The 55,065-nt window shown below is 65.9% G+C and carries 58 protein-coding genes and 3 tRNA genes (2 of these 61 running past the window's edge); 23 read left to right on the top strand and 38 right to left on the bottom strand.

Annotated features, from left to right (window positions below):
• The 8 genes from AC3A4Z_RS04395 to asd form a co-directional block, all read left to right on the top strand.
• Positions 1 to 180 carry the 3' portion of an NUDIX hydrolase gene (locus AC3A4Z_RS04395; RefSeq protein WP_498710356.1) on the top strand. The gene continues 789 nt to the left of window position 1, outside the view, so the window shows 180 of its 969 coding nt (coding positions 790-969); the start codon falls outside the window, past its left edge; it ends in the stop codon at positions 178 to 180.
• Between the two features lie 45 nt (positions 181 to 225).
• A complete protein-coding gene (locus tag AC3A4Z_RS04390; RefSeq protein ID WP_498710354.1) occupies positions 226 to 1,029 on the top strand; it encodes a thymidylate synthase in 804 nt (267 codons plus the stop codon).
• Positions 1,026 to 1,610, top strand: a complete 585-nt coding sequence (locus AC3A4Z_RS04385) for a dihydrofolate reductase (RefSeq protein ID WP_498710352.1) — start codon at positions 1,026 to 1,028, stop codon at positions 1,608 to 1,610. Before AC3A4Z_RS04390 ends, AC3A4Z_RS04385 begins: the two co-directional genes overlap by 4 nt.
• 2 nt (positions 1,611 to 1,612) lie before the next feature.
• Positions 1,613 to 1,831 carry an NF038396 family protein gene (locus AC3A4Z_RS04380; protein WP_050054275.1) on the top strand — a complete coding sequence of 73 codons (219 nt, stop codon included), beginning with the start codon at positions 1,613 to 1,615 and terminating at the stop codon, positions 1,829 to 1,831.
• 114 nt (positions 1,832 to 1,945) lie between these two features.
• Positions 1,946 to 2,917: a WXG100 family type VII secretion target gene (locus tag AC3A4Z_RS04375; RefSeq protein ID WP_498710350.1), complete on the top strand. Its 972-nt coding sequence runs from the start codon at positions 1,946 to 1,948 to the stop codon at positions 2,915 to 2,917.
• Between the two features lie 24 nt (positions 2,918 to 2,941).
• Positions 2,942 to 3,586 (top strand): hypothetical protein, encoded by a 645-nt coding sequence (locus AC3A4Z_RS04370; RefSeq protein ID WP_498710348.1) that lies wholly within the window; start codon positions 2,942 to 2,944, stop codon positions 3,584 to 3,586.
• A gap of 2 nt (positions 3,587 to 3,588) precedes the next feature.
• Positions 3,589 to 4,005 (top strand): hypothetical protein, encoded by a 417-nt coding sequence (locus AC3A4Z_RS04365; RefSeq protein WP_498710346.1) that lies wholly within the window; start codon positions 3,589 to 3,591, stop codon positions 4,003 to 4,005.
• Positions 4,006 to 4,177: 172 nt separating this feature from the next.
• A complete protein-coding gene (gene asd / locus AC3A4Z_RS04360; RefSeq protein WP_498710344.1) occupies positions 4,178 to 5,308 on the top strand; it encodes an aspartate-semialdehyde dehydrogenase in 1,131 nt (376 codons plus the stop codon).
• Between the two features lie 85 nt (positions 5,309 to 5,393).
• On the opposite strand, the gene AC3A4Z_RS04355 is transcribed toward asd, so the two are convergent.
• The 9 genes from AC3A4Z_RS04355 to AC3A4Z_RS04315 form a co-directional block, all read right to left on the bottom strand.
• Positions 5,394 to 6,512, bottom strand: a complete 1,119-nt coding sequence (locus tag AC3A4Z_RS04355; RefSeq protein WP_498710342.1) for a winged helix DNA-binding domain-containing protein — start codon at positions 6,510 to 6,512, stop codon at positions 5,394 to 5,396.
• 26 nt (positions 6,513 to 6,538) lie between these two features.
• The gene (locus AC3A4Z_RS04350) at positions 6,539 to 7,606 is read right to left on the bottom strand and encodes a UDP-N-acetylmuramate dehydrogenase (RefSeq protein ID WP_498710340.1); all 1,068 of its coding nucleotides are present in this window, start codon (positions 7,604 to 7,606) and stop codon (positions 6,539 to 6,541) included.
• Positions 7,607 to 7,615: 9 nt separating this feature from the next.
• Positions 7,616 to 8,083 carry a MaoC family dehydratase gene (locus tag AC3A4Z_RS04345; protein ID WP_498710339.1) on the bottom strand — a complete coding sequence of 156 codons (468 nt, stop codon included), beginning with the start codon at positions 8,081 to 8,083 and terminating at the stop codon, positions 7,616 to 7,618.
• Positions 8,084 to 8,085: 2 nt separating this feature from the next.
• Complete coding sequence (locus tag AC3A4Z_RS04340) at positions 8,086 to 8,547, bottom strand: FAS1-like dehydratase domain-containing protein (RefSeq protein WP_498710337.1); 462 nt, start codon at positions 8,545 to 8,547, stop codon at positions 8,086 to 8,088.
• A gap of 57 nt (positions 8,548 to 8,604) precedes the next feature.
• The gene (locus tag AC3A4Z_RS04335) at positions 8,605 to 8,829 is read right to left on the bottom strand and encodes a DUF3188 domain-containing protein (protein ID WP_498710335.1); all 225 of its coding nucleotides are present in this window, start codon (positions 8,827 to 8,829) and stop codon (positions 8,605 to 8,607) included.
• A gap of 19 nt (positions 8,830 to 8,848) precedes the next feature.
• A complete protein-coding gene (locus AC3A4Z_RS04330; protein WP_498710334.1) occupies positions 8,849 to 9,787 on the bottom strand; it encodes a DUF2797 domain-containing protein in 939 nt (312 codons plus the stop codon).
• Between the two features lie 30 nt (positions 9,788 to 9,817).
• Entirely contained in the window at positions 9,818 to 10,681 is an 864-nt protein-coding gene (locus tag AC3A4Z_RS04325) for an HpcH/HpaI aldolase/citrate lyase family protein (protein WP_498710332.1), read from the bottom strand.
• A 164-nt stretch (positions 10,682 to 10,845) separates the two neighbouring features.
• A complete protein-coding gene (locus tag AC3A4Z_RS04320) occupies positions 10,846 to 11,787 on the bottom strand; it encodes an aldo/keto reductase (protein WP_498710330.1) in 942 nt (313 codons plus the stop codon).
• A 49-nt stretch (positions 11,788 to 11,836) separates the two neighbouring features.
• Entirely contained in the window at positions 11,837 to 13,549 is a 1,713-nt protein-coding gene (locus AC3A4Z_RS04315; RefSeq protein WP_498710328.1) for a glycoside hydrolase family 13 protein, read from the bottom strand.
• Positions 13,550 to 13,647: 98 nt separating this feature from the next.
• On the opposite strand from AC3A4Z_RS04315, the gene AC3A4Z_RS04310 reads away from it, so the two are divergent.
• Positions 13,648 to 14,850 (top strand): ROK family protein, encoded by a 1,203-nt coding sequence (locus AC3A4Z_RS04310; protein ID WP_498710327.1) that lies wholly within the window; start codon positions 13,648 to 13,650, stop codon positions 14,848 to 14,850.
• A 6-nt stretch (positions 14,851 to 14,856) separates the two neighbouring features.
• Here AC3A4Z_RS04310 and AC3A4Z_RS04305 read toward each other — a convergent pair whose 3' ends face one another.
• The 8 genes from AC3A4Z_RS04305 to AC3A4Z_RS04270 all read right to left on the bottom strand — a co-directional run bounded on the left by AC3A4Z_RS04305 (position 14,857) and on the right by AC3A4Z_RS04270 (position 22,107).
• On the bottom strand, positions 14,857 to 15,507 hold the full coding sequence (locus tag AC3A4Z_RS04305; protein WP_498710326.1) for an SDR family oxidoreductase: 651 nt from the start codon (positions 15,505 to 15,507) through the stop codon (positions 14,857 to 14,859).
• A gap of 16 nt (positions 15,508 to 15,523) precedes the next feature.
• Positions 15,524 to 16,081 (bottom strand): dihydrofolate reductase family protein, encoded by a 558-nt coding sequence (locus AC3A4Z_RS04300; protein WP_498710324.1) that lies wholly within the window; start codon positions 16,079 to 16,081, stop codon positions 15,524 to 15,526.
• A gap of 48 nt (positions 16,082 to 16,129) precedes the next feature.
• Positions 16,130 to 16,954 carry a membrane protein insertase YidC gene (gene yidC / locus AC3A4Z_RS04295; RefSeq protein ID WP_498710322.1) on the bottom strand — a complete coding sequence of 275 codons (825 nt, stop codon included), beginning with the start codon at positions 16,952 to 16,954 and terminating at the stop codon, positions 16,130 to 16,132.
• A 141-nt stretch (positions 16,955 to 17,095) separates the two neighbouring features.
• Positions 17,096 to 17,974 (bottom strand): hypothetical protein, encoded by an 879-nt coding sequence (locus tag AC3A4Z_RS04290; protein WP_498710321.1) that lies wholly within the window; start codon positions 17,972 to 17,974, stop codon positions 17,096 to 17,098.
• 361 nt (positions 17,975 to 18,335) lie between these two features.
• Positions 18,336 to 18,409, bottom strand: a tRNA-Met gene (locus tag AC3A4Z_RS04285).
• A 61-nt stretch (positions 18,410 to 18,470) separates the two neighbouring features.
• Positions 18,471 to 18,542, bottom strand: a tRNA-Thr gene (locus AC3A4Z_RS04280).
• Positions 18,543 to 18,897: 355 nt separating this feature from the next.
• The gene (locus tag AC3A4Z_RS04275) at positions 18,898 to 21,045 is read right to left on the bottom strand and encodes a DEAD/DEAH box helicase (protein WP_498710320.1); all 2,148 of its coding nucleotides are present in this window, start codon (positions 21,043 to 21,045) and stop codon (positions 18,898 to 18,900) included.
• A gap of 405 nt (positions 21,046 to 21,450) precedes the next feature.
• Positions 21,451 to 22,107, bottom strand: a complete 657-nt coding sequence (locus AC3A4Z_RS04270) for an MOSC domain-containing protein (protein WP_493970654.1) — start codon at positions 22,105 to 22,107, stop codon at positions 21,451 to 21,453.
• Between the two features lie 170 nt (positions 22,108 to 22,277).
• Here AC3A4Z_RS04270 and AC3A4Z_RS04265 point away from each other — a divergent pair, with 170 nt between their 5' ends.
• From AC3A4Z_RS04265 to AC3A4Z_RS04250, 4 genes are read left to right on the top strand one after another with little or no spacing between them, the layout of a single operon-like run.
• A complete protein-coding gene (locus tag AC3A4Z_RS04265) occupies positions 22,278 to 22,928 on the top strand; it encodes a Tat pathway signal protein (RefSeq protein ID WP_498710318.1) in 651 nt (216 codons plus the stop codon).
• 2 nt (positions 22,929 to 22,930) lie between these two features.
• Positions 22,931 to 24,142 carry a glutathionylspermidine synthase family protein gene (locus AC3A4Z_RS04260; protein WP_498710317.1) on the top strand — a complete coding sequence of 404 codons (1,212 nt, stop codon included), beginning with the start codon at positions 22,931 to 22,933 and terminating at the stop codon, positions 24,140 to 24,142.
• 30 nt (positions 24,143 to 24,172) lie between these two features.
• Complete coding sequence (locus tag AC3A4Z_RS04255) at positions 24,173 to 25,678, top strand: APC family permease (RefSeq protein WP_498710315.1); 1,506 nt, start codon at positions 24,173 to 24,175, stop codon at positions 25,676 to 25,678.
• Positions 25,675 to 26,850: an acyl-CoA dehydrogenase family protein gene (locus tag AC3A4Z_RS04250; protein WP_498710313.1), complete on the top strand. Its 1,176-nt coding sequence runs from the start codon at positions 25,675 to 25,677 to the stop codon at positions 26,848 to 26,850. The genes AC3A4Z_RS04255 and AC3A4Z_RS04250 overlap by 4 nt, the downstream gene beginning before the upstream one ends.
• Before the next feature lie 4 nt (positions 26,851 to 26,854).
• On the opposite strand, the gene AC3A4Z_RS04245 is transcribed toward AC3A4Z_RS04250, so the two are convergent.
• From AC3A4Z_RS04245 to AC3A4Z_RS04215, 7 genes are read right to left on the bottom strand one after another with little or no spacing between them, the layout of a single operon-like run.
• Positions 26,855 to 27,652, bottom strand: coding sequence for an alpha/beta fold hydrolase (locus AC3A4Z_RS04245; RefSeq protein ID WP_498710311.1), 798 nt, complete (start codon positions 27,650 to 27,652; stop codon positions 26,855 to 26,857).
• Positions 27,653 to 27,698: 46 nt separating this feature from the next.
• A complete protein-coding gene (locus AC3A4Z_RS04240; RefSeq protein ID WP_498710309.1) occupies positions 27,699 to 28,469 on the bottom strand; it encodes an SDR family oxidoreductase in 771 nt (256 codons plus the stop codon).
• A gap of 23 nt (positions 28,470 to 28,492) precedes the next feature.
• On the bottom strand, positions 28,493 to 29,845 hold the full coding sequence (locus tag AC3A4Z_RS04235) for an MFS transporter (protein ID WP_498710308.1): 1,353 nt from the start codon (positions 29,843 to 29,845) through the stop codon (positions 28,493 to 28,495).
• Complete coding sequence (locus AC3A4Z_RS04230) at positions 29,842 to 30,351, bottom strand: winged helix-turn-helix transcriptional regulator (protein WP_498710306.1); 510 nt, start codon at positions 30,349 to 30,351, stop codon at positions 29,842 to 29,844. The genes AC3A4Z_RS04235 and AC3A4Z_RS04230 overlap by 4 nt, the downstream gene beginning before the upstream one ends.
• A gap of 54 nt (positions 30,352 to 30,405) precedes the next feature.
• Positions 30,406 to 31,569: a cystathionine gamma-synthase gene (locus AC3A4Z_RS04225; RefSeq protein ID WP_498710304.1), complete on the bottom strand. Its 1,164-nt coding sequence runs from the start codon at positions 31,567 to 31,569 to the stop codon at positions 30,406 to 30,408.
• A 22-nt stretch (positions 31,570 to 31,591) separates the two neighbouring features.
• Complete coding sequence (locus tag AC3A4Z_RS04220) at positions 31,592 to 32,977, bottom strand: cystathionine beta-synthase (RefSeq protein ID WP_498710303.1); 1,386 nt, start codon at positions 32,975 to 32,977, stop codon at positions 31,592 to 31,594.
• Positions 32,978 to 33,018: 41 nt separating this feature from the next.
• Positions 33,019 to 33,411 (bottom strand): VOC family protein, encoded by a 393-nt coding sequence (locus AC3A4Z_RS04215; protein WP_493970664.1) that lies wholly within the window; start codon positions 33,409 to 33,411, stop codon positions 33,019 to 33,021.
• Positions 33,412 to 33,553: 142 nt separating this feature from the next.
• Between AC3A4Z_RS04215 and AC3A4Z_RS04210 the strand changes: the two genes are divergently transcribed.
• Positions 33,554 to 34,537, top strand: a complete 984-nt coding sequence (locus AC3A4Z_RS04210) for a DNA-3-methyladenine glycosylase family protein (protein WP_498710302.1) — start codon at positions 33,554 to 33,556, stop codon at positions 34,535 to 34,537.
• An 84-nt stretch (positions 34,538 to 34,621) separates the two neighbouring features.
• On the opposite strand, the gene AC3A4Z_RS04205 is transcribed toward AC3A4Z_RS04210, so the two are convergent.
• Positions 34,622 to 35,554, bottom strand: a complete 933-nt coding sequence (locus tag AC3A4Z_RS04205) for a hypothetical protein (protein WP_498710301.1) — start codon at positions 35,552 to 35,554, stop codon at positions 34,622 to 34,624.
• A 132-nt stretch (positions 35,555 to 35,686) separates the two neighbouring features.
• Positions 35,687 to 37,393, bottom strand: coding sequence for an AMP-binding protein (locus AC3A4Z_RS04200; RefSeq protein ID WP_498710300.1), 1,707 nt, complete (start codon positions 37,391 to 37,393; stop codon positions 35,687 to 35,689).
• Positions 37,394 to 37,506: 113 nt separating this feature from the next.
• On the opposite strand from AC3A4Z_RS04200, the gene AC3A4Z_RS04195 reads away from it, so the two are divergent.
• A complete protein-coding gene (locus AC3A4Z_RS04195; protein ID WP_104042608.1) occupies positions 37,507 to 37,785 on the top strand; it encodes a putative quinol monooxygenase in 279 nt (92 codons plus the stop codon).
• Between the two features lie 67 nt (positions 37,786 to 37,852).
• Here AC3A4Z_RS04195 and AC3A4Z_RS04190 read toward each other — a convergent pair whose 3' ends face one another.
• Positions 37,853 to 38,275 (bottom strand): thioredoxin family protein, encoded by a 423-nt coding sequence (locus AC3A4Z_RS04190; protein ID WP_050054238.1) that lies wholly within the window; start codon positions 38,273 to 38,275, stop codon positions 37,853 to 37,855.
• Between the two features lie 155 nt (positions 38,276 to 38,430).
• Here AC3A4Z_RS04190 and AC3A4Z_RS04185 point away from each other — a divergent pair, with 155 nt between their 5' ends.
• The gene (locus AC3A4Z_RS04185) at positions 38,431 to 39,354 is read left to right on the top strand and encodes an ABC transporter ATP-binding protein (protein WP_498710298.1); all 924 of its coding nucleotides are present in this window, start codon (positions 38,431 to 38,433) and stop codon (positions 39,352 to 39,354) included.
• A complete protein-coding gene (locus tag AC3A4Z_RS04180) occupies positions 39,351 to 40,151 on the top strand; it encodes an ABC transporter permease subunit (protein WP_498710296.1) in 801 nt (266 codons plus the stop codon). The genes AC3A4Z_RS04185 and AC3A4Z_RS04180 overlap by 4 nt, the downstream gene beginning before the upstream one ends.
• Before the next feature lie 28 nt (positions 40,152 to 40,179).
• Here the strand turns inward: AC3A4Z_RS04180 and AC3A4Z_RS04175 are convergent, their stop codons facing one another.
• Positions 40,180 to 40,725, bottom strand: coding sequence for an acyl-CoA thioesterase (locus AC3A4Z_RS04175; RefSeq protein ID WP_498710295.1), 546 nt, complete (start codon positions 40,723 to 40,725; stop codon positions 40,180 to 40,182).
• Positions 40,726 to 40,801: 76 nt separating this feature from the next.
• Between AC3A4Z_RS04175 and AC3A4Z_RS04170 the strand changes: the two genes are divergently transcribed.
• Entirely contained in the window at positions 40,802 to 41,533 is a 732-nt protein-coding gene (locus AC3A4Z_RS04170) for an ion channel (RefSeq protein WP_493970671.1), read from the top strand.
• A gap of 357 nt (positions 41,534 to 41,890) precedes the next feature.
• The gene (locus AC3A4Z_RS04165; RefSeq protein ID WP_498710293.1) at positions 41,891 to 42,880 is read left to right on the top strand and encodes a LysM peptidoglycan-binding domain-containing protein; all 990 of its coding nucleotides are present in this window, start codon (positions 41,891 to 41,893) and stop codon (positions 42,878 to 42,880) included.
• Between the two features lie 147 nt (positions 42,881 to 43,027).
• Here the strand turns inward: AC3A4Z_RS04165 and AC3A4Z_RS04160 are convergent, their stop codons facing one another.
• The 3 genes from AC3A4Z_RS04160 to AC3A4Z_RS04150 form a co-directional block, all read right to left on the bottom strand.
• On the bottom strand, positions 43,028 to 43,459 hold the full coding sequence (locus AC3A4Z_RS04160) for a CBS domain-containing protein (RefSeq protein ID WP_493970673.1): 432 nt from the start codon (positions 43,457 to 43,459) through the stop codon (positions 43,028 to 43,030).
• Between the two features lie 239 nt (positions 43,460 to 43,698).
• Positions 43,699 to 43,780, bottom strand: a tRNA-Tyr gene (locus AC3A4Z_RS04155).
• Between the two features lie 179 nt (positions 43,781 to 43,959).
• Entirely contained in the window at positions 43,960 to 44,214 is a 255-nt protein-coding gene (locus AC3A4Z_RS04150; protein ID WP_498710291.1) for a hypothetical protein, read from the bottom strand.
• 187 nt (positions 44,215 to 44,401) lie between these two features.
• Here AC3A4Z_RS04150 and AC3A4Z_RS04145 point away from each other — a divergent pair, with 187 nt between their 5' ends.
• Entirely contained in the window at positions 44,402 to 44,893 is a 492-nt protein-coding gene (locus tag AC3A4Z_RS04145; RefSeq protein WP_050054209.1) for a YajQ family cyclic di-GMP-binding protein, read from the top strand.
• Between the two features lie 162 nt (positions 44,894 to 45,055).
• Here the strand turns inward: AC3A4Z_RS04145 and htpX are convergent, their stop codons facing one another.
• On the bottom strand, positions 45,056 to 45,922 hold the full coding sequence (htpX, locus tag AC3A4Z_RS04140) for a zinc metalloprotease HtpX (RefSeq protein ID WP_498710289.1): 867 nt from the start codon (positions 45,920 to 45,922) through the stop codon (positions 45,056 to 45,058).
• 33 nt (positions 45,923 to 45,955) lie between these two features.
• Positions 45,956 to 47,227: an MFS transporter gene (locus AC3A4Z_RS04135; protein WP_498710287.1), complete on the bottom strand. Its 1,272-nt coding sequence runs from the start codon at positions 47,225 to 47,227 to the stop codon at positions 45,956 to 45,958.
• 95 nt (positions 47,228 to 47,322) lie between these two features.
• On the opposite strand from AC3A4Z_RS04135, the gene AC3A4Z_RS04130 reads away from it, so the two are divergent.
• From AC3A4Z_RS04130 to AC3A4Z_RS04120, 3 genes are all read left to right on the top strand, one after another.
• Positions 47,323 to 47,808, top strand: a complete 486-nt coding sequence (locus AC3A4Z_RS04130) for a transcriptional repressor (protein WP_493970698.1) — start codon at positions 47,323 to 47,325, stop codon at positions 47,806 to 47,808.
• A 7-nt stretch (positions 47,809 to 47,815) separates the two neighbouring features.
• On the top strand, positions 47,816 to 49,297 hold the full coding sequence (locus AC3A4Z_RS04125; RefSeq protein ID WP_285249922.1) for a catalase: 1,482 nt from the start codon (positions 47,816 to 47,818) through the stop codon (positions 49,295 to 49,297).
• Positions 49,298 to 49,423: 126 nt separating this feature from the next.
• Complete coding sequence (locus AC3A4Z_RS04120; RefSeq protein WP_498710284.1) at positions 49,424 to 50,059, top strand: DUF2461 domain-containing protein; 636 nt, start codon at positions 49,424 to 49,426, stop codon at positions 50,057 to 50,059.
• Here AC3A4Z_RS04120 and AC3A4Z_RS04115 read toward each other — a convergent pair.
• The 5 genes from AC3A4Z_RS04115 to AC3A4Z_RS04095 form a co-directional block, all read right to left on the bottom strand.
• The gene (locus AC3A4Z_RS04115) at positions 50,037 to 50,900 is read right to left on the bottom strand and encodes an ABC transporter ATP-binding protein (protein WP_498710283.1); all 864 of its coding nucleotides are present in this window, start codon (positions 50,898 to 50,900) and stop codon (positions 50,037 to 50,039) included. The genes AC3A4Z_RS04120 and AC3A4Z_RS04115 overlap by 23 nt on opposite strands.
• Entirely contained in the window at positions 50,890 to 51,663 is a 774-nt protein-coding gene (locus AC3A4Z_RS04110) for an ABC transporter permease (protein WP_498710282.1), read from the bottom strand. Before AC3A4Z_RS04110 ends, AC3A4Z_RS04115 begins: the two co-directional genes overlap by 11 nt.
• On the bottom strand, positions 51,660 to 52,502 hold the full coding sequence (locus AC3A4Z_RS04105) for an ABC transporter permease (protein ID WP_498710280.1): 843 nt from the start codon (positions 52,500 to 52,502) through the stop codon (positions 51,660 to 51,662). The genes AC3A4Z_RS04110 and AC3A4Z_RS04105 overlap by 4 nt, the downstream gene beginning before the upstream one ends.
• Entirely contained in the window at positions 52,499 to 53,485 is a 987-nt protein-coding gene (locus AC3A4Z_RS04100; RefSeq protein ID WP_498710279.1) for an ABC transporter substrate-binding protein, read from the bottom strand. The genes AC3A4Z_RS04105 and AC3A4Z_RS04100 overlap by 4 nt, the downstream gene beginning before the upstream one ends.
• Before the next feature lie 270 nt (positions 53,486 to 53,755).
• A protein-coding gene (locus AC3A4Z_RS04095; RefSeq protein ID WP_498710278.1) for an amino acid permease crosses the window boundary here: on the bottom strand, positions 53,756 to 55,065 show its 3' portion. Its footprint extends 256 nt past the window's final position; only the last 1,310 of its 1,566 coding nucleotides appear in the window; the start codon falls outside the window, past its right edge — the gene reads right to left on this strand; the stop codon is at positions 53,756 to 53,758.

Raw genomic sequence — 55,065 nt, 5'->3', positions numbered from 1 at the left:
CGCCCGGCGCTGCCCACTGTGTTCGGGCAGCTGGCCCAGCACATGCCCCGGCACCTGGCCGCACTCCTGCCGGCGGAGGAACCATACCTGTCCCCCGGCGAACTCGTGGTGTGCCATGTGGCCCCGGGCGCCAAAAACAGGATCGTGGCCGTGGAGCAGTTCAAGCCCTTCGACGACTAGCGCGGCCTGGGCTGTTCCTCGGATCAACCAAAGTAGACTTGTGGCGTGAGCATCCCAACGCCTTATGAAGACCTCCTGCGCGAAGTCCTGGCTTCCGGCACGCACAAATCGGACCGCACCGGGACCGGAACAACCAGCGTTTTTGGGCGCCAAATCCGCTTCGACCTCTCGAAAAGCTTCCCGCTGATCACCACCAAACGGGTCCACTTTAAGTCCGTGGCGGTGGAGCTTTTGTGGTTCCTGCGGGGCGAGACAAACATCAAGTGGATGCAGGACCAGGGCGTCACCATCTGGAACGAATGGGCCGACGCCGACGGCGACCTCGGCCCTGTGTACGGTGTCCAATGGCGCAGCTGGCCCACACCCGACGGCGGGCACATCGACCAGATCGCTGAGCTGGTGGAGAACCTGAAGTCCAACCCGGATTCCCGCCGCCACATTGTTTCTGCGTGGAATGTATCGGAACTGCACGATATGGCCCTGCCGCCCTGCCACGCGTTCTTCCAGTTCTATGTGGCGGACGGCAAACTGTCCTGCCAGCTGTACCAGCGCTCCGCGGACATGTTCCTGGGTGTCCCGTTCAACATCGCCTCCTACGCGCTGCTCACCTGCATGGTGGCCCAGCAGGTGGGCCTGGAGCCGGGTGAATTCGTGTGGACCGGCGGAGACGTGCACATCTACGAGAACCACATGGACCAGGTCCTCAAGCAGCTGGAGCGGGAGCCCTACGAGTACCCGCAGCTGAAGATCAACCGTAAGCCGGCTTCGATTTTCGACTACACGCTGGAGGACTTCGAAGTGGTGGGCTACCAGCACCACCCCACGATCAAGGCTCCGATCGCCGTATGAGCACGGAGAACTCCACCGATCCGCAGTCCTTTACCGAAGAGCTCGCCGCCTCGGTGACCGGCGTGGGCCTGGTGTGGGCGCAGACGCCCAACGGGGTCATCGGCAAAGACGGCGACATGCCTTGGCACCTGCCCGAGGACCTGAAGCACTTCAACCGGCTCACGATGGGCCACCCCGTGGTGATGGGCCGTAAGACGTGGCTGTCCTTCCCGGACAAGTTCCGCCCCCTGCCCGGCCGCACCAACATCGTCATCACCCGGCAGAAGAGCTGGGCTGACACGCCCGAGGCGGAGGGCGCCGTCGTGGTTCCTTCACTTGATGACGCACTGCTTGAGTCCCAGTTTGTCGACGGCGGAGAAACCGTCTGGATCCTGGGCGGCGGCGAGATTTTCCGCCAGTCCACCGAACTTGCGAACGTCGCGGTGGTCACCACCATCGACGTCGAGGCCGACGGCGACACTTTCGCCCCCGAGCTCGGCACCGGGTGGGAGGCATCCGCCTCCGTCCCGCCCGACGGCTGGCTGACGGCCGCCAACGGCACACGCTACCGATTCACCAAATGGTCACGGACTGAGGGCTAGGAATGTTAAAGAAACCCGAAACCCTCTTTGTGCTGGGCTACATGCTGCTCCCCCTGTTGGCGCTGCTGTCCGCAATCGTAGGATTCACCATGATCCTGGGCGGCAACAAAATCGCCGGGGCCATCGTGCTGGTGGTGGTGACGCAGGTCTTCGCCTTCGGCGCCTTCTTCGCGCTGCGGGCCCGCAAGGCCGCGGTGCTGGAGGATTCCGAGCGCAGTTAGGACCTTGTGCCGCGTATGGGGAGGACACCCCATCGCGACGGGTGCATGTTGCCATTAGGCTGAGCTGGGTTTCAGCTTGAAAGACGGCTGGTCGATTATCGGGGGGATTGCCGGGTGGCAGGAAATTTGTGGGGCGCGGACGTTGCCGAATTGCGGACGCTGGCGAAGCAGTTCGGTAAGACCGCCGATCAGCTGCTGCAGCAGTCCACGCAGCTGACAAGCCATATCAACAGCACAACGTCGTGGAAGGGCCAGGACGCCGTTGCGTTCCGCTCCGAATGGAACGGCAGCCACCGCGCAATGCTCCAGCAGGCTGCCTTCGCGCTGCAGCAGGAGTCGAAAAAGCTCCTGGAGAACGCGAACCAGCAGGAGAAGGCGAGTGACACCGGCACGGGTTCCGGAGGGCCAGGTGCCGGTGGAGAGGCCGGACCCGGAGGGCAAGGCCCCGTCCCCGGACAGGGCAGCAATAACCCCTGGGGCCCGGACTGGGTTGCCGATCCGGACTCCCCATTCCGCGATGGCTGGGACATCTACGGCCTCACCAAGGCGTTCCCAAACCTTCGGGCTGGTCTCTTCGACCTGCCGCACTTCATCAAGAAGGCAGACAGCTTCGCTGAGTTCTTCTCCAAGGACTTCCGTGACGTGGCAAAGGCATTTCAAGACAGCAACATGCTGAGCCAGTTATTCAACACGTCGTCTGAGCTTTTTGATGGCAGGTGGGATACTGCCCTGAATCTTGCCGAGGGCGGGAAGGCAGCAACATTTTTCGAGGTCGGAGGGAAGGCCCTCGGCGGACTCGGTGTTGGCCTGGACCTGCTGGACACCGTCAACAACATCAAGGAAGGCGACGGCGGCGCCGCCCTCTACTCTGGTATCAAGGCAGGCTTGGGAGTGGCAAGCTTCGCTCCGCCACCCATCGGAACGGCGGCCATGGTGGCTTCGGGTGCTCTGGCTATTTATGACAATGTTCCGGTGGTAAAGGAGACTGTCAACGCCATCGGCGGTTCCATCGCTGACGGTGCCAAAGCAGCCTGGGAAGGTGCCGGGGACGCGGTCGAAAATGTGGGCGATTTCTTTGGATTCTAAGCAACACAACGAGAGGTCTCGACGATGACGGAAACAACAACGGAAGGCACCGCCACACCCGACGCCATCGGTTATGGATTTGCCGAGGTAGCCGCGCTTGCGAGCCTGCGCGCCGGAGATGCAGCAGTGCTCAGCGCGCAGGCCTTGCGGGTAGACAGCTACCTCGGCGACAGCACCATGGTGAGCGCCGGCGCATCGTCCTTGGTTGCCCGTGGTCTGGCCACGGCCGAAAGCGATGGGCTTCTCGCCGTTGCAGGGCCCACCGCCGCAGTGGCATCTGTCCTCTCTTCCGCCAGTCGCCGCATGGAAATCTCGCTGCTTACCGCAGAGGGAGGCGACAGTGTGATCGGCATGGAAAGTGAGGACATCCACTTGCTGTTCCAGCCGCGCGCCTACTTCACCTGGTGGGCCATGGCGCAGCGACCTGACGTCACCGCCGCCGAGGCCAACTTCCTGGTGATCAAACATCATCTGCACAGTACGCCGGAGGGCGGCGCCACACTTCGCCGACGCGAGGAGCCCACAGGGCAGACCCTTTACGTGAAAAATGGCGGTGACGGGTCATGGACCATCGGCACGTCCAACACGCAGCAGAAGGACATTGTTGAAACGAGGGGCCTCGACGACGCTGCCCTCCTCGACCAGATCCGCACCATCCGTCAGGACTGACTGTGACCTTCGATCGCGAGCGTGAGCGCCGCAATGATGACGTGTATGCCGAGCACAAGGCGGCCCTGGCCCGGGGAGAGAAGCGTGTCCTTCGGAGGACCAACACCGGGGACCTGCACAGCTACCCCGGTGACGAAATTGGTTTCTCTCCCGGACGTGGACAAGTGCAAGTCCGATCGTGGTGGGGCATGGGAATCCTCACCACGGTGATGAGCCTTTTAGTCGTGCTTTCTTTGGTGATACTGCTGGCGCCCATGGGCCGCGGCGAGCCGCCCTTTTGGGGCGCATTGTTCCTCACCGCGCTGGGTGGTCTCGGAGCGTGGTACACCTTCGGCATGGCGAGGGACGAGTACCGCGCCAAGAAGCTGCGCAAGGAGCGGCAGGCACCGGAGCCGGGCGCGGGTCACGTCTCGCAGTAACCCACCGGCACGGCACGCGGTGTCCACTGCCAAGAGTGACGGGCGGATCCTCCACCCACCGGTCGGACTAACAGCAAAAGCCGCATACCGCCGTCGTCCGTTTACTTCTTCGAGCCTGACGGCGTGACGTAACCGACTGCGCCGGGCCGGTTCCGAAGTCTAAACTGTACGAATGACTACAGCAGCTACCCCTTCCGTCGGCCTGGTCGGATGGCGCGGCATGGTCGGTTCCGTCCTCATGCAGCGCATGCAGGACGAGGGCGACTTCGCCAACATCAACCCGGTGTTCTTCTCCACCTCCAACGCGGGAGGTGCCGCGCCTTCCTTCGCTGAAGGCGCCGGCAAGCTCGAAAACGCGTTCGACCTCGACACGCTGGCCAAGCTGCCCATTATCGTCACCGCACAGGGCGGCGATTACACCAAGCAGGTCCACGGCGAGCTGCGCAGCCGCGGCTGGGACGGCCTCTGGATCGACGCCGCCTCCACCCTGCGCATGAACGACGACTCGATCATCGTCCTGGACCCCATCAACCGCGACGTCATCGATAAGGGCCTGGTCAACGGCACCAAGGACTTCATCGGCGGCAACTGCACCGTGTCCTGCATGCTCATGGGGCTCGGCGGGCTGTTCAAGAACAACCTGGTGGAGTGGGGCACCTCCATGACCTACCAGGCTGCCTCCGGCGGCGGCGCCCGGCACATGCGCGAGCTGCTCAGCCAGTTCGGCACGCTCAACGCCGAGGTCAGCACGGAACTGGACGACCCGGCGTCGGCCATCCTGGACATCGACCGCAAGGTCCTGGCCCACCAGCGCACGGACATTGATGCCACCCAGTTCGGCGTTCCCCTGGCCGGCTCCCTGATTCCCTGGATCGACGCGGACCTGGGCAACGGCCAGTCCAAGGAAGAGTGGAAGGCCGGGGTCGAGACCAACAAGATCCTGGGCACCTCTGACGAGAACCGTGTGATCATGGACGGCCTCTGCGTCCGCATCGGCGCCATGCGCTCCCACTCCCAGGCGCTCACCCTCAAGCTCCGCGAGGACCTGTCCGTCGCCGAGATCGAGAAGCTGCTGGCCGAGGACAACGAATGGGCCAAGGTGGTTCCGAACACCAAGGAAGCGTCCATGGCGGAACTGACCCCCGTGGCAGCTTCGGGCACCCTGGACATCCCGGTGGGCCGCATCCGCAAGATGGAAATGGGCCCGCAGTACATCAGCGCCTTCACGGTGGGCGACCAGCTCCTGTGGGGCGCCGCGGAGCCGCTGCGCCGTATGCTCAACATCGCCACCGGGAACCTGTAGGCCGGTTCCTAACAGCAACGCGGGGTCACTTACGGCCCGTTCCGCACCCGCGGATGGGCCGTAAGTGACCCCGCGTTGTTTTGCTTCAGGCCTTAAGGAAGGCGAGGTAGCGTTGGGCTGCACGGGTGAAGGCAGCCTGGGCAGAAGGCCGCAGAGGCTTGCCGTCATCAAAAAGTTCAGGCACGACGCCGGCACCCGCGCCCGTGCCTTCGCGGGCCCAGGTGCCAATCACCTCTCCCCCGGCCACCACGGTCTTCTTGAAGACGCCGTTGCCGCCGGGGACGATCTTGTTGGCGTGCTCCGGCGCCAGGACAAGGCTGCGGTCCGTATAGCCCAGCACAAACTCGTCGAAGCCCGGCAGCAGGAGGACTGAGCGCTGGCCCGGCACTCCGGCGTCGAGCAATGACGCGGTCTCCGGCGACAGCCAGTAGCTTGTCCCCTCAAACTCCAGCTCCACCAACTGGTCCTTGATGTCCTCGAAGGCGGCCCGGACCTCGGTCAGCGGAATCTGCGTCCACCAGGCGAAGTCACGGAGGGTGGCAGGGCCGTGGCTCCGGACGTAGCGCAGCGCAAACTCAGCGATGGCCTCGTGGCGTTCCAGCCGGCGGGAGGCCGGGATCCAGCTTTCAAAGTCCACCAGCAGCTGCTGGTTTGCCGCCAGCGGGCCCTGCACCAGCCAGCCGTGCCGGCATAACGTCCCCAGGATGTGGATGCCCCGCTGGCCCTGGGTGGGCTGCCCGGCGGCGTCGAAAACCGCGAAAAGCTCCTGGCGGCTGACCGGCCCGTCCCCGGCGATACGGTCCAGTGCCAGGTCCCGGCACTTCTCGACGTCCGCCCAGGCGATCCCGAGTTCGCGGTGCCGCCCCGCGATGCCCTTGGTGAGCCGTTCCGCGGTGAGGTCCAGCATCCAGTGCAGGTCCTCCGGCGCCACCAGGTGCAGCGTTCCGCGCATCGGCCAGGAGCGCACCACGGCGCCCGAATCAAGGGCGGAGCGGACATCGGCCAGACCTGCGGCGGGGACCCTTGCCCCCACGGCCCACATGGCCGCCTGCAGGTCCTGGGCCTGCAGGGCCGTCATCCAGCGGACCGCGTCAGCTACGGCATCATCTGGTTGCCGCGGAGCAGCCGGGAGCAGCCGCTGGGACACCAGCCGAAGCCTGCCCAGCGTTCGACGGTCAAGACGGACCCCCACCTTCGCAGCCATGGCCCCATCCTATGGCCGGGACAGGTCTACAGCTCCAGGCCGATCAGCAGCGGTTCCGGGTGCAGCTCAATGCCGAAACGCCGTTCGACGCCGGCACGCACCTCGCGGGCCACCGCCACCACGTCTGCGGCCTTGGCCGAGCCGCGGTTGGTGATGGCAAGGGTGTGTTTGGTGGACAGGGATGCCCGGCCCCCGCTCACACTGTCCGGCTCCAGGCCGAAGCCCTTGCCAAAGCCGGCCTGGTCGATCAGCCAGGCAGCGGAGAGCTTCACCAGCCCGTCCTCGCCGGCAGGATAACGCGGTGCACCCTCCGGCAGGGCCTCCGCCACCTCCGCCGGCACGATCGGGTTGGTGAAGAACGAACCGGTGGAATAGGTGTCGCGGTCCGCCGGATCCAGGACCATGCCCTTGGAAGCCCGGAGCCGGAGGACTTCCCGGCGGACGTCCGTGGCGTAGGCCCGCTTCCCCTGCTCCACACCCAGCGTGCGGGCAAGCTCCGCGTAGCGGATGGGGGCACTCATGCGCCCGATGGGCAGCTGGAACTCCACCGTCAGCACCACGTAGCGGGGTGAGCCGTTGACGGTGGTCTGTTTGAGGATGGAGTCCCGGTAGCCGAACTTCAACTCGGAGTTAGTAAAGGTTTTGACGGCGTTCCGCTCGCGGTCCCAGGTGCGCACGGCGGCGATGGTCTGGGACACGTCGGAACCGTAAGCGCCCACGTTCTGCACCGGGGTCGCCCCCGTGGAGCCAGGGATGCCGGCGAGTGCTTCGATCCCGGACCAGGCGTGGAGGACCGCGTGCTCCACCAGCTTGTCCCAGTTGTGCCCGGCCTGCACCACCACGGCCACCCCGCCGCAGGAGTCCTCGGCATTGACGGTGAACCCTTCCGAGGCGATCCTGACCACCGTGCCGGGGAACCCGTCGTCGGAAATCAGCAGGTTGGAGCCGCCGCTGATGATCAGCAGCGGCTCACCTGCTGCGTCCGCAGTGCGGACGGCGTCGATGATGTCGGCCTCAGTGGCGGCCTCGATGTAGGTGCCCGCGGGGCCTCCGACGGCGGCCGTGGTGAGCTGGGAAAGCAGGGTGGAAGTCACCACACAACCCTATCGGGAAAGTTGGACGCGCTTCCCGGCTTTGCTGAGCCGGACGACGGCCTGCGCCTTCATCAGGACCTTCTGGCCCGCCGAAACAACGGTGAGGTCGATACGGGCCGTGTTGGCCTCGGCGTCGAGCTTTCCGATCAGGCCGCTGACCTCGATGGTGGCGCCGGGTTCGTCCGTGCCCGTGGTGTCGGTGACCAGGACTGGTTTGGTGAAGCGGGTCTGGAAGTCCACGACGGCGGCGGGGTCACCGGCCCAGTCGGTGACCAGCTGCACGACGGAACCCATGGTGAACATGCCGTGCGCGATGACGCCCGGAAGTTCAACACCGGTGGCGAAGGCTTCGTTCCAGTGGATGGGGTTGAAGTCGCCGGAAGCACCGGCGTACTTGACCAGGTCGGTGCGGCTGACCGCTATGGTGCGGGTGCCGATCTCCTGGCCGGGACTGAGTTCGTGGATGGTGGGGCTCATGGTTACTGTCCCTCTCCGCGGACCAGGATGGATGACGTGGTGGTGGTGACCGGCTCGCGTGAGTCACCGGCGCCGAGGGCGAAGATTTCGGAGCGGGTGGTGATCATCGCTCCCCCGCCCATGGCCCGGACACCGTCCACGTGCAGTTCAGCCACCAGCCGGTCGCCGGCGAAGATGGGGCGGTGGTGGATGAAGCGCTGGTCTGCGTGGACCACGCGCGAGAAGTCGATCCCGGCCTCCGGGTCCTCGATGAGCTGGGCGTCGGCGCGCTGGGCGATGATGATGGCGAACGTCGGCGGGGCAACAAGATCGGCGTGGCCAAGGCCCCTCGCGGCGTCCACATCGAAGTGCGCAGGGTGGGTGGCCTTGACGGCGCGGGCGAACTCGCGGATTTTCTCGCGGCCAACGTCATACACCTCTGCGGCAGGGTAGCTACGGCCCTGCAGGTCCGGATTGATAGTCATGGGCTCCAGCCTATCGTCAGGCTGTTGGGCAGCAGAAAAGGAGTGCGGCCCGAATGGTTACCGGCGGAGGTTCTTCCGGATAGCCTGGCCGCGGACCACTATTCCCGCGATGTGCAGGACCAGGCCCAGCCCAATCAGCGGCAGGGACGCCATGGCGAGGCCCTGGTTGCCGCTGGTGTTGCCCACAAGGTTAAGGATGATGCCGACGGCGATCAGTCCCATTGCGCTGAAAACCAGGACTTTGTAGCGGGTTGGCGCGGTGGCCCAGAATTCGTTCAGCACCGTGCCAGTCTACCGGGCTTCAGAACAGCGCTTCTTGGACCGCCGGAACCTCGGATGAGTGCCGGCCCAGTTCGATGGTGCGGCCCTTGAGCCGGCCAAGGTCCAGAACGAACTCCAGGTCGGAATTGCCCAGGGTGGCCAGGACGAAGCTGCCGCAGACGGACCGGATGGTGAAGCCGTGGGCGCCCGAGTCCAGGGCGTGCGGGTAGGCGTGCCGGGCAGTTCCGGAGCACAGCCGCCCGGCCAGCCGCGGTCTGGTCCAGGTTTCAGTCACTACCTCGAAGCCGTCTTCATCCGCCCCGGGCAGAAGCCGGCGCGCGTCGTCGGCCAGGGCGGCGTTGCGGGAATTGAGCTGGTCGGCGGGTGCCGGTTCAGCCAGGGCTGCAGCCTTCGCCGCCGAGCGCACCTGCTGCGGCAGCCCGCCGTCGCGTGTCACCAGGTCCTCAAGGATCCGCACTACCCGGCCGTCGGCAGCGCGGGCGATGTAACTGGCCGCCACGGCGCCCTGTTCGGCGAGCCGCTGCCACTTGCGCAGATCGGATGCCGTTCCCACCTTGCTGGCCCCGCTGGCGAAGGTGGCGATGTACAGCCAGTGCGGCTGCATCAGGTAGTTGCGCAGCCCGGGCGGGACGCCGCCGCCCCGGTGGAAGTCGTGCATGAGCCGGAAGTCGTCCGCCACAAAGCACCGTTCGCACTGGTGTCCCCGGACAGACGGGGAGCGGCCTTTGCACAGGATGTGGTCGCGGCGGCCGGGGCCGTGCACCCGGTGGTGGCCCAGGCAGGACTTCCCTTCGGCGGCGAGCCGGAAGCCCAGCCGAGTGCCGTCGTTGAGCGCTGTTTCGGTGAAGGTGCCGTCCGGGGCCTGCAGCCGGAGGACGGGAGGGGCTGCAGCCGTATCGGGAGACTCCGGCGGCGCAGGCCAAAAGACCCCGTGGACCAGATAGGACGTATCGGTCACGGGGTCTCCTGAAGCAAAAATCTGCGGGGGCTACAGCGCGGGCTGCACTCCAAAGGCTACCGCGAGCTTCATGATCTTTTCGGCGCGCCCCAGCCGGGGCAGGTCGGATCCGTCGCGGATGACGCGGCCGTTGGCTTCGAAGTCCGCCATGAAGTCGGTAGCCCAGGCGACGTCCGACGGAGTGGGGCTGATGACCTCGTTGATGACGGGGGTCTGGTCGATGGCAAGGCACAGCTTGCCGGTCATGCCCATCATCACGGTGATGCCGGTCTGCTCACGCAGGATGGGGTGGTTGGTGCCCACGGTGGGGCCGTCGATGGGGCCCGGCAGGTTGCCCACCCGGCTGGCGACAACGAGCTTGGCGCGCGGGTAGGCCATCGCTTCGGCGGTGGCGGCCATCCCGGTATCGCGGCGGAAGTCACCGGAGCCGAAGGCGAGGCGGAACGCGCCCTGGGCCTTGGCGATGTGGTTGGCTTCCTCGATGCCGACGGCGGATTCCACCAGCGGGATAACGGGGGTTTTGCCGTCCATGCGGTGGAAGGATTCGGTGACCTGGTCAGCGGACTCGGTCTTGGCCAGCATGACGCCAAGGAGGCCGGGGGTGCCGCGCAGGCCGGCGAGGTCGTCCGCCCAGAAGGGGCTGGTGGCGTCGTTGATGCGGACCCAGGCCTTGCCGCCTCGGGTCAGCCAGTCGATCACGTTGTTCCGCGCCTGGTCCTTCTGCGACGGGTCCACGGCATCTTCAATATCCAGGATGATCGAGTCGGCGCGGGACACTGCCGACTGGTCGAACAACTCCTGCTTCATGGCATTCACGAGGAGCCAGGAGCGGGCGATCTCTGCCGGGATATTGCGTTCCGGCCTTATGGTCTCGGTGGCGATGGTAGACGTCATGTATCTACCGTATCCGCCCCGCAACCGCGATGCCTCTGAAAATGGCCCGCGTGTGAGGATCAATACGAACTAAACGGGATATGACTGTTGCCTCTCCACATGGAGGCGGCAGCAAGGGCCGTTATGCAGTCCCATAACGGCCCTTGCTGCCACCGGGGTGGGGGTCAGGGGATGTTGCTGCCCCGCGCAGTGACCCAGAGTTTGTACCAGTCCGCCCGGCTCATGGTTTCGGCCACGCGGGCAGCATCGGCACAGGCGCGGATGCGGCCGGGGTTGACCGTCCCGATCACCGGTGCGATGCCCGCGGGGTGCTTCATCAGCCAGCCCAGCAGGACGGACTCCCCCGAGCTGCCGTACTCCCCCGCCAGTTGCGCCACCAAATCAGCGGTGGCAGCCTCTGCGGACGTTGGGCTGTCCGGCTCCGCACCCGTATAGAGGCCCCGGGCGAGCGAGCCGTAGGCCTGCAGGGTGATGCCGTTCCGGACGCAGTACTCCAGGGTGCCGTGCGGGAAACTGTAGTCCAGGTGCTCGGCATGGTTCACCAGCACCTGGCTTTCCAGCCAGGCCCGCTTCAGCAGGCTCATCTCCAGCTGGTTGGCCACCACCGGAGTTTCCAGCCGGTCCTGCAGCGCCTCGATCTGCGCCCCGGACATGTTGGACACGCCCAGCTGCCGGATCTTGCCTTCCGCCATCAGCTGTCCGACGGCGGCAGCCACCTCAGCCGGGTCCGCCAAGGGGTCCGGGCGGTGCAGCAGGAGGATGTCCACGTAGGCCGTCCGCAGCCGCTTCAGGCTTTCGTTGACCCGCTCCAGGATGGCCTCCCGGCTGAGGTCGTAGTGCGTCTGCAGGCCCCGTTCATTCAGCCTGATGCCGCACTTGGTCTGCAGCCGGATCCGGTCCCGAAGCCCGGGAGTGGTGGCCAGCACCTCGCCGAACACTGCCTCGGACTTGCCGCTGCGGTAGATGTCCGCATGGTCGAACAGCGTGATCCCGGCAGCCAGGGCGGCCTCGACGGCGGCTGCAGCCTCGTCCACATGCTCCCCGGCATGCGGCTCGTCGGACCAGCTGCCGCCCAGGCCCATGCAACCGTAGATGAGTTCCTGCATCAGGCGGGCCGCGCCGTACGGTTTGGCGAGCCTCTGCGGCTTGGCGGCATCACCGCAGCCATGCCGTGGTGTTGGCGGGCAGCTTGCCGCCTTCAAGCGGCGCGCTGCTGACCAGGACCTCGCCGGCGGGAAGGTCGACGGCGGTGTCCCCGAAGTTGGTCACGGACTGCCACCCGTTGGGCCGGCGGAAGTGCAGGACCTCCGGGCTGCCGTTCTCCACCCATTCCAGCTCTTCACCTGTCTGCAGTTCGCGGCGGAGCTTCAGGGCCTTGCGGTAGAGCTCCAGCGTGGAGCCTTGGGTTCCGTCCTGGGCCTCGACCGCGTACTTGCTGAACCAGTCGGGCTGGGGCAGGTGCGCGCCGCCGTCGCCGAAGCCGAAGGAGGTTCCCTCAACGTTCCAGGGCAGCGGGACACGGCAGCCGTCACGGCCGATCTCCACGCCCTTATTCCGGAAGAAGGAGGGGTCCTGACGCTCGGACTCGGGAATCTCCGCGACTTCCTGGAGGCCCAGTTCCTCGCCCTGGTACAGGTAGGCGGAGCCCGGCACGGCGAGCATCAGCAGGGTGGCTGCGCGGGCGCGGCGTTCGCCGAGCTCCACGTCCAGCTCCTCCTTGGGGCCGCCGGCGAGCAGCCAGTCCTTGCCGTCCTGGCCCTTGCTGCCGGCCTTGCCCTTGGATCGCTGTGGCAGCCCGTAGCGGGTGGCGTGGCGGACCACGTCGTGGTTGGAGAAGACCCAGGTGGAGGAGGCGCCGGTGGCGGCGGCCTCGGCGAGGTTGCGGGTGATGATCTCCTTGTACTCGGCAGCGTCGAAGTCGGCCTGCAGGAGGTCAAAGTTGAAGGCCTGGCCAAGCCCCTGCGGGCTGGCGTAGCGGGCCCGGCGGGTGGCGTGGACCCATGCTTCGGCGACGGCGGTCCGCGGCGGGTTGTACTCGTTGAACACCTCGCGCCATTCGGCGTAGATCTCGTGGACTTCGTCGCGGTCCCAGAAGGGGTGGGAACCGTCGTCGAAGCCGTCCACACCGGTGTTGGCCGCGCTCAGTTCCAGCTTGGACAGCAGCGGTTCGGTGAGGTCCTTGGTGAGGGCGTGGGCCACGTCCACCCGGAAGCCGTCAACGCCGCGGTCCGACCAGAAGCGCAGTGTCTTGAGGAAGTCCTCGCGGATCTCCCGGTTGGACCAGTTCAGGTCCGGCTGCTCCTTGGCGAAGATGTGCATGTACCACTGGCCGGGCGTGCCGTCCGGTTCGGTGATGCGCTCCCAGGCCGGGCCACCGAACACGGAGTCCCAGTCAGACGGCGGGAACTCACCGTTGGGGCCTTTTCCGTCGCGGAAGATGTAACGGTCCCGGGCGGGCGAGCCCTTGGGCGAGGCGAGCGCTTCCTGGAACCACTGGTGCCGGTTCGAGGAGTGGTTGGGCACGATGTCCGCAATCAGCTTGATCCCGGCTTCGTGCAGGGCCTTGGCCATCTCATCGAAGTCCGCCAGGCTTCCCAGCTTGGGGTCCACATCGCGGTAGTCATCCACGTCGTAGCCGCCGTCAGCGAGCGCGGAGGGGTAGAACGGGCTCAGCCAGACGGCGTCGATCCCCAGCGACTTCAAGTACGGGACCTTGGCGGTGATGCCCCTGAGGTCGCCGATGCCGTCACCGTTGGAGTCGGCGAAGCTGCGCGGATAGATCTGGTAGACGGCGGCCTGGCGCCACCAGTTCGGATCGCCCAGACGGTCGGAATCGGACAGGGTTGCCAGGGTGGCAGTGGTGGACAAGGGGGTGATCCTTTTCTTCTTGACGGCGTATATTTATTTTGAATCTAAATTTACTTCCCCAAGTATTATCTGGTGCAGTCCGCGGAAAGGTCAACAGCATGCCTGAAATGCCTCTTGCCACTCCCAGCCTCCTGCGGCGGGTCAGTGCCGGCGCCGTGCTGGAATTCATGCGGCTCTCGGCAGCGGTGACGGTCTCGGAGGTCATGGAAGCAACGGGTCTGACCCGGGCAACTGCCATCGCGGTGTGCGAGGACCTGAAGGACCGGCGGTGGATCCGGGAGCTGGAAAACCAGCGGGCTTTTGGTGATTACCAGAAGGGCCGCCCGGCCCGGAGGTTTGAACTCAACGCACGGGCCGGTGTGGTCCTTGGCCTGGACATCGGCTACTTCAAGGTGACGGTGGTGGTCTCGGACCTGCGCGGCGACACCCTGGCGAAATCCAGCCTTCCCTTTGATGTCGCCGACCTGACGGCGGAGCAGCGCATCAGCTTTATCGACGAACTGGCCATGACCGCACTGGAGGAGGCCGGTGCCCGGCCGGACCAGGTCCTTGCTGCCTGCGCCGGTGTTGCCGCTCCCGTGGACCGGCAGGGTGAGGTGCTGGCCACGCAGGAATTCTGGGGCCTGTTCGACATCGACCTGCGCGCGTCCCTGAAGGAGCTGCGCGGCTGGACGGTGCTGCTGGAAAACGACGCGAACCTCGCGGCGCTCGGGGACCGTTGGCTGGGCGCGGCGGCCGGCGTGGACGACGTCGTGGTCATCCTTGCCAGCGAGCGCCTCGGTTCCGGCGTCATCGACGGCGGCCGGCTGCTGCACGGCAGCCGGGGCAGTGCCGGCGAGCTTGCGTTCCTGGACCTGGTCCAGGGTGTGGGCGACACCTACGGCATCGCCCATCTTGCCCGGACCTGGGCGGCGGAAGCCATCGCCCGGCATGCCGCAACATCCCTGCGCGCCCTGGCCGGCCCGGGTGCCGAGGCGGTGGATGTCTTCGCCGCCGCAGCTGAGGGGGATGCCGTGGCACGAGACATTCTGGAACGGCTGGCGGACCGGATGGCGCGGGTGATTGGAACTGTTGCCACCATGTACAACCCGGAGCTTGTGGTCATTGGCGGTGCCGTGGCTAACTCGGCGGGAGTGCTTCTGGAACCGATCGCTGCCCGCCTGCCGGACTACACGGCAACTCCCCCGCGCATTGCCGTCTCCCCGCTCGGCGATGCGATGGTGACGGTCGGCGCGGTCCGCGCGGCACTGGACTATGTGGAGAAAAACTCCCTGGACCTGGAACTGGCCCCGCTTCCGTAGTCCGGGCTACGGCTCCAAGGCTGCGGCGATGGGCAGGGTTCCGTCACAGAATTCAATGGTCCTGCCGGCCGTCTCCGGAAGGTCCAGGACGGCTGCGGCCACGCTGGCGGTGTTGCTTCGCGAGGTTTCGGTTCCGCCCTCCCGGGAGGGATTGACGTCGATCCGGCCGGTTCCCGGCTTGTCCGTCAGGGTCCCGGGCCCCAGGATGGTCCAGGCAAGGCCAGTCCCCCGCAGGTATTCGTCAGCCGCTGCTTTGGCCTCGGCGTAGGCAAAGAAGCCATGGTCCGCCGGCACCCCGTGGTCCTTGCGGGCACCCAGGTAGGAGACCATCACGTAGCGGTCGACTGCTGCCTGCGCTGCTGCGTCCATGGAGCGGATGGCGGCGTCCCGGTCCACCGCGTACGTCCGGTCCGGGTTTCCGCCGCCTGCGCCCGCGGACCACACCACGGCGTCGTGGCCCTGCAGTGCCCCGGCGAGGGCCGCCGTCGTCGACTTCTCTACGTCAAGGACCGACGGCGTGGCACCGGTTTCCGCGACATCGGCGGCATGGTCCGGGTTGCGGATGAACGAGGTGACGGCGTGGCCTTCCGCCGTGAGCAGGGCGGACAGGTGGAGGGCCACTTTTCCGTGGCCGCCGATGATTGCGATTCGGGTCATGGCCCCATTCTGCCCCTTATGCAAGGCATCGGTAGCGGAGGTACACCACGCCGTTGCTGAAGCGGCGCTCGTCAAGGAGATCAAGGCGCAGGTCCAGTCCGTGGGGCAGGAACCGCAGGCCCCCTCCTACCACCACCGGGTTGAGGAATATCCGGCATTCGTCCACGAGCCCGGAACGGAGTGCGGCGTCCGCCAGGGTGGCCCCGCCGATGCCGATGCTGCGCTCCGTACCGGCCTTCAACTCCCGCACGGCATCGGGGTTGAAGCTCCGTTCCACCCGGGTCCGTACGGTGGTGGCGGCGGCGAGCGAGGAGGAGTAGACAACTTTGTCTGCCCCTCGCCAGATCCGGGCGAAGTCCTGGATGACCGGCGGATCGTCGGGCCCGCCCATCGTTTCCCACACTGACATGACCTCGTACATCCGCCGCCCGAAAAGGTACGTGCCGGCGTCGCGCTCCAGGTCGTTCACGAAGGCGTGGACCTCTTCGTCCGGCGCGCTCCAGTCGAAGTTGCCCTGGCTGTCCGCGAGGTAGCCGTCCAAGGAGGTAATGCCGGTGTAGATGAGCTGGGCCATCGGCCCATTCTGCCCGTGCGGGTGGGTTTGCGTAAGGGCAGGACTTCCCTACGCCGCGTCCGGCCGGCCCCCACCGCCGGCGGGCTGCCGGTCGCGGACGAAGAACTGCTGGGCCATGGTCCAGATGTTGGTCACCGTCCAGTAGATCAGGACACCAATGGGAAACAGGATCCCGCCCAGGCCGAACACCAGCGGCAGGCTGTAGAGCAGGATCTTTTGCTGCCGCATGAAGGGCGCTTCAGGGGCGCCGGAGGTGGCGTTCCGCGCGAGGATCAGCTTTTGCGTGACGAACTGCGCCGCGGTCATGGCAAGGATCATCAGGACGGTCAGCACAACGACGGCTGCCTGGTCGCCGCCGCCGCCGTGCAGTACTGCCGCGGTGAGTGGGGCTCCGAAGATGCCGGACTGGTCGAACTGCACCACCTGGTCGCGGCTCATGGCACCGATCCCCTGGTCCTGGCGGGCCAGTGCGCTGATGCCGGACAGGACCTGGAACAGCGCAAGGAAGAACGGCACCTGGATCAGCATGGGCAGGCACGCCGAAAAGGGGTTGGTCCCGTGCTTTTTGTACAATTCCATCTGCTCCTGGGCCATCGCCTGCCGGGAGGCGGCGTCACTTTTGCCCTGGTATTTTTCCTGCAGCTTCATCAGGTCCGGCTGCAGCAGCCGCATCCGGCGCTGGGCCTTTACCTGTTGCAGGAACACGGGAATCAGGGCGGCGCGGATGACCAGCACCAGCCCGATGATGGCCAGCGTCCACGTCCAGCCGCTCGCTGCCGGCATACCGAGGGCGCTGAGCCCGTCATGGAAACCCACCATGATCGCGGACACAAGCCACCTGAACGGAACCATGATTTCGTCAAGAAAGCCCATACGTTTCCCCATCCGTCAGTTGCCGCAAAACTACGGCCAAACGGGGCGCTTGTCACGCGGGGACAGGAACGGGGGCCGGCAGAGTTTGCCGGCCCCCGTTGGTGGCCTCCGGTTGGATCCGGCGGCCCAGTCTTGTTGTGGCTACTGCTTCACGAGTGCGTTGCCGTAACCTGCATCGCACTTGCCGTCGTGGATGACTCCTGCCCCCGGCGCCACAACGTAGTTGCTGGCCGGGTTGAAGACTGCGGTGTTGACGTTGGTTACCCTGCTGGCGCATTCGTCGGCGCCGGATGCACTCATGCTCTGGCCGCCGATCCACATGTCGATCCAGATGGTGGAGTTGGTGCCGTTGGCGTTGACGCCCTGGTGGCAGGGGCCGCCCTGGGGGTCATTGCCGTCGCCGCAGGTGTCCTCGACGATGAAGTAGCGGCGGACGTCCGGGAGGTAGATCTTCGTGCCGGCCGGGAAGTCGAGCACGTCCTGGCCGGTAGCTAGGGAATGACCCACGGCAATGGTGATGGGGTCCTCAAAGGTGCCCGTGCCGCCGGCGGTCTTGTGCAGTACAGGGTGGCTGATGGCCACTGAGCCTGCCGGGGTGTTGTCATGCCAGGTGTACGCCGTGGTGTACGCGGTGTTGACGATCCGCTCGTTGGTCGACTGCGGCAGGACGGGCGCCGGGGCCGGAGCGGCCTTTGGCGCCGGAGCCGCGGCAGCCGCGGCGATGTTGGCGGGCAGGGCGGCGGGTGCCGGGCTGGCAGGCGCCGCCTGGGCAGCAGCGTCAGCCTTCGCCTTCTCGGCGGCAGCCTTCTCGGCCGCGGCAGCTGCCTCAGCCTTTTCGGCTACAGCTGCCTTTTCAGCGGCGGCAGCAGCTTCGGCCTTCTTGGCTTCGGCGGCCTTGGCAGCCCTGTCGGCGGCGGCGCGCTGGGAGGCGCCCACCTCGGCGGTGTCGTTGGCGCTGGCCTCAACGCCGGCAAGGGCGGAGTCCGGAGATTGTGCGGATGAGTTTGGGGAACCGGTCACGGCACCACACGCCGATGTGGCGAGTAGAACCGAGAGTATGCCGGCAGCCAGCAGACTATTTCTGCGCATGGAAAACTGAGCCTCTTCATGGGAGTGCGGAACGGGGCAGTGACACGAAGGTCACTCACCCGGAATGGTCACGGTCTGCGGAAAACGCAAGGCGCAAAAGGCCTGGGACTTATCACACGCACGAACATTTCGAATGCCCCCCAAAGGCGTGTGCGCCAACCAGTGACCTAAACGTTACATTAGCCCCGCGGAACTGGCCAATCGATGACGTGGGCCCGCCAAGCACCGCTGCCCGCGGCCCAGCTTAAACAGGAAAGCCCCGGAATCTCGGGGGATTCCGGGGCTTAGCCTGTAGCGGTGGGGAGGCTCGATCTCCCGACCTCACGATTATGAGTCGTGCGCTCTAACCAACTGAGCTACACCGCCACGAATGAGAAAAACCTGCGTCAAGCCGGTCAAAACCGCCTTGACGCAGGCCCTCATCCAGAGCCCCCCACCGGAATCGATCCGGTGACCTCGTTCTTACCAAGAACGCGCTCTACCACTGAGCTAGGGGGGCAACGAGTAAATACTCTACCGGAAGATTTCACCACCAACAAATCGGCGTCCGCGCCGCCCGGGAGGCCGTGAAACAGTTGCGTTTCTACCCGCGATGACCCCCAGTTTCCGCGCCATTGCTGGAATGCAGGGTCGTTCCGGCGGCCGCAGGGACAGGGCCGGCGGCAGGTTTTGCAGCCGAATCAACGGGGCGATGTGTCAAGCCCCACACCCCGCTGGAGTTTTTGTCCAGCTATGCAGGTTTCCGCCGCCCGGAAGTCTGCAGATCTGGACAAAAACTCCGCGCCGGTTAAACGCCGATGGGCCGGCTCGAAAGCCGGCCCATCGGGGGAATTGTCAGTTAGAAGCTGACGCGTTTACCACTTGCCCTTGCGGTTGAAGTCGCGCTGGCCGCCCTCGTTGCCGTGGCGGGGCTTGCGGGAGCCGTCACCGTGTCCGCCGAAGCGGGAGTCACTGGCCTGGCCGCGGCTGGCTCCGCTGTCGGCACCAAAGCTGCGCTCTGAACGCTCGCTGTACGAACGGCCACCGCGGTCAGCGGAGCCGCGCTCGCCGTCGTTCTTCCGGAATTCCTTCTTGAACCCGCCGTTGCCCTTGAAGTTGCCGCCGCGGTCACCGCCGCGGTTGCCCTGGTAGGCGCCGCGGTCACCGGAAGGCTTGCGGCCGTTGTCCAGCTCAAGGTGGATCAGCTCGCCGCCGATCCGGGTGCGGGACAGGGCACGCAGCTGCTCGGGGCTAAGGTCCGCGGGCAGCTCCACCAGGGAGTGGTCCGAGCGGATGTCGATGCCGCCGATCTGTGCGGAGGAGATGCCGCCCTCGTTGGCGATGGCGCCCACGATGGAGCCGGGCATAACGCGCTGGCGGCGTCCCACGGCGATCCGGTAGGTGGCATTGCCCTCGGTGAGCGTGCGGGTGGGGCCACGTGAGCCGAAGCCGTCCTTGGAGCGCTCGCGCTTCTGGAACTCGGGAGCTGCGGGCAGTTCCTTGACCAGCAGCGGCTGTCCGCCCTGCGCCATCACGGCAAGGGCGGCAGCGATCTCCGCGGCGGGAACGTTGTGCTCTTCCTCATAGGAAGCGATGAGGTCGCGGAACGCGGCGACGTCCTCGGACTCGAGGGTCTCGGTGATGCGCTCGGCGAACTTGCCCAGGCGCAGCGTGTTGACGGTCTCGGCCGTCGGCAGGTGCATCTGCTCCACCGGCTGGCGGGTGGCCTTCTCGATGGAACGCAGCAGGTACTTCTCCCGCGGCGTCATGAACAGGATGGCGTCGCCGGAACGGCCTGCACGGCCGGTGCGGCCAATGCGGTGAACGTAGGACTCGGTGTCGTGCGGGATGTCGTAGTTGACCACGTGGCTGATGCGCTCCACGTCAAGGCCACGGGCGGCGACGTCGGTGGCCACAAGGATGTCGATGCGGCCTTCCTTGAGGGCGTCGACGGTGCGTTCGCGCTGCTGCTGCGGGATGTCGCCGTTGATGGCGGCGGCCTGGAAGCCCCGCGCCTTCAGCTTGTCAGCCAGGTCCTCGGTGGCCATCTTGGTGCGCACGAAGGCGATGACGCCGTCGAACTCTTCAACCTCGAGGATGCGGGTCAGCGCGTCCAGCTTGTGCGGGCCCATCACCTGCAGGTACCGCTGGCGGGTGTTGGCGCCGGTGGTGGTCTTGGACTTCACCGAGATCTCGGCCGGGTTGTTCAGGTACTGCTTGGACATCCGGCGGATCTGGCTCGGCATGGTGGCCGAGAACAGCGCAACCTGGCGGTCCGAGGGGGTCTGCTGGAAGATCTGCTCCACGTCTTCGGCGAAGCCCATGCGCAGCATCTCGTCAGCTTCATCCAGCACCAGGTACTGGAGCTCGGAGAGGTCCAGGGAACCCTTGGAGATGTGGTCGATGACGCGGCCGGGGGTACCAACAACCACCTGGGCGCCGCGGCGCAGGCCAGCCAGCTGCGGGCCGTAGGCGGAGCCGCCGTACACGGGCAGCACGGTGAAGTCATCAATGTGCTTGGCGTAGGAGGTGAAGGCCTCCGCTACCTGGAGCGCGAGCTCACGGGTGGGCGCCAGCACCAGGGCCTGCGTTTTGCGGGACGGGCCGTTGAGATCGTGGAGCTCGGCCAGGCGGGACAGTGCCGGTACTGCGAATGCTGCAGTCTTACCGGTGCCGGTCTGGGCGAGGCCCACAACGTCGCGGCCTTCGAGCAGCAGCGGGATGGTTGCTGCCTGGATGGGTGAGGGCTTCTCGTAGCCAACATCCTGCAGGGCAGCCAGGACGCGGCCGTCGATGCCGAGATCGGCGAAGCGCACGCCATCCTCTTCGGATTCCTCGGCCTTGGCTGCGGGAGCCTCAGCGGCGGGAGTCTCGGCGGCGGGAGCTTCAGCTGCCGGAGCGGAAGTCTCGGCTGCGGGCTCAACGGGCTCTGCAGCGGGGATGGCGGCCTCGGTGAATTCGACGGCTGCGGTCTCGGCGCCGGTGTTCCGGGCGTCGATGGTTTCGTTTTGATTTTCGGGCATAGGGAAATATTCCTCATCCATAGGGGGCCAGGCGGCACTACCCGAGGTGAGCGGAGCCGCAGTACGTGTGCCGTGGATGCCGGGCAAACATTGACCGGCCGGTCACAGAAGTCCGGCGCTTTCGCAATCCCGTGGCAGGACTTCGCGCTGCATCTCTTGGCTGCTATCCCAGCAGTCTGTACAGCGTTTTCTTTAGCCGGCTCTCCCTATGAAAATGCCCGCATCACAGTTGCGGGCCCCAACACTTGCCAGTCCTGCCTCAAAAATTGGGCAGGAATAAGGGATTTCCGGAGTGGGGGATGTTTCAAGTGTAAGGTACGCAGGTGCCGCAGCGGAAATTGAGCGTACGACGGCGGGCGGTGACCTTGCGCACATGCCTCACCGTCCGGCCGCTGCGGCCGGCGCCTACCGCGCCAGCTGCCGCTCCAGCGCCTCGAACTTCTTCCTGAACTCCGGCTGCTGAAGCCGGATCTCGCCGTCGGCGTCGGCGTCCTTCAACGCCTCCATGGCCTCAAGGTCCGGCTCGCTGAACCACTTGCCCACCGTCACCCCGTGCTTCGGGACGTACAGCTTGTGGATGTGGTCGCCGGCCCGGATGGTGCCGACGCGCAGCACCCGGAGGTAGGCACCCACGCGTCCTTCACCGGTGAACCGCTTGACGAACTGGGGCTCCCCCATCCGGCGCTGGAACGTGGCGCAGGGCGTGCGCGGCGAGGTGACCTCAACTTCCACGTCCAGGCCGATCTTCCAGCGTTCCCCGATCACGGCGTTGGTGGGCTCGATCCCGGCCACCCGGAGGTTTTCGCCGAAGATCCCGGGCGGGAGTTCGCGCTGCAGTTCCGCGGCCCAGTAATCGGCGTCGGCCTGGGAGTAGGCGTAAATGGCCTGGTCCGGTCCGCCGTGATGGACACGGTTGGCCTGGATGTCGCCCTGCAGGCCCAGCTTGTGCACCTTCACCGGTCCTTCCACCGCGCGCTTGTCGATGGCTGTCACTCCAACGTTCGAGGCGTCCGGGAGAAGCTGGTGGACACTGCAGACGGCAAGTACTGAGGCGGTTTCCATGGCACCAGTGTAGGGATCCGGCCACCGCTGCGCGGGCCACCACCACCATGGGGAGTTCTTCCGGGCTTTCCTGCTCGCAGCCGGACCCGCCAGGGATTACGCTGATTCGAGGATTGCAATTGGGGGTGCAGCGCTGTGCCCAATTCACGTGGACTACTGAGGGGGACGCCATGGACCCGAACAAAGATCCGGAGCACGGGCCGCAAGGTGACGCCGGAAAACCCCGGGACGGCGGCAAAACCGCGGGCGGCCCAGGCAACCAGTCCGGCAGTGCTCCCGGGGAAAGCGGCGCGCCCAAGCCTCCCCCCTGGCAGGTTCCCAAGCCTGAACTGCGTCCCGACCTCCTGAACCAGCCCGTCACCCCGGTGGACCCGTTCGCCCGGGACCGGGAAAAGCAGCTGAACGAGGCCGCGGCGCGGAAGAAGCGCTCGCAGCGGCGGACCGTGGTGGTGGGGCTGGGCGTCACGGCACTGCTGGCGGGCACCATCACCGCCGTCGTGGCCAGCAACCAGGACGACCCCGAATACGCGCAGGTCTGCTTCAACGACGAAACCGGCGAGCGCGTGGAGGACACCAGCTGCAACAGTTCGGCGGGGCGGGGCGGCGGGATCTACGCCTGGTACTTCTTCTCCCGCGGCGCCTACGTCCCGCCGCTGGGGCAGAACCGGTCCACCGCGCCCAACTACACCAGGACCGTGCCCAGCGGGGCAAAGGCGTCCACCGGGTACAGCACCCAGGGCGGCACCGTGAGCCGCGGCGGCTTCGGCACCAGCGCCAAAAGCGGAACCAGTGGCGGCGGCGGCAAAGTCTCGGGGGGTTAGGCGTGAAGCGGAAGTTGTGCGAGCCCAGGCCCGGGTGGAAGCAGAAGATCGAGGAGCAGGGCCTGGTGTTCTCCACTACCACCATGGATGACGGACGGAAGATCGAATACTGGAACGAGTCCGCTTACTACGAGTTCACCGTGGACGAGGTGGAAGCCCTCGAGGAAACAGCCGAAGAGATGCACAAAATGTGCCTGGAGGCTGCGCGCTTCCTGGCCACCGGGGCCATGGGGGACATCGGGATCGGACCGCAGGCCCTGGAACTGGCTGCGGCCTCCTTGCAGGCGGCGGACGTGGACGTCTACGGCCGGTTCGATTTCATCTACGACGGGCAGGGCGGTCCTGCCAAGATGCTCGAGTACAACGCGGACACTCCCACGGGGCTGATCGAGGCCGCCGTCGCCCAGTGGTTCTGGCTGCAGGACGTCTTCCCGGAGAAGGACCAGTGGAACGGCATCCACGAAGCGTTGATCCGGCAGTGGAAGAAGTTCCAGTTCCGCACCGGCATGAGCACCCTGCACGTGGCGCACTCGGAAGTTGAGGAGTCCGGCGAGGACTGGATGACCGCCGCGTATATGCGGGACGTGGCCAGCCAGGCGGGCTGGACCACCATCGGCATCAACATGTCCGATATCGGCTGGGACCCCAACCTGAACCGCTTCGTGGACCTGGACAATTTCATGATCAGCACCATCTTCAAGCTGTACCCCTGGGAGCTGATGATGAAGGAACCGTTCGGCCACCGCCTCCTCGAACGCGCCCACAACCCCCGGTGGGTGGAGCCGGCCTGGAAGATGCTGCTCTCCAACAAGGCACTGCTCGCGGCTCTCTGGCACCTGTACCCGCAGCACCCCAACCTGCTTCCGGCGTACCTGAACGAACCGGGGCAGCTGACGGAATGGGTAGCCAAACCGCTGCACGGCCGCGAAGGCGATAACATCCGGATCCACGCACAGGGCATCAACCTCGAACAGCCCGGCGGGTACGGCCGCGAGGGCTGGTGCTACCAGCAGTACCATCCCCTTCCGGACTTCGACGGCAACCATCCGGTCCTGGGCCTGTGGGTGGTGGACGGCGAGTCCGTGGGCTGCGGCATCCGTGAATCGGACGGCCCGGTCACGGACTACTTCTGCAGGTTCGTGCCCAACACCATTGACGCTCCGGCCCCGCTCTCAGCCGCGGCCAATTCCAGCAAGGCAGGTATCGCCCTATGAGCCCCCTGACATTTCCGGCCCCGGTGCGGCATGAGCACTGAGATTACGACGGCGGGAGGCCCGGGCGGAGCGCCCGGCGCCGGCGTCCCCGCCAAGGGGTTGCGCGCCGGCATCCTGGACCTCGGCGACTCCGTCATGCTTGGCCTGGCCTCAACCGCGCCCGTCTATTCGCTGGCCGCCACCCTGGGACTGATCGTGGCGGTGAACGGGGACTACACTCCCCTGATCCTGCTCATCGGTTTTATCCCGGTCCTGTTCATCGCCTACGCCTTCCGGGAACTCAACAGCGCCATCCCGGACTGCGGCACCACGTTCACCTGGTCCCGGCGGGCGTTCGGGCCATGGGCAGGCTGGCTGGGCGGCTGGGGTGTTGCGCTCGCGGGCATCATCGTCCTGGCCAACCTCGCGCAGGTGGCGGGCCAGTACCTGTGGCTGTTGGTGGGCGACGGTTCGCTGGCCGAAAACAAAGTACTGGTGACCGCCACGGGCGTGCTGTTCATTGCCGTGATGACGCTGGTCAATTACCGCGGCATCCGCCTGGGCGAACATGTGCAGCGAGTTCTCACCTACGTGCAGTACATATCGCTGGGCATTTTTGCGCTCGCCATCGTGGTGGGCATCATCAGGGGCTCGGCCAGCGGCGAGACCACGATCCAGCCCTTCGATTTTGAGTGGTTCAACCCAATAGGCGCATTCGCCGATCCCGGCGCCGTGGTGCACGGCGCCCTGTTGGCCCTGTTTATTTATTGGGGCTGGGACACTTGCCTGGCAGTCAACGAGGAAACCGAAAACCCCAGCACTACTCCGGGCCGCGGCGCAGTGATCTCGGCCTTCGTCCTGGTGGCAATCTATGTGTCCGTTGCGCTCCTGGTCATGATGTACGCCACCGTCGGCGACGACGGGATCGGCCTCGGCAACGAGGCGAACCAGGACGATGTCTTCCTGGCCATGAAGGACGTGGTGCTGGGCCCGTGGGGCTGGCTGATCGTCGTCGCGGTGTTGGCCTCCGTCCTGTCCTCAACGCAGACCACCATCCTGCCCACGGCCCGCGGCACCCTGTCTATGGGCGTGCACGGCGCCCTGCCGGCAAAATTCGGCGAAGTGCACCCAAAGAACCAGACGCCGGGCTTCTCCACGCAGGTGATGGGCGGCGCCGCCATCGCCTACTACGTGGCGATGAGCTTCCTCAGCGAAAACCTGCTCTCGGACTCCATCAGCGCCATCAGCCTCTTCATCGCCTTTTACTACGCCCTCACCGGCTTTGCCTGCTTCTGGTACTTCCGGAACACACTCCGGCAGTCGGCGCGCAACCTGTGGTTCCGGGGCATCCTGCCGCTCGTGGGCGCGCTGCTGCTGACCGCTGCCTTCTTTGTCTCAGCCGTCCAGATGTGGGACCCGGCGTACGGCGACACCCAGATCTTCGGCGTTGGCGGTGCCTTCATCAGCGGCGTGGTGCTCCTGGCCCTGGGAGTGGTCCTGGCGATCGTCTGCCGGTTCCTGCCCGCCACCCGCAGCTACTTTGTGGGGAAACCGTGACAGCCGACCCGTCTGATGTCCTCGCCCTTGATTCCCTGCTGACAGCGGATGAACTGGCGCTCCGGCAGAAGGTCCGGGACTTCACGGACCAGCGCATCAGGCCGGACATCGCCCGCTGGTATGACGATGCCGTCTTTCCGCTGGAGCTTGCACCGGAACTTGGTGAGCTTGGGGTGCTGGGGATGCACCTGAAGGGCTACGGCTGCCCCGGCCGTACCGCCGTCGAATACGGCCTGGCGGCGATGGAACTGGAGGCCGGGGACTCAGGCATCCGCACCTTCGTTTCGGTGCAGGGTTCCCTGGCCATGACTGCCATCCACACGTGGGGATCGGAAGACCAGAAGCAGGAGTGGCTCCCCCGGATGGCCGCCGGGGAAGTCATCGGCTGCTTTGCACTCACCGAGCCCACCGCCGGTTCCGATCCTTCCTCCATGACCACCTTTGCCCGGCGCGACGGCTCCGGTGACGACGCCGGGTGGGTGCTGAACGGCGCCAAGCGGTGGATCGGGCTCGCTTCCGTGGCGGGGGTCATGGTGGTGTGGGCCATGACGGACGACGGCGTGCACGGCTTCCTGGTGCCGGCCGGAACACCCGGCGTGACTGCCACGCCGATCGTGCAGAAGCTGTCCATGCGTGCGTCCATCCAGTGTGATGTGGTGTTCGACGACGTCCGGCTGGGTCCGGAGGCCCTGCTCCCGGCGGCGCGCGGTCTGCGCGGGCCGTTCACCTGCCTCAACGAAGCGCGGTACGGCATCGCCTGGGGCGCCATGGGTGCTGCCCGCGATTCCTACCAGGCAGCTCTGACGTATTCGCAGGAGCGGCTACAGTTCGGCAAGCCGCTGGCCGGCTACCAGCTGACCCAGGAAAAGCTGGTGAACATGCTGGTGGAGATCCAGAAAGGCACACTGCTGGCTCTGCACCTGGGCCGGCTCAAGGACGCCGGCGTCCTGCGGCCGGAACAGATCTCGCTGGGCAAGCTGAACAATGTGCGCGAAGCCATCCGTATTGCACGCGACGCCCGGTCTGTCCTGGGCGGCAACGGGATAACCCTGGACTACCCGCCCCTGCGGCACGCGGCCAACCTGGAATCGGTGCGAACGTATGAGGGCACCGACGAAGTCCACACGCTGATCCTCGGCCAGCACATCACCGGCCTTGGCGCCTTCCGCTGACGGTTCAGGCCAGACCCCGCAGGAAGCGCCGGACCTCGGCATTAAAAGCATGGGGCGCTTCGGCGAACACCAGATGACCCGCGCCGGGAATCACGGTCAGCTCTGCCCCGGGAATCTGCCGGTGCAGTTCCAGCGCCACCGGCAGCGGCGAGCGCTGGTCTTCCTCGCCGTGGACCAGGAGGGTGGGAACAGCAATGGTGGGCAGGACATCACGATAGTCCGCGCGTCCGCTCGCGCTGAGCAATGCCCGCAGGCTTGCCGGGCGGGCATCGAGCATAATGGCGGCAATCTCGGCGACTACCGCGGGGTCGGCGCGTGGCGTGAACAGGGTAGGCAGCCACTCGTTCACGAACTTTCCCGGCGGCTCGCCGATTTCCGCTTCCACCATGGCAATCCGGCGGTCCACTTCCTCCGGCGGCAGCGATCCTGCCCAGCCGGCGTACGCGGATACCAGCAGCAACGACTCGGGCAGGTCCGGATACCCTTTGTACAACTCCAGCAACACTATGGAACCCCAGGACAGCCCCAGCAGGTGCGGTTTTCCGGTGCCGTGAACGGCCTGCTCCACGAAGCCCGCGGCTAGCAGCCCCAGGTCCCGGGCCGAGAGGTCCGGTGCCGGGTCATCGGACTGGCCGCATCCGGGAGCGTCCCAGGCGATCACGGTGTAGTCCCGGGAGAGGTCCTCCAGCTGCTGGCGCCAGATCCTGCTGTCGTCGCCGGCGCCGTGGAAGAGGACCAGCGGCGGACCGCTGCCGGACCGCTGGTAGGCAATCCTCAGTCCGGCTACCTCAACGGCATCCATATCCGTGATTCTAGGACTGCGGACTCCTGTTGCCTACGTGCAGATGTCAGGCCGAGAAGCCGCCGTCGGCCTTGATCAGCTGCCCGGAGACCCAGCGGCCGGCGGGTGAGAGCAGGAACGCAACGGTACCGGCGACGTCGGCCGGGGTACCCAGGCGGCCGGTGGGCTGGCGTTCGACGACGGCCTGCCGGACCTCGTCATCCATCCACCCTGTGTCCACCGGCCCGGGGTTCAGGACGTTGGCCGAGATTCCCAACGGCCCCAGCTCCCGCGCGGCAGCGATGACAATCCTGTCCAGTGCGCCCTTCGAGGCGCCATAGGGAAGGTTGAACGCTGTGTGGTCACTGGTCAGCGCAACGATCGCGCCGCCGTCGTGCGTTGCCTGCCGGGCAAAGGCGGCAATCAGCTGCCAACTGGCACGCGTATTAACGGCAAAGTGGCGATCGAAGGATTCCAGGCTCGTGTCCAGGATTCCCGAATCAACGGACTCGGCGTGGCTGAGCACCAGGCCCTGCAGCGGCCCGGCCAGCCGGACGGCTTCGGCGAGCAACTGCTCCGCGGCGGCCGGATCCTCCAGGTCCGCGGGCAGGGTATGCACCCGGGCGCCGATTGCCTCCAGCTCGGCGGTCAGGCGCACGACGTCGTCCGGCTCGCTCCCCCACGGCATCCTGGCATCGTAGTCCTGCCAGTAGGCCAGGACCAGGTCCCAGCCTTCGGCCGCCAGCTGCCGGGCGATCCCGGCGCCGATGCCAGCCAGCCTTCCGGCACCCGTGATCAAGGCAGTGGTGCGGGCAGCGCCGGGCAAAAGGGGTTCCATGGCACCAGCCTAATGGCGTGGTGTCAGGCCACCGGAACGGGCTCTTCCCGCGGGGCGGCATGCTTGCGGATCGTGGCGCTGATGACGGCGGCGATGGTGCACATGGCCGCGGCCCCGAACCAGGCGTAGGTGTACTGGCCGGTGGAGTCCCGGATGGCGCCGGCGGCCAGGGCCGCTGCGGCGGCTCCAAGCTGGTGGGCGGCGAACACCCAGCCGAACACCACGCTGCCGTCCGCGCCGAAGGTTTCCCGGCAGATGGCGGCAGTAGGCGGGACGGTGGCCACCCAGTCCAGGCCGTAGATGACCACAAAGACGATCATGCTGGGCTGCACCTCGGCGCTCAGGAGCAGCGGCAGCACCAGCAGGCCGATGCCCCGGAACTGGTAGTAGACGGCCAGCAGGATGCGCGGGTTGAACCGGTCGGTGAGCCAGCCCGAGGCGATGGTTCCCACGATGTCAAAGATCCCGACGACGGCGAGCAGCCCAGCGGCGGTGGTTTCAGGCATGCCGTGGTCGTGGGCGGAGGGGATGAAGTGGGTGCCGATCAGCCCATTGGTGGTGGCTCCGCAGATCGCGAAGCCCGCCACCAGGGCCCAGAAGGTGCGGACCTTGCTGGCCCGCTTCAGCGCCTGCAGCGCGCGCACCGCGGCGTTGGCGCGGGGACCGCTGTCCGCGGGCGATGCCTGGACAAGGGTTCCGGCCTCCGGTTCTTCCGCGCCGTACGGCAGCGCGCCGGCGTCGGCCGGGGAGTTCTTGAGGAATTTCAGCACTAGCGGAACCACCGCAAGTGCGCCTGCCGCGATGAGCAGCGAGGCCTGCCGCCAGCCCGGATCCTGGGCGAGGACGGCGATGAACGGGAGGAAGACCAGCTGGCCGGCGGCGCTTCCTGCGGTGAGGATGCCGATCACCAGCCCGCGGTTTTTGACGAACCAGGTGTTGGCGATGGTGGCCGCGAACACCAGAGCCATGGAACCCGTCCCGAGCCCGATCAGCAGGCCCCAGGTCAGCAGGATCTGCCACGACTGGTTCACCAGCACGGTCAGGGCGCTGCCGGCACCGATCAGCACCAGGGCCGTTGCCGTCACGGCCCGGATGCCGAACCGTTCCATCAGCGCCGCGGCGAACGGCGCCGTCAGTCCGAAGAGGACCAGGTTGATGCTGACGGCCGCGGACAGCACGGTGGTGGACCAGCCGAACTCCTGCTGCAGCGGAACCATCAGCACGCCCGGGGCGGCCCGGAAACCGGCAGCCCCCACCAGCGCCAGGAAGGCGACGGCGGCAACGATCCAGGCCGGGTGCAGTCGCCGGCGCCGCTGCGGGGTTTCAGGCGGATGGACGACGGCGGAAGCTGCGTTGAGGGGTTTGTCGTCGCTCACGCGGCTGTTCCCTTCGGGGATGCGGCGGTGGCGAGTTCCACCGGCGAGGGTGTTCTTGTCTGGCTGTGCCAGCTGGTGTTGGCCGCGGTCAGCTGCTCACCGCACCCGGTGCAGGTATCGGCGGAGCTGGTGCGCTGCCCGCAGCCTGTATGGATGACGTACATGTGGGCCTGCTCGGACGGAGCCGGGAGATGCTTCTCGGCCCAGATGGTGACCGCATTCAGCACCGGGAGGGCGTCCTCGCCCTTCTCCGTGAGGATGTACTCGCTCCGGGCGCGGCCGCCGTCGTCGTACGCGCTTTTGGTCAGCAGCCCCGAGTCCACGAGGCCGGCGAGGCGTTTGGTGAGCACGGAGTCTGCCACCTCAAGCCGGGACTTCATCGCATCGAAGCGCCCGTTCCCGAAGAACACTTCCCGGAGTACCAGGATGGTCCAGGGGTCGCCAAGGATATCGAGGCCGCGGGCCATGCTGCAGTTGCGGCGGGACCAGTCGGATCGGAGTGCCATACTGGCAACGTATCTAACTTTCTTGAAGAAAGCCAGCCTCCCGCCGGACGGTGCCTAGGGGATGGACGAGAACGCCTGCTCGAGGTCCGCAACCAGGTCCTCCACGTCCTCGATACCGCAGGACAGCCGCAGCAGGTTCACCGGGACAGCGAGCTCGGTGCCCTTGACCGATGCGTGGGTCATCTCGGACGGGTAGTTCATCAGCGATTCGATACCGCCCAGTGACTCGGCCAGGGTGAATACCGACGTTGATTCGGCCACCTTCCGGGCCGCCGCTTCGCCGCCCTTGAACTGCACCGACACCATGCCGCCGAAGCTGCGCATCTGCTTCTTCGCGAGCTCGTGGCCGGGGTGCGACGGCAACCCCGGGTACAGGACGGCCTCCACTTCGGGACGCTCCAGCAGCCATTCCGCCACGGCTTGACCGTTGAGACTGTGCCGGTCCATCCGGACGCCCAGCGTCTTCAGGCCGCGGGTGGTGAGGAAGGCATCCATGGGACCTGATACGGCGCCCACGGCGAACTGCACAAAGCCGATCTTCTCCGCCAGTTCCGCGTCCTGGACCACCACGGCGCCGCCCACCACGTCCGAGTGCCCGCCAATGTATTTGGTGGTGGAGTGGACCACCACGTCGGCACCCAGGGCGAGCGGAGTCTGCAGGTAGGGCGACGCAAAGGTGTTGTCCACGACCAGGAGGGCGCCGGCGTCGTGCGCTATCTCTGCGAGCGCGGCGATGTCGGTGATCTTCATCAGCGGGTTGGACGGCGTCTCCACCCACACGAAGCGGGTTTTGTTGGCGGCGACGGCCTGCCGGACGGCGTCGAGGTTGGCCATGTCCACCGGGGTGTTGCCGATCCCCCAGCCGCCGAGTACCCGGCTGATGAGCCGGTAGGTGCCGCCGTAGGCGTCGTTGCCGAGCACGATGTGGTCGCCGGGGCGTGTGAGGGCCCGGATGAGCGAATCCTCGGCCGCCAGTCCGGAGCTGAAGCTGTAGGCGTGGGTTCCGCCTTCCAGCGCGGCGAGCTGTTCCTGCAGGGCGTCCCGCGTGGGGTTGCCGCCCCGGCCGTATTCGTAGCCGTCGCGGAGGCCGCCGATGCCGTCCTGGGCGTAGGTGGAGCTGAAGTGCAGCGGCGGAACCACGGCACCGGTGCGCGGCTCGAAGGGCTGGCCGGCGTGGACGGCGCGGGTGTTGAAACCTTGGTTTTCCGGGAGGGACATGATGCTCCTTATGGGGTGCAGGTCAGTTGCTGAGGTAGGCCAGGAGGTCGTGCCGGGTGAGAATGCCCACCGGGGCACCAACGAACGTGACCATCACCGTATCCACGTCCGAGAGCAGTTCCCGGGCCGCCGAAATGGTTTCGAGGGAACCGATGACGGGCAGCTTGGGCCCCATGTGCTCGGCGATTTTGTCCGTCAGCCTGGCCTCCCCGCGGAACAGCTTGGCCGTGAGGCTGCGCTCATCCACCGCACCCAGTACCTCGCCCATGACCACCGGGGGCTCCTGGGACAGGACCGGGATGTGGCTGACGCCGAACTCGTTCATGATGTTGATGACGTCGCGGACTGATTCGTTGGGGTGGATGTGCACCAGGTCCGGCAGTTCGCCGTTCTTGGACTTGATGACTTCACCCACCGAGGTTTCCTCGCCGCCGGAGAGGAAACCGTAGGAGCGCATCCACTGGTCGTTGAAGATTTTGGCCAGGTAGCCGCGGCCGGAGTCGGGCAGGATCACGACGACGACGGCGCTCTCCGGGAGGTCCCGCGCCGCCTGCAGCGCGGCTACTACAGCCATCCCTGAGGACCCGCCCACCAGCAGGCCCTCCTCACGGGCGAGGCGGCGGGTCATGGCGAAGGAATCGGCGTCGCTGACGGCGATCACCTGGTCCGGGACGGACTTGTCGTAGTTCGCCGGCCACATGTCCTCCCCCACGCCCTCCACGAAGTACGGGCGTCCGGTGCCGCCGGAGTAGACCGAACCTGCGGGATCGGCGCCGATGATCCGGACCACCCCGCCGTCGGCCTCCGTCCTGCCGGCCGAGACCTCCTTAAGGTAGCGGCCGGTGCCGGTGATGGTGCCGCCGGTGCCGGCGCCGATCACGCAGTGGGTGACCCTGCCGTCGGTATCCCGCCAGATCTCCGGGCCGGTGCTCTGGTAGTGGCTGCCCGGTGCCGCGGGGTTGGAGAACTGGTCAGGTTTGTATGAGCCGGGCGTTTCGCGCACCAGCCGGTCGGAGACGCCGTAGTAGCTCTGCGGACTGTCCGGCGGCACGGCGGTGGGCGTCACCACCACTTCGGCGCCGTAGGCCTGCAGGACGGCCCGTTTGTCCTCGCCCACCTTGTCCGGCACCACAAAGATGCATTTGTAGCCCTTTTGCTGTGCGACGAGCGCCAGGCCCACGCCGGTGTTGCCGGAGGTGGGCTCGATGATGGTGCCGCCGGGCTTGAGCTTGCCGTCCCGCTCGGCATCCTCGATCATCTGGACCGCGATGCGGTCCTTGATGGATCCGCCCGGGTTCACGTACTCCAGTTTCACCAGGACTGTGGCTTTGATGCCCTCCGTCACGTGGTTGAGCTTGATGAGCGGGGTATTGCCGATGAGGTCCAGGACGGACTGGGCGTACTTCATGAGTACAAAGCTACCGCTTTCGCCGGTGCATTCCCCGTCGGTCAACTCCCGGCCGAAGAATCTGTCTGCCAGAGGCCCATGATGTTGCCTTCGGTGTCCTTGAAGTAGGCGAAGTAACCCATGCCCGGAACGGCGTCTTTTGCCTGGGCTACCGAACCGCCGGCGGATTCCACCTGGGCGAGGGCGGCGTCCATGTCCTCCACGTCGATGGTGATGATGGGCGTCCTGAGGTTGTCCGTGCGCGGGAACAGGGCACCGTTGATGGCGCCGGGCGCGCTGGGCATCCCTGTTTGTTCGTCCGAGGGCGTGGTGATGGCGATGGTGTAATCCATCTCCTGCATGGGGCTCAGGTTCCAGCCAAACGCGCTTTCGTAGAAGGCGTTGGCGCGTTCTTTGTCGTCGGCGGGGATCTCGAAATGCACAACTCCAGCCATTGCATGCTCCTTTGAATGCGAAGGGAAGGCGCGGGCGCCCCGCGCCACACCTGGGAGTCTAGTCGTTTGCCCGCCGCGGATTAAGGCCTCCTGGTACTGCCCCGACGGGCACATTGTCAGCCTGCCGTGGGACGATGGCCTTATGACCATTGCAGAGGCACCCGCCCGGCTTGCAGCCGCCGCGGATGCTTCTCTCCGCTGGTATCCAGGCGGTCCGTATGACCTTGCCCGTACCTTGGGCCCGCTCCTGCGGGGCAACAGCGATCCGTCCTTCAGTGTCCAGGGCGGCGTCATCTGGCATGCCTTTACGACGCCGGACGGGCCGGCCACCGTGCGCCTCAGCCCCGCCGGCAGCGCCGAACTGGAGTTCCGGGTGGATGTCCAGGGGTGGGGCCCGGGAGCAGGCACCGCCATCGGCTCAGTGCCCAGGCTCCTCGGCGCGGATGACGACTGGAGCGCCTTTGATGCGGCGGCCTTCCACGCCACGCTCCCCCACATGGTCCGGGAAGCGCGGCGGCGGAGCCTGGCCCTCCGGCTTCCCGCCAGCGGACGGATGATCGACCAGCTCGTGCCGATCATCCTGGAGCAGAAAGTGACCGTGATCGAGGCCCGCCGGGCCTACCGCTACCTGGTGCACCGCTTCGGCTCACCGGCCCCGCAGGCAGGGCTGCTGGCGCCCGCGGGACTGATGCTGCCGCCTACGGCAGCGCAGTGGGCGCAGATCCCCAGCTGGGAATGGCACAAGGCGGGGGTGGGACCGCAGCGTTCGGCCACGGTCATGCGGGCGCTGCGTTCCGCCGTCGCGCTTGAACGGCTGGCAGCACTGCCGGCGCTGGAGGCGGCAGCGAAGATGCAGACCGTCCCGGGCATCGGCATCTGGACGGCGGCGGAGGTGGTGCAGCGGACCCACGGCTGCCCGGACTCCATCTCCGTGGGCGACTACCACCTGGCCGCCTACGTCGGCGCGGCGCTGACAGGCCGCCGGACGGACGACGCCGGCATGCTCCGGCTGCTGGCCCCCTGGCAGGGGCACCGGCAGCGGGTGGTGCGGATGATCCAGAGCACGGGTTTCCGGAAACCCACGTTCGGCCCGCGGATGACCATCCAGGACCACCGCCGGCACTGACCCTGCTGCCTGTATTACTGCAACGCGGGGTCACTTTCGGCCCGAAAAACCGCGGTTTTTGGGCCGAAAGTGACCCCGCGTTCTTTAGGAAAACCGGTTTTGAGAAGATCGGCGTGCTCGTTTCATCCTCGAGATGAGATCCAGAAAGCCGTCCGCGAGGTCGTCCGCGTTTGGCTTGAAATAGGACCAGCCGGCGTTGATGAAGAATTCATCGCGGCGATTATCGCGTGACTGCTGCTCCCTCGACCGGTGATGTTCGCCGTCGTACTGCACAGCGATCCGGTACTTACGATACCCAAGGTCGGCTGCCGGCGACCGCGGATTGTCGGGATCAAGGCGGAGCTGCAGTTCCGGCTCGGGCAGATGCGCGTCCAGCATCGCAAGCCGAAGGAATGTCTCCGGAAATGAATCAGACCCTACCCGCATGTCGTCAAGGGCGAGGCGCGCCTTTTCCACTCCCTTCATGTTGGGATGCTGCCGAATTAACAGGCGCAGCCCTTCTTTGTAGGCAAGCGGCACGCTGCGGAACTCCAGTTCAGGGCGAGGAATCCGGATCAGTTGGTCGCCCATGGCCACGAGATATCGGAGGGGCAGCTCATGGGCCAGGTCGAGCCATGTCCGAGCGGGCCCGCTGACCCTGATTCCATCGACTTCCGTGACTTCACCTGAAATCACATGTACGCGGTGACCGACGATCCCGGCCCGCCGGACCCGCGGCAACCCGTGCGGCTTGCTGAGATGGACACGCGGGTCGTTGCCCAGCCAGGGAGGAAGTCCCAGCCCGGATAAGATGGCCGCTGTCTCGTGGGATACCCAGGCGTCCGGGGTCGCCGCGCAGAGCACGCGGGCTCGCTCAGCCACCTCGAGATCCCGCCCGGTATGGGCCCGAATCAGCCGCCCTGCCCCAACAAGGTCCTTGGCGCGCAAACGCTTCGGTGCAACGCCGAGGTCGCGTGCCTGGTAGATAGTAAAAGGCAGCTTGGCGAGAGTCTCGGGAAGTGGTCTGGCGGTAACCATGGCTCCAAGTGTGCACCGTCGGAGCAGCCTTTTCCGGAGTTATCCACAGGTATAGGTCTATCCACCCAACGCGGGGTCATTTTTGGCCCAATATGCCGCTATTTTTGGGCCGGATCTGACCCCGCGTTGCAGTCAGAGGCCCAGCCTGGCCACGGCTTCCTCGCGCATCTCCACTTTCCGGACCTTCCCGGACACCGTCATGGGAAAACTCTCCCGTACGTCGACGTAGCGGGGAATCTTGAAGTGCGCCAGCTTCCCGCGGCAGAACTCGGCAACGGCGGACGCGTCCAGCGGTGCAGCACCGGGCTTGAGGATGATGCAGGCCATCAGTTCCTCCCCGTACTTGGTATCCGGCACCCCGATGACCTGCACGTCCTGGATGGACGGGTGGGTGTAGAGGAACTCCTCGATTTCGCGCGGATAGATATTCTCGCCGCCCCTGATCACCATGTCCTTGATCCGGCCTTCGATGACCACGTAGCCGTCGTCGTCCATCCGGGCCAGGTCACCGGTGTGCATCCAGCCGTCGGCGTCGATGGCCTCGGCGGTCTTGTCCGGCTGGTTCCAGTACCCCTCCATCACGGCATAGCCGCGGGTGCACAGTTCACCGATCTGGCCGCGTTCCAGGACGTCACCCGAGACCGGGTCGATGATCTTGCTTTCCAGGTGCGGCATGGTCCGTCCCACGGTTTCCGTCCGGTGCTGCAGGGTGTCCCCGTCGCGGGTCATGGTGGACACCGGCGAGGTCTCCGTCATCCCGTAGCAAATGGCCACGTCGCGCATGTTCATCTCCGAGATCACCCTGTTCATCACCTCGATGGGGCACAGTGAGCCGGCCATCACGCCAGTGCGGAGCGTGGACAGGTCGTAGGAAGCGAAGTCCGGCAACGCCAGTTCGGCGATGAACATGGTGGGCACCCCGTACAGCGACGTCCCGCCGAAGTCCTGCACCGCTTCCAGCGCCGCGGCCGGGTTGAAGCCGCGGCCCGGGATGATGGTGGCAGCCCCGTGGCTCAGGGCGTTCAGGTTGCCGATCACCATGCCGAAGCAGTGATAGAACGGCACCGGAATCACCACCCGGTCGTGCTCCGTGTAGCCCAGCAGCTCCCCGATCGAGTAGCCGTTGTTCAGGATGTTGTGGTGGGTCAGCGTGGCGCCCTTGGGAAAGCCCGTGGTCCCGGAGGTGTACTGCAGGTTGATCGGATCGTGCGGGCTGAGCTCAGCCATACGGGCCTTCAGTGCGGCATGCCCGACGGCGTCCGCCCCACGAAGCAGCTCGGCGTAGGTGAGTTCCGCGGCACTGAGCGGAACGGCGCCGTCGGACCCTTCCCCGCCAGTCCCCTCCCAGCTGGACGCTTTCCCTCCGGGCAGGGGAAGGAACACCAGTTCACGCAGGTCCGGGCATCCTGCGAGCGCCTTGCGGGCCATGCCCACGTAGTCGCTGTTCCGGTCCGAGGGCGCCGTGACCAGCATCCGCATGCCGTTCTGCTTCACCACAAACTCCAGTTCGTGGCTGCGGTAGGAGGGATTGACGTTCACCAGGACCGCGCCCACCTTTGCCGTGGCGTACTGGAGCAGCGTCCACTCGGCGCAGTTCGGGCTCCAGATCCCCACCGGCTCCCCCTTGGCGACGCCCAGGGCGAGCAGGGCACGGGCCAGCCGGTCGACATCGTCGTTCATCTTGGTGTAGCTCCACCGCCTCGCGTCCGCGCCGGGCACCGGGGCCGCCTCGATCAGTGCGTCGTGGAGCGGAAACCTGGCCACCATCTTTTCGAAGTTCCCGCCGATGGTCTCCTCGAGCAATGGGACGTCAGTGTCCCCGGCTGTGTAAGCGCGCATGAGGGCACGCTACCAAGCGGCCCCGGGCAATGAAAGCATCTGGACGGGCAACAGTCCGGTGGCCGGCGTCAACAGGAGCGGGCCGGCACGCGGTGCCCGGTATTGTGGCATCCATGAGTTCTCCCATTGACCTGCAGGCAACGTTCATCCCCAACGACGGCGAGTTTTACCGTGTAAAGCTGGCCCTGGAAATCGCCATTGACGAGGTGGTGAACGAACCCGGCTGCATCCGCTACGAGCTGACCGAAGCCACCGAGGAAAAGCTGGTCCTGACCGAACAGTGGGCGTCCGAGGAGGATCTGGCCAAGCACTCCAAGGGCATCGCCGTCCAGGACCTGAACGAGTCCCTCAGCGCACTGCTGGCCGAGCCCGTCAAGCTGGAACGCCTCTAGCTCCCCCGGTTAACCCGAAAGCGGCGCCCTCCTGGTGGAGGGCGCCGCTTCGAAGTTTAAGGGAGGCTCACGCTTCCGGGATCTGGGAGCCGTCCTGGGGTCCCGCCGATTTGCTGGCAGCCGCTGCTTCTTCCCGCTGGCGGGCCACATGGGCGTGGACCTCGTCCATGTCCAGGGCCTTGACGGCGTCCACAACCTGTTCCAGCTGCTGGGAGTTCAGCGCGCCGGGCTGTGAGAACACCAGCACCTTTTCGCGGAAGGCCATCAGCGTGGGAATGGACGAGATGCCTGCCTCTGCGGCAAGCTGCTGCTCGGCTTCTGTGTCCACCTTGGTGAAGAGGACATCCGGGTGCTTCTCGGAGACGGCGGAGTACGTGGGGCCGAACTGTTTGCAGGGGCCGCACCATTCTGCCCAGAAATCCACCAGGACAATGTCATTGCCTTCGATAGTCGATGCGAACTGTTCACCAGTGATGTCAACGGTAGCCATGTTTTAACCGTACGCGTGCGCGGCCGGGATGTCGTGGCCGGGGCGGTTTGTTCGCTCCCCGCGTCATCGGGAATAAGACTGCCCGGCGCATATACAGCTCAATCCCGGACGCCTATTCTGGGGTTCAGCTGTATATGCGCGGTCCAGGAGGGATCATGGCTATCGCAATTTCGGCCCGGTCCCTGACCAAGAGTTTCGGCCGACGCGAGGTCCTGCACGGGATCGACTTCGCGGTGGAAGCCGGCTCGGTGTTCGGCGTGATCGGACCCAACGGTGCCGGGAAGACCACCACCATGCGCTGCCTCCTGGACATCATCCGCCCCACCGCAGGCGAAGTGCGGGTGCTGGGCGTTGATCCCCGGAAAGGCGGGCCGGAGCTGCGGCGCCGCATCGGCTATCTGCCCGGCGAGCTGTTCCTCGAGGGCCGGGTGACGGGCCGCAAGCTGCTGGCGCATTATGAAGCGGTCAGCGGTCCCGTTCCGCCTGGCCGGATCAACGAACTGGCCGATCGCCTGGGCCTGGACCTGGACCGCCACACGCGCAAACTGTCCAAGGGCAACAAACAGAAGCTCGGCCTGCTGCAGGCCTTTATGCACCAGCCGGAACTGCTGGTCCTCGACGAGCCCACCAGCGGCCTGGACCCTCTGGTCCAACAGGAATTCCATGCCATGGTCCGCGAAGCCCGGCACCGGGGCCAGACCATCTTCCTCAGTTCCCACGTCCTGAGCGAGGTCCAGCAGACGGCGGACACCGTGGCCATCCTCCGGGACGGGCACATCATCGCCGTGGAATCCGTGAGCGGCCTCCGCGAAGGTGCTGTGCGGCGCGTCCGTATCACCGCTGCCGGAATAGCAGCGGACGACGCCGTTGCGCTGCTGACCGGGGTGCCCGGCGTCGGGCAGGTGGAGGTGCTGGAGTCCGACGGTACCGTCACGCTGTCCGCCCTGCTGGAAGGCCCCATCCAGCCGCTGGTCCGGATCCTGGGATCCCTGCAGCTGACCGACCTCGTCCTTGAGGAACCCGATCTGGAGGATGCCGTGCTGAAGATGTATTCGGCCCACCCAGAGGAGGGGCAGTGAAAACAGCCCTCCCGCTGTTCCGCCGGGCCTTCTTTGATACCTGGCGGTCCACCCTCGCCTGGGCTGCTGGCCTGGCGGCCGCAGCGTTCCTCTACCTGCCCCTCTACCCGTCCATCGGCGGCAGCGCCCAGATGCAGGACATGGTCAACGCCCTGCCCGCCGAAATGACCAAAGCCCTGAACTACGACCAGATCGCCACCGGCCCCGGCTATACGCAGGCCACCCTGTACGGCCTGATCGGTTTCCTGCTGATGACCATCGCATCCGTGGCCTGGGGAGCGGCGGCCGTCGGCGGGGACGAGGAGTCCGGCCAACTGGAGTTGACGCTTGCCCACGGGGTGCGGCGCGTCCAGGTGGTCTTGGAACGGGCCCTGGCACTGTTGCTGCGGGTGCTGATCCTGGCGGGCCTGGTCTTCGTCCTCGTGTCCTTGCTGAACGGCCCCTCCCAGCTGGGGATCGAGCCGGGCAACCTGTTCGGCGCCACCGTCCTGTTCGCCGGGCTGGCACTGCTCAGCGGCACCGCCGCGCTCTGCGTGGGCACCATCACCGGCCGCAGGATCCATGGCATCTTTGCCGGCGCTGCGGTGGGGGTACTCGGGTACGTGTTCAACGCCGTCGGACGGCAAAGCAAGGATGTGGAGTGGCTGCTGGACCTGAGCCCGTACCACTGGGCGTACAGCAACTCCCCCGTTGCCAACGGCGCTGACTGGGCTGCGGCCGCCTGGCTGTGGGGTATCGCCGCGGCACTCGTGGTGCTGGCCGCCGTCGCACTCGAACGGCGTGATGTGGGCGCTTAAGGCCGCCGGGCCGCGACGCGCAGGACGGCTAGGCCCAGCCGTGCGGCGCCGGCGTCCGGCTCCCGGGCAGCGCACTGGACGCCCGCCACTCATGGACCCATTCAGGGAGCTCCAAGTCTGCCGGTGGCTCGCCGAACTCGCGCAGGATGTCGTCCTGGCTGACGGGCCTGCCCTGGTGGACCAGGCGGGTGGCGATGTAGGCGCGGGCGTAAATCTCGCCGTCGGCCACCATGCGCTGCTCAAAGTAGATGGCCTTGGCGTCCAGCCCGATGATCCGGGTTTCGATGGTGTACTGCTGCCACAACTGCAGGGACTTGCGGAACGAGATGGTTTCCGCGGACACCACCGGGCCCCATCCCCGGCGCCGCATCCGCTTCCACACGCCGGAACGGACCATCAGGTCGAACCGGCCAAGGTCCATCAGGGACAGGTACATCCCGTTGTTGACGTGCATGGCAATGTCGATGTCCGTGGGCAGCACGCGCAGCGGCAGCGATGAATGGTCCCAGACGGTCAGCGGCGGCCGCCGGGACGAGGTGATCAGCAGCAGGAGGGTTCTCAACAGCAGGTGCATCCCCCTATGTTACCCGCGGGTAACAACCAGTCGCGGTGCCGGTGAAGCGGTTCGGCGTCCACGTAGGATTTCCTGCATGACGCAACAACGCTACCGGGACCTGGCAGACTGGCCGCTCACGTTGACGGCGCTCATCTTCCTGGCAGCGTATGCGTCGCAGGTTATCGGGCGCATTGAGGGCAGCGCGGCCTTCTGGCTCGAAGCCGTTATGTGGGCCACGTGGGGTATTTTCGCCGTGGATTACCTGGCCAACCTCTGGCTCGCGGCTGACCGGGGCAGCTGGTTCGTGCGGAACTTGCATGAGCTGCTGATTGTGGCCCTGCCGTTCTTCCGGCCGCTGCGCCTGCTCCGGCTGGTGACGCTGCTGTCCGTACTCCACCGGACACTGGGTGACACCCTCCGGGGACGCGTGGTCACCTACGTGGTGGGATCGGCCACCATGCTCGTGTTTGTGGGCGCCCTCGCCGTCCTGGATGTGGAGCAGTCTGCGCCGGAGGCGAAGATCCTGACGTTCGGCGATGCCTTGTGGTGGGCCATCACCACCATCACCACGGTCGGATACGGGGATATGTACCCGGTAACGCCTCTGGGTCGGATGGTGGCAGCAGCCCTCATGATGAGCGGCATCGCGGTTCTTGGCGTGGTCACGGCCTCCATCGCGTCCTGGCTGGTCCAGCGGGTAGAGGATACCGCCGAAGCGGCGGCCGAGGCCGAGGAGCCGGTGCGGGCGGAAGTGGCGGAACTGGTTGCGGAGATCGCTTTGCTGCGCCGCGACATCGCGGAGCTGAAAGACCGGCAAAGCCGGTAGCAGCATGGCCTGCAGCGGCAGGTAGTACGCCCCGGCGGTTTTGAGTATCCGGGACAGCACTCCCAAGTACCGGCCCAAAATATTCGGGTAATCCCTACTGGTGCCCGCGCCATCCCGCACTTCCTAGACTCGGGATTCCTAGGACCGAACATGTGCTGGCCTGTTCGCCGGGTGGCTTCCGGATGGCAGTGCCTTCTCGCGGAGCTTCCGTATTTTCTGGGTATGCGGACGCCTCCATCGTGCGCCGGCGGCGACCTGGCCTAAGGCTGGGCCGCCGGTGCATCACACCTCGATCCGTCCTGCCCCGCTTCCTGCGCCCGCAGCTGCCCGGCCGGACCGCACCTCGATGGGCTACCCATGAACCAGGCATACCTCTCTACTCCCGACGGTCCGAGCCGTAGTTTCGCCACCGATGTCCCCCGCTCTGACCTGACGGCCGGCCGCCCCACCATCAGCAACAAACTGTGGGCGGGAATGGCCACCGCGGCCGTTGTGGCGGCAGTGGGAGTCGGAGCCCTGGCGGCACCGGCCAGCCTCGCTCCAAATACGACGGCGGCCGCTCCCGTTGCCGAGGCTGTTTCCCAGGCGGAGGGCAGCGATACTGCCGGTTCCGCGGAATCTGTCCAGGCGCCGGCAGAGGCACCGGCCGAAACGCCCGCCGCTGCCCCGCCGGCCGCCGAAGCGCCTGCGGAGGCAGCACCGCCGCCACCCGCCGTCGAACCTGCGCCCGCCCCTGAACCGGCACCGGCCGCGGTCGGAAACCAGTACACCGTGGTGCCCGGCGACACCGTCGGCGCCATTGCCGGGAGGTTCGGGGTGGACATGAACGCCATGCTCGCCGCGAACGGGCTGGGGCAATACAGCATCATCGTCCCGGGCCAGACGCTGGTCCTGACCGGCCCGGCCGTTGCCGCACCGGCTCCAGTACCTGCTGCTGCTCCTGCTGCCGCACCGGCCGCGGCCCCCGCGCCGGCACCGGCAGCCGCTCCGGCGCCTGCACCTGTCGCGGCCGCCCCTGCCGTCCGCACCATCTACGTAGCCGGCGCCGGCGGGCAGTCCATGGTTGACGCCTGCATCGGACCTATCCATTTCACCCCCAATGACGGCTACTCGCTCTTTATCACCGAACATGATTTCTGCGGCGGCTGGGCCCGCTTCTCCGGAATCGGATTGGGTGAAACGGTGAGCATCCCGGGCTACGGAACCTACACGGTGACGGCCCGCGGGCAGGTGCCCAACCCGGGGACCACCAACGATGTCATCAATGTGTTTGGCGGCTTCCCGCGGGCGATCCTGCAGACCTGCATCCCGGGAACCAGCCAGATGCTCCTGATTGCGTTGAACTGACAGTCCTCTGCCGGTGCGTGAGGATTCATAAGCTTGTCCGCGGCTCCTAACCTTCAAGGGCAGGGAGCTGCGGACAAGGCCAGGATTTGGCATCAAGAAACGCCACGGAGGGACCTCCGTGGCGTTGGTTGATAAAGAATTACCGGGTTAAGCGTTCATCCGTTTGCGTTCGGAGATGTGCTCCACCAGCTCGCCCACTCGCTGTTCGGAGTAATTGCGGGCGATGTCTCCCTGGCTAAGGATCCCCACCAACTTGTGGTCGGCGATGACTGGAAGCCGGCGGACCTGGTGGGTCTCCATCATGTCGATGGCCTCATCAACGTTTGCATCGGCGTCGATCCAGTAGGGCTTGCCGGAGGCGAGGTCACGGGCCATCATTTCGCGCGGATCGCGTCCGGCGGCCACGCACTTGAGCACGATGTCACGGTCGGTGATCATGCCCCTCAACTTGCCGTCGTCGCCGCAGATCGGCAACGATCCGCAGTCAAGGTCCAGCATCATCCGGGCAGCATCTGCGAGGGACTGGTTTTCCTTAATACACTGCGCGTCCGTAGTCATGAATTCACGTACGGCACTCATTGATCCTCCTTTATCGATTCTTTGATCGACGCAGGGCATCGGGCACTTGCGCCGATGGTGCCAGCCTACGCCCGTGCCACTGCCATGTCGACGACGGGTTTGCCGCCTTGATGGGCAGCTCCGGCACCTCGGGTTACAGGACAAAAAGCGTGTGAGGGAGCGCTAAGCCCCTGACTGGAATCGGCTTAAAAGCACGAAAAAGCCTCCGGAACCAGTGGTTCCGGAGGCTTTTCCTTGGGTGGCAGATGAGGGATTCGAACCCCCGTAGGCGTTGCCAGCTGATTTACAGTCAGCCCCCTTTGGCCGCTCGGGTAATCTGCCGAACTTCAAAAGAAGTACCCGTAGATGCAGTCTTCGGAGCGTCCGTTTCCGGGCCGTTCCGCTTCCAGTAACCGCGGGCAAGACAACTTTACAGAACTTCCGCCGAAGAATCGAATCGGCGGGCAGAAGCCCGGAATTGCGCGGCTTTAGGCCCTTCGGGGTGGCCTAAACGGCAGTCGTCACGCCTCGCCGAGAATCCTGCCTGCCAGCTTCGCCTCGAACTTCACGGCCTGCTCTTCGGTGATCTGGTTCAGCTGCACCGCCCGGAGCAGGTCCTCGCGGACGCCGTCCATCCGGGAGGATGCATCCGCCACCGGGCTGAAAATGATGGACGCTGCCACTGCCGCTGCGGCCACCGAAGTTGCTGCTGTAGCAACCGCCCCGGCTGCCGCCGAGGTGGTTTGCGTGACGTAGCGGATGGCTTTGCGGTGCATGGTGGTCCCTTCGTACTGCTTTCCAACTCCTTCAACTCTGCCCGGGCCTCCTTGGTTCCCCCGGCATGTCCGCTGAGAGGGAACTGTGAAATTCGGCTCCCCCTCAACGGCGGCATCCGTATTAGGCTTGAATGCAGCGATCCCGGCCCTGTCCGCGGACAAGGCCCCCACCAGCACAAGGAGAGTCATGGCAGGCGAGTCAACGTTCGACGTCGTAAGCAAAGTGGACAAGCAGGAAGTGGCCAACGCGCTCAACCAGGCACAGAAGGAACTGGCCCAGCGCTACGACTTCAAGGGTGTCGGCGCGGAGGTGGACTTCAGCGGCGAGAAGATCCTGATGAAGGCCAACTCCGAGGAACGCGTCCTGGCGGTCCTGGACGTTCTCCAGTCCAAGCTGATCCGCCGTGGCATCTCACTGAAGTCCCTGGACACCGGCGAGCCCTACGCCTCCGGCAAGGAGTTCCGCCTTGAGGCCTCCATCAAGGAGGGCATCGCCCAGGACCTGGCCAAGAAAATCAACAAGCTGATCCGGGACGAAGCACCCAAGTCTGTGAAGTCCCAAATCCAGGGCGACGAGCTGCGCGTGACGTCCAAGTCCCGCGATGACCTGCAGGCCACCATGGCACTGCTGAAGGACTTCGACGAGGCCGACCTGCAGTTTGTGAACTTCCGCAGCTAGCACCGCGGGGCACAGTTTTCGACGCAGGAAACTTCCTGCGCCAGGCATAAACGCCGGCGCTACCCGGATTACGGTAGCGCCGGCGTTTTTGCGCATCGAGGATGGTTATGCGCGTCGAGGACGGTTATGTGCGTCGCCGGACAGAACGGACGACGGCGGACACTAGCGCAGCGGCCGGCCAGCCATCCGTTCCAGCCGCGAGATCCGGTCGCGCATGGGCGGGTGCGTGGCGAACAGCTTGTTCATGGCCCCGCCCCGGAACGGGTTGGCGATCATCAGGTGCGAGGCGTTCACCAGCCGCTGGTCGTGCGGCAGCGGCGCAATACTCACGCCCTGCTCGATCTTGCGCAGGGCTGAGGCGAGCGCCAGCGGATCTCCGGTCAACTCGGAACCGTCCTCGTCGGCGTCGTACTCCCTGGTGCGCGAGATGGCCAGCTGGATCAGTGACGCCGCGAACGGGGCGAGCAGTGCCATCGCCAGCATCGCCAACGGGTTCGAATTACGCCGGTCGCCGCCGAAGAACAGCAGCATCTGGCCCACCGACGTAATCACGCCTGCGACGGCGGCGGCCACTGATGAGGTGAGGATGTCCCGGTTGTAGACGTGCATGAGTTCGTGCCCCAGGACGCCGCGGAGTTCGCGGGCGTCCAGGAGATGCAGGATTCCTTCGGTGCAGCAGACCGCCGCGTTCCGCGGGTTCCGGCCGGTGGCGAAGGCGTTCGGATTCATGGTGGGCGACAGGTAGATCCGCGGCATCGGCTGGTTGGCACGCACGGACAGCTCGCGGACAATCTGGTACAGCTGCGGTGCCTGCGCTTCGGTGACGGGGTAGGCCTGCATGGACCGGATGGCGATCTTGTCGCTGTTCCAGTAGCCGTAGGCCGTGGTGGCCACTCCGAGCAGCGCCATGATCCAGATCGGCGCGGAGCTCCGGGTGCTGGCGCCGATCAGCGCGCCGAGGCCCAGCAGCACCGCCCACAGCACGCCGAAAAGCGCTGCCGTCTTCAGTCCGTTGTAGTGTTTGTGCACGTTTCCTCCTCGCTCTTCTATGGGAACGGCTTACTAGGGAGCCGGGTTCCGCGCGTCGTACTTCCGGAATCCCGGCTGCAGCTTTGCCGCCAGCCACGCCCCTGCGATGCACAGCAGCCCGCCAAAGAGCAGGACCCATCCCTCAGCCAAAATCTTGGTGGCACCTCCTGCCAGCAGGTCGCCGATCCTGGGACCGCCTGCCACCACCACGATGAACACGCCCTGGAGCCGTCCCCGGAGGTGGTCCGGCGTGGCTGCCTGCAGGATGGTGTTGCGGAAGACGCTGCTGATCGAGTCGGCGATTCCCGCCAGTGCACAGCACAGCGCTGCCGGGAGCAGCCAGAAGGTGACACCCCCGTCCGTGGACCGTCCGGCGAGCACCACCACCATCCCGAAAGCGGCCATGGACGCACCCCACCCCATCACCGAGAAGACCACCGCACTCCCCTGCCAGCGGACGCCCCCCAGCGGTCCGGAGAACAGGCCGGCCAGGAACGCTCCCACCGCCGTTGAGGCCAGCAGCACCCCCACTGTCGCTTCGCCGCCACCGATCATCACCGCGCCAACGGCCGGCATCAGGGCGCGCGGCTGGGCCAGGATCATGGCCACCAGGTCGATCACGAAGGTCATCCGGAGGTTGGGGCGGGTGCCGAGGAACCTGAATCCCTCAACGACGGAGCGGACGCCGGGCCTGCCGCGGCTTCCCGACGGCGGCAGGGGCGGGAGCCGGTAGACGGCCCACAGCACGAGGGCGAAGCTGGCGAAGTCGATGGTGTAGGTCCAGCCGAACCCCACCCATGCCACCAGCACGCCCGCCAGGAGAGGTCCGGCAGTCATGGCCAGGCCGAAGGACATCATGCTGAGGGCGTTCGCAGCGGGCAGGAGTTCCTTGCGGACCAGCATGGGCAGGATGGCGCTGCGGGCCGGCTGGTTGATGGCCTGCGCGCCGCTCTGTACTGCCACCAGGAAGTACAGGACCCAGACGTTTCCAAGCTGCAGCCAGGACTGCAGGGCGATCATGCCGGTGGTCAGCCACAGCACGGTGCTGGCCAGCAGGGCGACCCGGCGCCGGTCATGGGAGTCGGCGATGGATCCGCCCAGGAGTCCGCCGATCACCAGGGGCACCAGCGCGAAGACGGCCAGCAGTCCCACGTAGAAGCTGTCCAGGGTCAGCCGGTAGATCTCCAGGCTCACTGCCACCAGGGTGAGCTGGCTGCCGACGGCGGAGACGGCCGAGCCGAGCCAGAGCCGGCGGAAGTCGGGGCTCTCCTTGAGCGGTGTGATGTCAGCAAGCAGTTTCCCCACCCTGTAACCCTAATGTCGCAGGGGCCGCTGGCCCTCCACCCGAGGTTAGCCAAGCCTTATTGTGAGAAACTCAGAATAAGTGTTTCAATGGAGCCATGACGGAGCACTTTGACGGCCAGGAGGCATGGGCTGCCGACCTGCGTGCCCACGGCCGCAGGGTGACCAAACAGCGGCTGGCGGTTCTCGCCGCCGTCGAACGCCATCCCCACTCCCCCGCCGAGAGCATCCTGGCCGCCGCCCGCGCCGAGCTCCCCGAGCTGACAGCCCAGTCCGTTTACGTCGTGCTGGGGGACCTCACTGACCTGCACATGCTGCGGCGCTTCGAGCCGCCGCACTCCCCCGCGCTGTATGAAACCCGGGTCGGCGACAACCACCACCACGCCATCTGCATCAGCTGCGGCCGCGTTGAGGACGTGGACTGCGCCGTGGGGCACGCGCCCTGCCTCACGCCCCACTGGGATGAGCACGCCAAGCCGATGACCATCCAGATCGCCGATGTGATGTATCAGGGCATCTGCCAGGACTGCCAGCAGTCCCAACAACTTCCTTCCAATCGTCCCTCAGAAGAAACACAGAAATAGGAGAACAATGACTGCCATTTCAACAACCCAGTCAGGTGCCCCCGTTACGTCCGACGCGCACTCGAAGTCAGTTGGTGCCGACGGTGCCATCATCCTGACTGACCACTACCTGGTGGAAAAGCTCGCACAGTTCAACCGCGAGCGGGTGCCGGAGCGCGTAGTGCACGCCAAGGGCGGCGGTGCATTCGGTACGTTCAAGACCACCGAGGACGTGTCCAAGTACACGAAGGCAGCCTTCCTCCAGCCGGGCGCCGAGACCGAAATGCTGATCCGCTTCTCGTCCGTTGCGGGCGAGAACGGCTCCCCGGACACCTGGCGCGATCCCCGCGGGTTCGCCGTGAAGTTCTACACCTCCGAGGGCAACTACGACCTCGTGGGCAACAACACCCCGGTGTTCTTCATCCGCGACGGCATCAAGTTCCCGGACTTCATCCACTCCCAGAAGCGCCTCCCGGGTACCCACCTGCGCGACGCCGACATGCAGTGGGACTTCTGGACGCTGTCCCCCGAGTCCGCCCACCAGGTCACCTGGCTGATGGGTGACCGCGGCCTGCCCGCTTCCTGGCGTGAAATGCAGGGCTACGGCTCACACACCTACCAGTGGATCAACGCCGAGGGCGAGCGGTTCTGGGTCAAGTACCACTTCAAGTCCAACCAGGGCGTGAACTCCATGACCGGCGAGCAGGCTGAAGCCCTGGCCGGTTCGGACGCGGACTTCTACATCCGCGACCTGTCCGAGAACATCGAAGCGGGCAACTTCCCGTCCTGGGACCTGCACGTCCAGGTCATGCCGTACGAGGATGCCAAGACCTACCGCTTCAACCCGTTCGACCTGACGAAAGTCTGGCCGCACGCTGACTACCCGCTGATCAAGGTGGGCACCATGGAGCTGAACCGGAACCCGGAGAACTACTTCGCGCAGATCGAACAGGCCACCTTCGCGCCGTCGAACTTCGTTCCGGGCATCGCTGCTTCCCCGGACAAGATGCTGCAGGCCCGCATCTTCTCCTACGCGGACGCGCACCGCTACCGCGTGGGCACCAACCACGCCCAGATCCCGGTGAACCAGCCCAAGAACCAGGTCAACAACTACAGCCAGGACGGCGCCGGACGTTACCTGTTCAACGCCCCTTCGGTTCCGGTCTACGCCCCGAACACCTTCGGCGGCCCGGCTGCCCTTGAGCCGCAGAACCCTGCCGGCGGCTGGGAGAACGACGGCGAGCTGACCCTCGCCGCGCACTCCCTGCACGCCGAGGACAGCGACTTCGTCCAGGCCGGCGCGCTGTACCGCGAGGTTTACGACGACGCCGCCAAGGCCCGCTTCCTGGACACCATCACCGGTGCCGTGGGCGGCGTCAAGCGCTCCGACATCAAGGAACGCGCCATCCAGTACTGGACCAACGTTGACGCCGAACTCGGCGCCAAGCTGCGCGCCAACCTCGGCGCTGCACCGCTCTCCGAGGCAGAAGCCGCCAACAAGATCGGCTGATCCAGCCCCTCTCTGAGTTGCTGAAAACCACCCCGTCACAGACTTACGTGGCGGGGTGGTTTTTTCTTTTCCACATAGCCGTTGCTGGCCATGGCTGACGTTGCCCGGTGTCCCTAGGATCGACGCATGACAACTTTCCAGGGCATCCCCGCCGCCGCCTTCGGCTTCTACCAGGAGTTGCAGGACAACAACAACCGTGAGTGGTGGCTGGACAACAAGGACCGCTACCAAACGCTGGTCCGGGACCCGTTCCTCGCACTGCTGGCTCAGCTGGAGCCCCGGTTTGGACCCGGCAAGATCTTCCGGCCCAACAGGGACATCAGGTTCTCCCAGGACAAGTCGCCGTACAAAACAGCCCAGGGTGCCTTTGCCTCCGTGCAGGAAGGTGTCGGTTTTTACCTTCAGGTCAGCGCAGAGGGTTTGCTCGTAGGCGGCGGCTACCACTCCCACACCCCGGCCCAGCTGGCCCGGTACCGCAATTCAGTGGACGCCTCGGGAACCGGCGAAGCGCTCCGGCACATTGTCGAGACCGTGGCTGGCGCCGGATTCATGGTGGAGGGAGAGAAGCTCAAGACTGTCCCGCGCGGGTATCCGCAGGACCATCCGCGGGCTGAACTCCTGAAACACAAGTCCCTGTCCGCAGCCACCGATCTGGGTCAGCCGGCATGGCTGGCCACCCCTGCCGCCGCGCAGGAGATCGCTTCACTATGGGAGGAGCTGCGGCCTTTGGTGGACTGGGTCAGCCGGCATGCTGCCCCTTGAGCTGTGCATCCTCCCCGACTGAGGCCGCAGCGGGGCGGTGCCCCTTCTTCGCCAGCTGGATCTGCTCGTACACGTGATGGCGCAGCTCGGTGAAGCGGGGCAAGGAACGGGTGTTCAGCTGGTCGCGCTCCGCCGGCAGGTCGATCCGGATGTCCTCCTGGATGATGGTCGGTGAGCTGGACAGGATAATGACACGCTCGCCAAGATAAACAGATTCGTCAATGTCGTGGGTGACAAACAGGACGGTGACGCGCAGCTTCTTCCAGACCACCCGGATCAGGTCCTCGAGGTCCGCCCTGGTCTGGGCATCGACGGCCGCAAACGGCTCGTCCATCAGCAGGACTTCGGGCTGGTAGGCAATGGCACGGGCTATCGCCACGCGCTGCTGCATGCCGCCCGAGAGCTGCCACGGGTAGGACCGTGGCACGTGCGAGAGGCCCACGGCCTCAAGGGCATCATCCACCAGCCTGGCGCGTTCCGCCCTGGGAACACCCTGGTTCTTCAGCGGCAGTTCCACGTTGTCGCGGACGCGCATCCACGGGAACAGCGAACGCCCGTATTCCTGGAAGACCACGGCCATCTTCTTCGGTGGCCCGGTGACCCGTTTGCCGTCCAGCAACACTTCACCCTCGGTGGGTGCCATGAGCCCGGAGATGCATTTGAGCAACGTTGTCTTGCCGGAGCCCGAGGGGCCCACAAGGCATGCCAGTTCTCCGGACCGGAGGTCGAAGGTGAGGTTCCGGACAGCCTCGATATCGCCGCCGTCGGTCTGGTAGACCTTTTTCAGCCCGCGGACTGAAAGCGTGGCCTCGCTGTTGGACCGGTTTGGGTCAGGCTGCATTTTCTACCTCTTTCTGGCCGTGGTACCAGCGCAGGATGTTCCGCTCGGCCCATTGGAAGATGAAGGACATGACCACTCCCAGCAGGCCCAGCACCACAATGCCGGACCACATCTCCGGGATCGCGAAGGACCGCTGAAACTGCACGATGGTGAATCCCAGCCCGGAGGACGAGGCGAACATCTCGGAAATCACCATCAGGATGAGCCCCAGGGAAAGCGACTGGCGCACGCCGGCCATGATCTGCGGGCTCGCCGATGGCAGTACCAGATAGCGGATGCGCGCCCACCCGCCGATGCCGTAGGTGTGTGCGGAATCGGAGAGCACGGGGTCCACCGCGCGCACTCCTTCAATGGTGTTCAGCAGCACGGGCCAGACGCACCCCGAGATGATGACTGTGACCTTCATGGAGTCGGTAATCCCCATCAGCAGCATCAGCACCGGCACCAGGACCGGTGGCGGGACGGCACGGAAGAACTCCAACGTGGGTTCCAGCAGGGCCCGCAGCCACCGGATCGAGCCAATCAGGACTCCGCCCACCACCCCGATGACGATGGCCGCCGCGACGCCCAGCACCAGCCTGCCGACACTGGGCAGCACGTCCGAGAAGAAGCGGTCCCCGAACCAGACCTTGCCGAAGGTTCCGACAAGGTCTGCCGGCCGGGGAACGAAGAAGTTGACGGCCCCCAGCGTGGAGGACCACCAGATGATCACCAGCAGTACCGGCAGGCCAACGATGAACCCGAGGTTCTTGACCGTCCTCATACGAGCACCTCCGACCGGACCGAGGAGTGCCAGGCCAGAATCCGTTTTTCGACGAGGCGCATCAGCATATTGATGAGGACGCCGATCAGTCCGGTTGCCAGGACCAGGGCGTACATCCCGGAAATGGCTCCGCCCGACTGCGCGAGGGCAATCTCCCGGCCCAGACCCGGGGACCCGATCACCAGTTCCGCAGTAATGGCAAGCACCAGCGCTACGGCGGCGGCCAGCCGGACACCCGTCATCAAGTAAGGCAGCGCGGTGGGAAACACAACGTACCGGACCCGTGCCATCTTGCCCAGGCCGTAGGTCTTTGCGGTGTTGTTGGCCACCATGTCCACGTCGGCCACCCCGTAGAGCACCTGGATGAGGACCTGCCAGAAAGAGGCGTACACGATCAGGAGCAGGGACGACTCGATCTTGACCCCGAAGAGCAGCACGGCCAGCGGGATGAGCGCCACAGACGGGATGGGGCGCAGGAACTCGATGGTGGAGTTCGTGGCCTTCCGCAGGAAGCTGCTCGAGCCGATGACGAAACCGAGCAGGACAGCGGCGGCCACCGCAATCAGGAGTCCAAGGAACCAGGCCTTCATGGTCTCGCCCACAGCAACCCAGAAGGCCGTGAGCCCAAGGTCCACAACGAGAGCGGCAATCACCTCGGTCGCCGGCGGCAGGAACCGTCCATCAATAAGGCCCACCCGCGGAATAAGCTCCCAGGTGGCCAGGAACCCCACGATGCCCAGCAGTCCCAGCAGCTGTTTGGCTGCCCCTTTACCGGCTGGCCGGCGGGGCTGCGACTGCCGCAGCAGGGCCCCGCCGGCAGCCGGGGTTTCCGGGCTCACGGCAGGAGATCGTCAGCGCTCGGAGCTTTGGACAGCGTGCCGTACTTGGCCGCGGCCTCACCGAGCGTAGTGAACGCGTCCTTGTCGAAGTCGACGCGGTACCGAGGCAGGATCATTTTGGCGCGGGTGGGCTCGTCGATCTTCGTGTACGTGCCCACGATGGCCCGCACGTCGTCGGGGTGGTCCTGGGCGTACTCAAGGGACTTGTTCATGGCGCGGGTGAACTTGTCCGTCAGCTCCGCCTTGCCGCTGATGGTGTCACCCTTGGTGAAGTATCCGGCGATGTCCAACTCCGGGCTCATCTCCACGAAGTTCGATGACACCACCGTTCCGCCTTCATCCACAGCCTTGGACAGGAACGGTTCGAGGATCCATGCCGCATCCACCTGCTTGTTGGCCAGGGCTGCGGGGGCATCCGGGAAAGCGACCTCAACGAACTTCACGCCGTTGGGATCACCACCATCCTTCTCGATGACCGATTTGATGGTGGTATCGCCGATGTTGGAGAGGTTGTTCACCGAAACGGTCTTGCCGGCCAGGTCCTTGGCGGACTTGATGGCAGATCCGGCCGGGACCACGACGCCGCCGATGTCCTTGCCCTTCTCTCCGGTGGTGGAGGCTCCGTTGGCGACAAACTTCAGGTCGAGGCCCTTGTCCTTGGCAACCATGACCGAGATCAGGTTCGAGAAGGCGAAGTCGAAGCTGCCGCTGACAACGCCTGGAACAATCGCCGCGCCGCCCGTTGCCGTCTGGATGTCCAGCTGCAGGCCCTCCTCCTTGAAGAAGCCCTGCTTGTCGCCGAGGTAGATCGGTGCGCAGTCCACGATGGGAATGACTCCGACGGCGACTTTGGTCAGTGCGCCGTCCCCGCCCCCGGTGGCGGGAGCGCTTCCGCCACCGGGGGCGCTCGGCGAGCCGCTGCCGCAGGCCGCCAGTCCAAGGACCGATGCTGCTGCGAGAAGGGAAAGAATCCGACGTGACATGTTCACTCCTTTGTGCCCATGACTGGGGTCGCTTACCTCCCCAGGCCGTGGTGTTCGCCATTCGAACATGGGTTCGATCATCTGATTCCACCATGGTAAGGCTGTGCATCGTGCCAATACAGGGCTCGTTGGTGACAGCTCTGCAACGGAGGCGGAATGCACCTGCGATTCAGGCCCGACCCCGCACCGCAAAGACAAGACTGCCCCGCCCTGCGGATGCGGGGCGGGGCAGTCTTGTCCGGGAACTTTACCGGTAATTGCGATGCTTGATCAGGTGCGTGAGAGTTCGTCTTCGTCGTCCCTGTCCGCGCTGACGGCAGCACCCGCGGCAGCGGGAGCACCGTTGACGGCGGTGCTGGCCGAGGCGAACCTCTCGTTCAGGCGGGAGTGGCGCTGGCCGTAGGAGAAGTAGATGGCCAGGCCGATCGCCAGCCAGATGGCGAAGAAGATCCAGGTCTCCACGGCCAGGTTGGTCATCAGGTACAGGCACAGCACGGCGGACACGATCGGCAGGACCTTGCCGAAGGGTACCCGGAAGGCCGGCTTGAGGTCAGGGCGCTTCTTGCGCAGCACCAGGATGCCCAGGCTCACCACCACGAAGGCGGACAGCGTGCCGATGTTGATCATTTCCTCTAGCAGATCCACGTTGGTCAGCCCTGCCACCAGTGCCACGGCGGCGCCGCAGATGATCTGGAGGCGGACCGGTGTCGAGCGCTTGTCACTGGTCTTGGACAGCGAACGGGGCAGGAGTCCGTCGCGGCTCATCGCCAGGACCACGCGGGACAGGCCCATCAGGAGCACCATGATCACGGTGGTCAGTCCTACCAGCGACCCGAAGGCAATGACCTTGGCGGCCGAGGTGTCACCCACTGCTTCAAACGCCGTGGTGAGGGTGGGGCTCTCCGCCGCAGCCAGTTCCGTGTAGGACACCATGCCGGTCAGGGCCAGGGATACCAGGATGTACAGCAGCGTCACCAGGGCAAGTCCGCCGAAGATGCCGCGCGGCAGGGTCTTCTGCGGGTTCTTGACTTCCTCCGCGGAGGTGGCCACCACGTCGAAGCCGATGAAGGCGAAGAACACCAGGGCAGCGCCGGCGAAGATGCCCAGGGTGCCGTACTGCGCGGGGGCAGCCCCGGTGAGGAAGCCGAAGAACGACTGCTTCAGGACGTCCGCAGTGCCGGTACCGCCGGTGGGCTCGGCGGCGGGGATGAACGGGCTGTAGTTCTCAAACTTTACGTAGGTGAAGCCGACGACGATCACAAAGAGGACCACGCCGATCTTGATCAGGGTGAAGATGTTGCCCACGCGGGCGGACAGTTTGGTGCCCAGCACCAGGAGCACGGTGAAGATGGCAACGATGAGGAAGGCGCCCCAGTAAAGGTCCACCCCGCCCAGCGAAATGGCCGGCGGAATGTCGGCGCCCATCAGTGCGAAGACCTTGCTGAGGTAGATGCCCCAGTACTTGGCGATCACCGCTGCAGCCGTGAAGAGCTCCAGGATCAGGTTCCAGCCGATGATCCAGGCGAGCAGCTCACCCATGGTGGCGTACGTGAAGACGTAGGCGGAGCCCGCCACGGGGA

Source organism: Arthrobacter sp. Soil_C_49 (assembly GCF_057656635.1).
The sequence above is the reverse complement of the archived record's forward strand: the minus strand, read 5'-3'. Positions and strand labels throughout refer to the sequence as shown.

Coding starts and splice junctions, on each gene's coding strand:
- AC3A4Z_RS04150 (WP_498710291.1), bottom strand. CDS start 44,214: ATGCACCGCAAAGCCATCCGCTACGTCACGCAAACCACCTCGGCGGCA.
- AC3A4Z_RS04145 (WP_050054209.1), top strand. CDS start 44,402: ATGGCAGGCGAGTCAACGTTCGACGTCGTAAGCAAAGTGGACAAGCAG.
- AC3A4Z_RS04275 (WP_498710320.1), bottom strand. CDS start 21,045: ATGCCCGAAAATCAAAACGAAACCATCGACGCCCGGAACACCGGCGCC.
- AC3A4Z_RS04165 (WP_498710293.1), top strand. CDS start 41,891: ATGAACCAGGCATACCTCTCTACTCCCGACGGTCCGAGCCGTAGTTTC.
- AC3A4Z_RS04190 (WP_050054238.1), bottom strand. CDS start 38,275: ATGGCTACCGTTGACATCACTGGTGAACAGTTCGCATCGACTATCGAA.
- AC3A4Z_RS04215 (WP_493970664.1), bottom strand. CDS start 33,411: ATGGCTGGAGTTGTGCATTTCGAGATCCCCGCCGACGACAAAGAACGC.
- AC3A4Z_RS04255 (WP_498710315.1), top strand. CDS start 24,173: ATGAGCACTGAGATTACGACGGCGGGAGGCCCGGGCGGAGCGCCCGGC.
- AC3A4Z_RS04265 (WP_498710318.1), top strand. CDS start 22,278: ATGGACCCGAACAAAGATCCGGAGCACGGGCCGCAAGGTGACGCCGGA.
- AC3A4Z_RS04200 (WP_498710300.1), bottom strand. CDS start 37,393: ATGCGCGCTTACACAGCCGGGGACACTGACGTCCCATTGCTCGAGGAG.
- AC3A4Z_RS04160 (WP_493970673.1), bottom strand. CDS start 43,459: ATGAGTGCCGTACGTGAATTCATGACTACGGACGCGCAGTGTATTAAG.
- AC3A4Z_RS04380 (WP_050054275.1), top strand. CDS start 1,613: ATGTTAAAGAAACCCGAAACCCTCTTTGTGCTGGGCTACATGCTGCTC.
- AC3A4Z_RS04225 (WP_498710304.1), bottom strand. CDS start 31,569: ATGTCCCTCCCGGAAAACCAAGGTTTCAACACCCGCGCCGTCCACGCC.
- AC3A4Z_RS04120 (WP_498710284.1), top strand. CDS start 49,424: ATGACAACTTTCCAGGGCATCCCCGCCGCCGCCTTCGGCTTCTACCAG.
- AC3A4Z_RS04340 (WP_498710337.1), bottom strand. CDS start 8,547: ATGACTATCAATCCGGACCTGCAGGGCCGTAGCTACCCTGCCGCAGAG.
- AC3A4Z_RS04175 (WP_498710295.1), bottom strand. CDS start 40,725: ATGCACCTGCTGTTGAGAACCCTCCTGCTGCTGATCACCTCGTCCCGG.
- AC3A4Z_RS04230 (WP_498710306.1), bottom strand. CDS start 30,351: ATGGCACTCCGATCCGACTGGTCCCGCCGCAACTGCAGCATGGCCCGC.
- yidC (WP_498710322.1), bottom strand. CDS start 16,954: ATGGGCTTTCTTGACGAAATCATGGTTCCGTTCAGGTGGCTTGTGTCC.
- AC3A4Z_RS04205 (WP_498710301.1), bottom strand. CDS start 35,554: ATGGTTACCGCCAGACCACTTCCCGAGACTCTCGCCAAGCTGCCTTTT.
- AC3A4Z_RS04355 (WP_498710342.1), bottom strand. CDS start 6,512: ATGGCTGCGAAGGTGGGGGTCCGTCTTGACCGTCGAACGCTGGGCAGG.
- AC3A4Z_RS04115 (WP_498710283.1), bottom strand. CDS start 50,900: ATGCAGCCTGACCCAAACCGGTCCAACAGCGAGGCCACGCTTTCAGTC.
- AC3A4Z_RS04385 (WP_498710352.1), top strand. CDS start 1,026: ATGAGCACGGAGAACTCCACCGATCCGCAGTCCTTTACCGAAGAGCTC.
- AC3A4Z_RS04240 (WP_498710309.1), bottom strand. CDS start 28,469: ATGGAACCCCTTTTGCCCGGCGCTGCCCGCACCACTGCCTTGATCACG.
- AC3A4Z_RS04305 (WP_498710326.1), bottom strand. CDS start 15,507: ATGACCCGAATCGCAATCATCGGCGGCCACGGAAAAGTGGCCCTCCAC.
- AC3A4Z_RS04195 (WP_104042608.1), top strand. CDS start 37,507: ATGAGTTCTCCCATTGACCTGCAGGCAACGTTCATCCCCAACGACGGC.
- AC3A4Z_RS04345 (WP_498710339.1), bottom strand. CDS start 8,083: ATGAGCCCCACCATCCACGAACTCAGTCCCGGCCAGGAGATCGGCACC.
- AC3A4Z_RS04185 (WP_498710298.1), top strand. CDS start 38,431: ATGGCTATCGCAATTTCGGCCCGGTCCCTGACCAAGAGTTTCGGCCGA.
- asd (WP_498710344.1), top strand. CDS start 4,178: ATGACTACAGCAGCTACCCCTTCCGTCGGCCTGGTCGGATGGCGCGGC.
- AC3A4Z_RS04325 (WP_498710332.1), bottom strand. CDS start 10,681: ATGACGTCTACCATCGCCACCGAGACCATAAGGCCGGAACGCAATATC.
- AC3A4Z_RS04170 (WP_493970671.1), top strand. CDS start 40,802: ATGACGCAACAACGCTACCGGGACCTGGCAGACTGGCCGCTCACGTTG.
- AC3A4Z_RS04270 (WP_493970654.1), bottom strand. CDS start 22,107: ATGGAAACCGCCTCAGTACTTGCCGTCTGCAGTGTCCACCAGCTTCTC.
- AC3A4Z_RS04370 (WP_498710348.1), top strand. CDS start 2,942: ATGACGGAAACAACAACGGAAGGCACCGCCACACCCGACGCCATCGGT.
- AC3A4Z_RS04310 (WP_498710327.1), top strand. CDS start 13,648: ATGCCTGAAATGCCTCTTGCCACTCCCAGCCTCCTGCGGCGGGTCAGT.
- AC3A4Z_RS04245 (WP_498710311.1), bottom strand. CDS start 27,652: ATGGATGCCGTTGAGGTAGCCGGACTGAGGATTGCCTACCAGCGGTCC.
- AC3A4Z_RS04125 (WP_285249922.1), top strand. CDS start 47,816: ATGACTGCCATTTCAACAACCCAGTCAGGTGCCCCCGTTACGTCCGAC.
- AC3A4Z_RS04300 (WP_498710324.1), bottom strand. CDS start 16,081: ATGGCCCAGCTCATCTACACCGGCATTACCTCCTTGGACGGCTACCTC.
- AC3A4Z_RS04130 (WP_493970698.1), top strand. CDS start 47,323: ATGACGGAGCACTTTGACGGCCAGGAGGCATGGGCTGCCGACCTGCGT.
- AC3A4Z_RS04110 (WP_498710282.1), bottom strand. CDS start 51,663: ATGAGGACGGTCAAGAACCTCGGGTTCATCGTTGGCCTGCCGGTACTG.
- AC3A4Z_RS04220 (WP_498710303.1), bottom strand. CDS start 32,977: ATGAAGTACGCCCAGTCCGTCCTGGACCTCATCGGCAATACCCCGCTC.
- AC3A4Z_RS04210 (WP_498710302.1), top strand. CDS start 33,554: ATGACCATTGCAGAGGCACCCGCCCGGCTTGCAGCCGCCGCGGATGCT.
- AC3A4Z_RS04320 (WP_498710330.1), bottom strand. CDS start 11,787: ATGCAGGAACTCATCTACGGTTGCATGGGCCTGGGCGGCAGCTGGTCC.
- AC3A4Z_RS04100 (WP_498710279.1), bottom strand. CDS start 53,485: ATGTCACGTCGGATTCTTTCCCTTCTCGCAGCAGCATCGGTCCTTGGA.